The 57671-nt window shown below is 43.7% G+C and carries 45 protein-coding genes (1 of these 45 running past the window's edge); 2 read left to right on the top strand and 43 right to left on the bottom strand.

Going from position 1 to position 57671, the window contains the following annotated elements; genetic code table 11:
- From J8M01_RS05410 to J8M01_RS05200, 43 genes are all read right to left on the bottom strand, one after another.
- Positions 1–946: the 5' portion of a hypothetical protein gene (locus J8M01_RS05410; RefSeq protein ID WP_211057281.1), read on the bottom strand. The gene continues 248 nt to the left of window position 1, outside the view; only the first 946 of its 1194 coding nucleotides appear in the window; the start codon lies at positions 944–946; its stop codon lies off the left edge, out of view.
- The gene (locus J8M01_RS05405; RefSeq protein WP_211057280.1) at positions 943–2991 is read right to left on the bottom strand and encodes a DUF4815 domain-containing protein; all 2049 of its coding nucleotides are present in this window, start codon (positions 2989–2991) and stop codon (positions 943–945) included. The genes J8M01_RS05410 and J8M01_RS05405 overlap by 4 nt, the downstream gene beginning before the upstream one ends.
- A 9-nt stretch (positions 2992–3000) precedes the next feature.
- Positions 3001–3483, bottom strand: coding sequence for a hypothetical protein (locus J8M01_RS05400; protein WP_210998312.1), 483 nt, complete (start codon positions 3481–3483; stop codon positions 3001–3003).
- Between the two features lie 228 nt (positions 3484–3711).
- The gene (locus J8M01_RS05395; RefSeq protein ID WP_211057279.1) at positions 3712–4674 is read right to left on the bottom strand and encodes a DUF4376 domain-containing protein; all 963 of its coding nucleotides are present in this window, start codon (positions 4672–4674) and stop codon (positions 3712–3714) included.
- A gap of 152 nt (positions 4675–4826) precedes the next feature.
- The gene (locus J8M01_RS05390; RefSeq protein ID WP_211057278.1) at positions 4827–8165 is read right to left on the bottom strand and encodes a hypothetical protein; all 3339 of its coding nucleotides are present in this window, start codon (positions 8163–8165) and stop codon (positions 4827–4829) included.
- A 368-nt stretch (positions 8166–8533) separates the two neighbouring features.
- Complete coding sequence (locus J8M01_RS05385; protein WP_211057277.1) at positions 8534–9082, bottom strand: phage tail protein; 549 nt, start codon at positions 9080–9082, stop codon at positions 8534–8536.
- 689 nt (positions 9083–9771) lie between these two features.
- Entirely contained in the window at positions 9772–13131 is a 3360-nt protein-coding gene (locus tag J8M01_RS05380) for a hypothetical protein (RefSeq protein WP_211057276.1), read from the bottom strand.
- Positions 13132–13438: 307 nt separating this feature from the next.
- On the bottom strand, positions 13439–14452 hold the full coding sequence (locus tag J8M01_RS05375) for a phage tail protein (RefSeq protein ID WP_211057275.1): 1014 nt from the start codon (positions 14450–14452) through the stop codon (positions 13439–13441).
- A 7-nt stretch (positions 14453–14459) separates the two neighbouring features.
- Positions 14460–15296: a baseplate J/gp47 family protein gene (locus J8M01_RS05370; RefSeq protein WP_211057274.1), complete on the bottom strand. Its 837-nt coding sequence runs from the start codon at positions 15294–15296 to the stop codon at positions 14460–14462.
- Between the two features lie 346 nt (positions 15297–15642).
- Positions 15643–16122 carry a hypothetical protein gene (locus J8M01_RS05365; protein WP_211057273.1) on the bottom strand — a complete coding sequence of 160 codons (480 nt, stop codon included), beginning with the start codon at positions 16120–16122 and terminating at the stop codon, positions 15643–15645.
- Position 16123: 1 nt separating this feature from the next.
- Positions 16124–16525, bottom strand: coding sequence for a hypothetical protein (locus tag J8M01_RS05360; RefSeq protein WP_211057272.1), 402 nt, complete (start codon positions 16523–16525; stop codon positions 16124–16126).
- Positions 16525–20445 (bottom strand): phage tail protein, encoded by a 3921-nt coding sequence (locus tag J8M01_RS05355; RefSeq protein ID WP_211057271.1) that lies wholly within the window; start codon positions 20443–20445, stop codon positions 16525–16527. The genes J8M01_RS05360 and J8M01_RS05355 overlap by 1 nt, the downstream gene beginning before the upstream one ends.
- Before the next feature lie 11 nt (positions 20446–20456).
- Entirely contained in the window at positions 20457–21071 is a 615-nt protein-coding gene (locus J8M01_RS05350) for a phage tail protein I (RefSeq protein ID WP_211057270.1), read from the bottom strand.
- Positions 21068–21973: a baseplate J/gp47 family protein gene (locus J8M01_RS05345; RefSeq protein WP_211057269.1), complete on the bottom strand. Its 906-nt coding sequence runs from the start codon at positions 21971–21973 to the stop codon at positions 21068–21070. Before J8M01_RS05345 ends, J8M01_RS05350 begins: the two co-directional genes overlap by 4 nt.
- Positions 21974–22044: 71 nt before the next feature.
- Positions 22045–22812 carry a hypothetical protein gene (locus J8M01_RS05340; protein WP_211057268.1) on the bottom strand — a complete coding sequence of 256 codons (768 nt, stop codon included), beginning with the start codon at positions 22810–22812 and terminating at the stop codon, positions 22045–22047.
- A gap of 894 nt (positions 22813–23706) precedes the next feature.
- Complete coding sequence (locus J8M01_RS05335) at positions 23707–24417, bottom strand: hypothetical protein (RefSeq protein ID WP_211057267.1); 711 nt, start codon at positions 24415–24417, stop codon at positions 23707–23709.
- Between the two features lie 9 nt (positions 24418–24426).
- Entirely contained in the window at positions 24427–27285 is a 2859-nt protein-coding gene (locus J8M01_RS05330) for a hypothetical protein (protein WP_211057266.1), read from the bottom strand.
- Positions 27286–27320: 35 nt separating this feature from the next.
- Positions 27321–29189, bottom strand: a complete 1869-nt coding sequence (locus tag J8M01_RS05325) for a hypothetical protein (protein ID WP_211057265.1) — start codon at positions 29187–29189, stop codon at positions 27321–27323.
- A 2-nt stretch (positions 29190–29191) separates the two neighbouring features.
- On the bottom strand, positions 29192–33415 hold the full coding sequence (locus tag J8M01_RS05320) for a hypothetical protein (RefSeq protein ID WP_211057264.1): 4224 nt from the start codon (positions 33413–33415) through the stop codon (positions 29192–29194).
- Positions 33412–34032: a DUF2163 domain-containing protein gene (locus J8M01_RS05315; protein ID WP_211057263.1), complete on the bottom strand. Its 621-nt coding sequence runs from the start codon at positions 34030–34032 to the stop codon at positions 33412–33414. Before J8M01_RS05315 ends, J8M01_RS05320 begins: the two co-directional genes overlap by 4 nt.
- A complete protein-coding gene (locus tag J8M01_RS05310) occupies positions 34029–34616 on the bottom strand; it encodes a hypothetical protein (protein ID WP_211057262.1) in 588 nt (195 codons plus the stop codon). Before J8M01_RS05310 ends, J8M01_RS05315 begins: the two co-directional genes overlap by 4 nt.
- Positions 34607–37624 (bottom strand): hypothetical protein, encoded by a 3018-nt coding sequence (locus J8M01_RS05305; RefSeq protein WP_211057261.1) that lies wholly within the window; start codon positions 37622–37624, stop codon positions 34607–34609. The genes J8M01_RS05310 and J8M01_RS05305 overlap by 10 nt, the downstream gene beginning before the upstream one ends.
- Positions 37625–37894: 270 nt before the next feature.
- Positions 37895–38302: a hypothetical protein gene (locus J8M01_RS05300; RefSeq protein ID WP_211057260.1), complete on the bottom strand. Its 408-nt coding sequence runs from the start codon at positions 38300–38302 to the stop codon at positions 37895–37897.
- Entirely contained in the window at positions 38299–39219 is a 921-nt protein-coding gene (locus J8M01_RS05295) for a phage tail tube protein (RefSeq protein WP_211057259.1), read from the bottom strand. The genes J8M01_RS05300 and J8M01_RS05295 overlap by 4 nt, the downstream gene beginning before the upstream one ends.
- Positions 39220–39832: 613 nt before the next feature.
- Complete coding sequence (locus J8M01_RS05290; protein WP_211057258.1) at positions 39833–40624, bottom strand: hypothetical protein; 792 nt, start codon at positions 40622–40624, stop codon at positions 39833–39835.
- A 9-nt stretch (positions 40625–40633) separates the two neighbouring features.
- A complete protein-coding gene (locus J8M01_RS05285; RefSeq protein WP_211057257.1) occupies positions 40634–43525 on the bottom strand; it encodes a hypothetical protein in 2892 nt (963 codons plus the stop codon).
- On the bottom strand, positions 43525–44064 hold the full coding sequence (locus J8M01_RS05280; protein WP_211050202.1) for a phage tail protein: 540 nt from the start codon (positions 44062–44064) through the stop codon (positions 43525–43527). The genes J8M01_RS05285 and J8M01_RS05280 overlap by 1 nt, the downstream gene beginning before the upstream one ends.
- Positions 44061–44978 (bottom strand): phage tail protein I, encoded by a 918-nt coding sequence (locus tag J8M01_RS05275; RefSeq protein WP_211057256.1) that lies wholly within the window; start codon positions 44976–44978, stop codon positions 44061–44063. The genes J8M01_RS05280 and J8M01_RS05275 overlap by 4 nt, the downstream gene beginning before the upstream one ends.
- Positions 44971–45990 (bottom strand): baseplate J/gp47 family protein, encoded by a 1020-nt coding sequence (locus J8M01_RS05270; RefSeq protein ID WP_211050206.1) that lies wholly within the window; start codon positions 45988–45990, stop codon positions 44971–44973. The genes J8M01_RS05275 and J8M01_RS05270 overlap by 8 nt, the downstream gene beginning before the upstream one ends.
- A 147-nt stretch (positions 45991–46137) precedes the next feature.
- Positions 46138–46596, bottom strand: a complete 459-nt coding sequence (locus tag J8M01_RS05265; protein WP_211050208.1) for a hypothetical protein — start codon at positions 46594–46596, stop codon at positions 46138–46140.
- Positions 46597–46608: 12 nt separating this feature from the next.
- A complete protein-coding gene (locus J8M01_RS05260) occupies positions 46609–47376 on the bottom strand; it encodes a hypothetical protein (RefSeq protein ID WP_211057255.1) in 768 nt (255 codons plus the stop codon).
- A gap of 134 nt (positions 47377–47510) precedes the next feature.
- Positions 47511–47810 (bottom strand): hypothetical protein, encoded by a 300-nt coding sequence (locus tag J8M01_RS05255; RefSeq protein ID WP_211050212.1) that lies wholly within the window; start codon positions 47808–47810, stop codon positions 47511–47513.
- Positions 47811–47812: 2 nt separating this feature from the next.
- Positions 47813–48694, bottom strand: a complete 882-nt coding sequence (locus tag J8M01_RS05250) for a hypothetical protein (protein ID WP_211057254.1) — start codon at positions 48692–48694, stop codon at positions 47813–47815.
- Between the two features lie 154 nt (positions 48695–48848).
- On the bottom strand, positions 48849–49160 hold the full coding sequence (locus tag J8M01_RS05245; RefSeq protein WP_211057253.1) for a hypothetical protein: 312 nt from the start codon (positions 49158–49160) through the stop codon (positions 48849–48851).
- 63 nt (positions 49161–49223) lie between these two features.
- Entirely contained in the window at positions 49224–50012 is a 789-nt protein-coding gene (locus J8M01_RS05240) for a phage tail protein (protein WP_211057252.1), read from the bottom strand.
- A gap of 12 nt (positions 50013–50024) precedes the next feature.
- Positions 50025–50552 carry a phage tail protein gene (locus tag J8M01_RS05235; protein ID WP_010367839.1) on the bottom strand — a complete coding sequence of 176 codons (528 nt, stop codon included), beginning with the start codon at positions 50550–50552 and terminating at the stop codon, positions 50025–50027.
- 221 nt (positions 50553–50773) lie between these two features.
- Positions 50774–51688: a phage tail protein I gene (locus tag J8M01_RS05230; RefSeq protein ID WP_211057251.1), complete on the bottom strand. Its 915-nt coding sequence runs from the start codon at positions 51686–51688 to the stop codon at positions 50774–50776.
- A gap of 9 nt (positions 51689–51697) precedes the next feature.
- Positions 51698–52522: a baseplate J/gp47 family protein gene (locus J8M01_RS05225; protein WP_211057250.1), complete on the bottom strand. Its 825-nt coding sequence runs from the start codon at positions 52520–52522 to the stop codon at positions 51698–51700.
- 84 nt (positions 52523–52606) lie between these two features.
- The gene (locus J8M01_RS05220; RefSeq protein WP_192507023.1) at positions 52607–52855 is read right to left on the bottom strand and encodes a hypothetical protein; all 249 of its coding nucleotides are present in this window, start codon (positions 52853–52855) and stop codon (positions 52607–52609) included.
- Complete coding sequence (locus tag J8M01_RS05215) at positions 52852–53250, bottom strand: 3TM-type holin (protein WP_210998337.1); 399 nt, start codon at positions 53248–53250, stop codon at positions 52852–52854. The genes J8M01_RS05220 and J8M01_RS05215 overlap by 4 nt, the downstream gene beginning before the upstream one ends.
- Positions 53250–53666, bottom strand: a complete 417-nt coding sequence (locus J8M01_RS05210; protein ID WP_192507021.1) for a glycoside hydrolase family protein — start codon at positions 53664–53666, stop codon at positions 53250–53252. Before J8M01_RS05210 ends, J8M01_RS05215 begins: the two co-directional genes overlap by 1 nt.
- A gap of 21 nt (positions 53667–53687) precedes the next feature.
- Positions 53688–54047: a hypothetical protein gene (locus J8M01_RS05205; protein WP_225738302.1), complete on the bottom strand. Its 360-nt coding sequence runs from the start codon at positions 54045–54047 to the stop codon at positions 53688–53690.
- A complete protein-coding gene (locus J8M01_RS05200; RefSeq protein WP_192508520.1) occupies positions 54022–54279 on the bottom strand; it encodes a helix-turn-helix transcriptional regulator in 258 nt (85 codons plus the stop codon). Before J8M01_RS05200 ends, J8M01_RS05205 begins: the two co-directional genes overlap by 26 nt.
- Before the next feature lie 585 nt (positions 54280–54864).
- Between J8M01_RS05200 and ettA the strand changes: the two genes are divergently transcribed.
- On the top strand, positions 54865–56529 hold the full coding sequence (gene ettA / locus J8M01_RS05195; protein ID WP_192507020.1) for an energy-dependent translational throttle protein EttA: 1665 nt from the start codon (positions 54865–54867) through the stop codon (positions 56527–56529).
- A gap of 96 nt (positions 56530–56625) precedes the next feature.
- A complete protein-coding gene (locus tag J8M01_RS05190; RefSeq protein ID WP_192507019.1) occupies positions 56626–56988 on the top strand; it encodes a PilZ domain-containing protein in 363 nt (120 codons plus the stop codon).
- Positions 56989–57671 lie beyond the last annotated feature (683 nt).

The raw sequence follows: 57671 nt of genomic DNA, 5'->3' as shown, positions 1-57671 counted from the left end.
CATTGCGACATGTAATAATACGAGATATATAATCCGCCGATGGACTAACAACCCCTTGTGCACATTGGCTATCAGCAAACACGATTGGGCTCACTGTACTGCTACCACTTAAATGCGCAGTGACATTCACTGGGCCTGTAAAGGGTGCTGGCAATTGCGATGGCTGCCACTCTTGCAATCTGCGTGTACTGAATGATGCATCCTGTGCGCTTATTTCAAACTCAACATCTGTATCTGCATTAGGCCGTTGAACCACACCTAATGCCATCACATCCGTCATGCCTTGTGCAGTCACATTTCCTAAGTCAATGCTATGCGTGGTGTGTGTGAATTTGGCAGCTTTTAACCTGAAGGTAAGATCTCGCTCTTGATGCGGGGTCCAGGTACTGGCATTACTTGATGATAGCAATACACCCACTTGATAAGGCTGACTGGTAACCCAACCCGTTTGTTGGTCAAACTGACCTAGCTCCGATATGGCCACTTCATGTTCAGCCCCATCCGTTAACACCACAATCGCATACTCTTGACCTGCCAATAAATACACTGGCATAAAGTGAAACAGAGTCGACGCATCACCTAAGTTTATATCTACACTATCGAGGCTCGTTTGCGCGAGCACATTTTGGGTTGGTATCCCTTGTACTACCTCTCTAATTTGTACCTGTACAGCTTCTTTGCCTTTTACTTTAAACCACAACTCAACCGCCGCGATAAAGCGGCTTTGTTCCAAAGTAAATGTTTGTGCTAATGGATCATAGCGCTGAGTTACGATGGTATTCACTTGGCGCATGGTATCAACACGGATCGTGCCACTACCGGTATAAACGGCACTGCCATTTGACTTACCCGCACCTGCAAATTGCACTCGCTTTCTACCCGCAGGGATGTTACTCGGAATCGTAAACTGCCCTACGACTTCACCCGCTTCATTTGCTTTTATCATGATGTTTCCTCCGCCGTTACAACCACCCCATCGAATGTCACTGACGCTAGTACTTCATTAGGTCCAAACCCACTGATTGTGAATTGAACCGTTCTTGGTCGTAGGAATTCTAATTGCTGGACTTGTGTACCAACACGCTCTGTTGTGACACGCGTCGTTATACGCCGTACTCGCCCCCCACCGCGTGTAAAACGACGCGTAACTGGGCTTGACCATACCTGCTGTGTTTGCGTCCAATGATCGACACTCGGTGTTAATGTCACACGTGCCGGTACCGGTTCAAAAGCCTGATAAGGATTCACTTTCATTGTGCCAGTTTGACTTGTTTGCGCTAACACATCTTCTAATTCATACGGCAAAAGCTGTGCATCATTGGCGTTATCCAGTGCGTTAACTGTCACATCAATTGGTAGCAATAATTCCCCATCAATGATGGCTGCAGTTTGTGCAATATGCTCATCTCGTAAATCATCATCTAAAAATGGATCTACAAATACCCCATATTTACTCGCCGAATCTTGTGCGTTGGTGTCGTTGCGTAGCCGTTCGATTGCAAGGAGCTGATACAAATCGCTGATCTGTGATTGCATAAAATGCATATCAGCCATGTTGACCACTTGAATTGCGGCAAGCTCTATACGTGGAGTCGTGCTTCCCCAACTTTGATGCACAAATGCCAAGGGTAAATGCTGCTCTGGAACTTGAGGTTTTACCGGATTTTGTATCGCAGATGCACCTTCAATACGCTTAACCTCTCCTTGTGCTGTGAGCACGATCAAGTCAATACGCGGTTTTAAATAGACATAATCAACACGTAATTGAGCATTTTCAACAAGCTGGCCCCCATCTGGCAGTTGCTGATTGATGGTATAATGCGTTTCGTTGTATTGCAGCGCACTCCCCACAAGAATATCAACATTGTACTCATACTCTGCCACATACACGTCGTTCGGCGCAGGCGCATTGCCTGAATGTTTCCAAGCAATATGATTCCCCGTCAACACACAATCATTGCCAATATCATATTCAATGGTGGCATCGCCTTTTTGCTGGGTCACAGAAATAATCCGAGTAACGCTAAAATCAGCGATTAAATCTAGGCCCCCTACTTCTGTGCTTCGTCGCATTTGCACCGCTTTTCTCGCCGTAGTGCCTACTTTATCCACTTGCTTTATTGGGAAAAAATCAAATGCGACGGTCTGTTTATCTGTGTTGTCTGGCGTGAAACTCGTCGGCTCATTTTTTATTGCCTGCTCATCCGGTGTAACCGAAAATGCGGCTGGCAACGCAGTATTAAGCGCCACTTCAAAGCCATCAATATGCGCCTTACCTTCTTGCACGCTATAGTGCTGAGTCGTAACCTGTGCTTGTTGCTGTGTGTTTAAATAGTTCAAGGCCATGCCGGAAATAACATAGCTACCACCATTTGACTCTCTATCATAGCGCGCTAATGCCCGCGTCACTGAATCAAATTTTGCTGGTGAATGATTGAGTAAAACCACCCCATTGTTTATTTGATGGACAGGGTAAAACTCACTCTTTTCACCCATTTTTGAGTCCTGCGGCGTATCACTTAATCCCCACTGGCCCATCACTTGTAATCGCGCTGCACCGGGTTCATTATAGTTTTGAGCACGCATAGGAGAGTCTTCTCCTGCAGGGTCTAATAGGGCTGGGTCTAGCAGTTCCGTCACCACTGAGCTCGTCAACCACACACCCACCACCACAGTGCTGGTCAATGATATTGCAAGCGCTGTTGCGCTGATGTGATGTACCGCCCCATTTAAATACACATCAGCCTCACTCATTTTAGCGATTTTAGCTTGTGTATCTACCACCACAGTCCCACCCGATACAATACTGCCATTTTTCATCATGACATCACCCAGCCCTTTTACCTGCTGGTTAACTTGTAACTGTAAGTCGTTCAACTCGCGGCTTTGTAAGCCTTTCCCCGCTCTAAATAGCAACTGCTGATATTGCTTAGATGCATCAAATCCTTGGTAATATTCGTCCTTTAAAACATCTTTAATAAACTCTGTCATAGTCGTCACCTAGAAGCTGAGGACAAATTCAAAGGTTTCACGCACCCCTTGATCTCGATACATCGCAGGCCGATGCTCAACCAACATCAACACACCTGGGTCAACAATGTCGCTCGGTGCATGATAAAACTTACCCGCAGGCTCGCCGCTACTTGGCTGAGTCCCTACCATCAAGCCCAATTCACGTATGGTTTTATCAAGGGCATCGGTAAAGTCGTAATTGAACTCACAATATATATGTGGTGTTGCTTGCGAACTGGCAGTAAAGCCGCCTTCTGGCACTTGAATTTCACCATTGACGTCAGGTTCACAATATAACACCCGGCGCGCTTTGCGATATCCTAAAACTTGGGTTAATTGTGTGCTTGTGCTTTGCTCTGTAACAGGGGTGGTGTCCCATTGTGGTTCTCCCGCCCCCCATGCTAAATAGATACTTTGTGCTTTAACGGCTTTAGCCAGTTCAATTCGGCCCACTCGCGTTAATATGGCCACTATGACCTCCTATTATGTTCATCAGTTTGTTTTAGGATCTACTCACATCACATGTGTTGCATAAAAACCTAAAACCCAAAAAGCCGCGTCACGGGGGATGCGGCTTTACGTAAAAGTACGTATGTTGTTTAAATTAACTCGTGTTACCAGAAGTAACCGTATTATTTGACGTAACCGTGTTTCTAAGGCAACTCGCTACGCATCATTTGTGTGCAAAAAAGCACGCTTTTAAGATGCTGGCACCCATAATGCTGATTGCTGCTCACCTGCGAGTTTACAGGCCTCAAACAACTGCTTTTTACTCACTTGCACCACATCATTATTGGCTAATACCCACCTGGTTGTTTGTGCATCTTCCATCAGCAATAACGCGCGTGCCATGCGCTGCTGGCTTAGCTCGTCGGCATCAAACTCCATGCCTTCTACAATAACTGTTTGCTGTGCCACTTTACGCGCTCGACTTGCTTTAAAACGTGCGCGCTGTACTTGTGCAATATATTCTGCACTGTGTGCCTGCGTTGCAGAATAAATACGCAACACATGTGCTTCATCGTCATATTCTTTGCGCTGTACTTGCGTTTGTGTTGTAAGTTCTAAGTCAACCTCAACGTATTCAGTCCGGTAACAGCTGCGGCGCAGTGTCATGTCTATTTTTGGTTGCTGTGGCAACTCAGGCACTTCGACCAAAGCGGCTTCTACGCCATTATTTTCAGCCGAGCTTTCAGCTGTACTCTCAGCCATACTCTCAGCCGCTTTTACCGTCGCATTATGTGCAAGTGCGTCATCGCGCTTGGCTTGCGCTATAACAACTTCTAGCTCCCATTGCTGGTATGCGGCAACATGCTTGGCTTGCTCATAGGCAATGGCTTGCTTTAATGCGGTATCAATTTGTGATTGCGGGTGGCGCAGCGCCATTTTCGTCAGCACCTCTTCATAGCTGATTGGTGTAATCTGCGCTTCATCCGTAGCCTGTTCGCTTTCATCGCCTTCTTGGTCAGAGGTTTGCTGCGCCGCATCTGGTGTTTCTGGCGTTTCTACAGTGTGTGCTGGGGTGGCCGTCGTTGTTGGCCCTGTACTGTCTAATTCCGTGCTTTCTGATTGTGCATTTTCTGGTTGTGTATCTTGCATTTGTTCAGGCGTCAAAGCGCCCGTATCGGCTACATTCGCCGAATTTTGTTCATTCTGTTCCATGATTTTCCTTATGGCACCAGCGCCCATACATAGCTGTACGTCAGTGGCCCTATTAAAAAGAGATAACTGCAAAGTGGATGACTTAACAGGTGATAAATTACTGAGTGATAACTTAAAAGCTGATAAGTAAAAGTGATAAATATAAAAATGAATTAACCGTGGTGCGCAATGCCAATCGGTATTTGCGTATGGTGGCAAAATACTTTCACCGTGTTGCCGTTCAGGTCGGTTTTAACATTTTCACCGCTAACGATAGGAATGATTTGGTCGTCGCCCCAACCAGCCACATAATGTGGTATAAAATAGGTATTGGGGTCTGCCACTGAACCTCCTGCACGTATATTTCCATCACTATTTTTTGACCACGTAATATCGTCAAACGCTGCGCTTGTGGTGGTATTACAATACCAAACACCACCAGCTAATGGAGAGTTAACCTCTGAAGCAACTCGGTAAATCGAGCCTTCCGTCGCCTTTATTTCTGAATTATTCAAGGTTATTTGCACAATCGTCGGCGTATCGTACTTCAACTCAGCACCATGAAATTGCAGGTATAATAGGCCATCTTTTTCAACAACAGAATGCGCTGTTTTCACGGCAGAACTATTATTAGTAGGTACTGACATATTGAGTGGAACATTCATCCATGATGCGTAAATACTAGAGAAACTAGGGTCTCTAGGAAAGTTAGCCTCATTGAGTACGTAACGTTCTAACTTGGCAAAACCAAAAGCATTAGTGCCTGCGCCAGACTTATTATTAGTCGCAACTTTACCCGTCAGACTTGGTTGTAAACGATTACCAAAATATGGTTGATAGTGCGCCCCGTACCAAATACCACCTTGCTCATCAATGACTGATGAAATGCTACTCGCCTCTGTGAAGTTCGAAGGTGCTTCATAGTGAAATAAAGAAACATAGCGAGCATCTGGGAATGTGGCACCAGTTGTGTTAGGTACTTCGTGTATTGTATGTGTACCCATTGTCCATGTCGCACCATTATCAAGTGTATAAATTCTTGGGTAATTACCTTGTACATTCTTACGATTAAATATGAATGGCTGGCTTATACCATCTAAAGGAATCTGAGGAATCCACTGCCCAACAACACCATTAGGGAATGTGGCTGCAATCCGAGCAGGATCTCCAACAATGTCTACCCAAGGGAGTGAGTCGAATTCTGAGCTGAACGTAGGGCTATTAAATAGAGTCATTACTAGATCAGATTTTAAGTTTGTAGCAGCCAAAGTGCCTTCAGTTAACTTTACGTATATTAAGCCCTTGTTAGTTGTATGAAGCATAACTTCATCAAATATATAATGTTTCTCATTTAACTTAAAGCCACCAATAGTAGGGGAACCAGCCATTGTCGTTCCAGCTGCTCTTGGTATATTACGAGTTAATGGATGATTATAAAAATCCATGTCATCATCACTAAATACAACCCAACCTCTACCCGTTAATCCTGTACTTGTATTCTTTATGCTATGAATAACATGTGTAAAAGGCACCTTACTCTTTCCGCGCAAAGTGCCTGCAACCGCTTTGCGCATTGTCTCTTCACGTAACTGATTCACATCAAGCTTGTTGGCATTGAGGCGTAAGTCTTCTATCTGTCCTGCGTAGATTGCATCGTAGTGTTTGTATTGGTCTGAGCGGCCTGAGTCGGCATCTTCTGCCCCTATATACCCTGAACGTGCTGTAGGTGTTGGTCTAGTTCCAAGGTTTTCTTCTTCAAAACAATGAGCTGTAAAGTTAATTAAACCAGCAGCACTATTAGAGTGCCATTTAAGATTTAGACTAACTCCAACTACTGCCCAAGTTTTACACCCCATAGGATTATAAGTTGGGTGATACGCACCTTGGTTCATTCGTTGTACAAGGGCTATAGGAACTGCGAAGCATTTATTATTGTGTCCTATTCCCTTCTTTGAAGCAAAACCCTCAAAATCACTGTCGTTAATTATCTCACGTTGGCTATTATCTGGTGGATTGAAGTACCCGTTAGATGACGTAGAACCTGAATCATAATAGTCATCAGATGATACATTCTGACCTCTAACGTTGAAGTAAGGGTAATCCGCATTACCTCTATTAGATCTCCAACTTGTAGCTATGCCTCTATATGCGTGGGTGTAGTCAAATTCATCCCCAATCCCTTCAACAACCCGAATTCTATAACGCACTTGAATATAGGCTTTGACCTCTGGATCATAATAAATATTGTGCGCTGGGTTCGCCAGTAACTTAGCGCGATTTGCTTCTGACAAACTAGACCATTTAGCACCATGACCTGTAGTATCGGCATCCCATTCGCCAAATGCACTGTAACCCTGTGCCACCAAGTTATTCTGCAATGCAATACCTTGGTAATCGGTTGCACCGTATTGCACATTACCCAACGGGTAAACCACATCTTTATCAGCAATTTTTTCATGCCATGACTCAAGAAATACGAGATCTTTACGAGAAGTAATGACTGATTCTGTTGTTGGTAGCACTTGAAACGTATGAACCTTAAGAGCCTGATCAACGGCAGGATCTGGGACTCTAAAATAAACGCCTCCTGACGTGATCGTATAATTAAACGTTAAGTCTACAGTCTTACCGGCTTCTAGGATAATACTCTTCATCAGAGGAGCATCTCCCGCTGGAGAGTTACTATCTCTCAGTTCAAGCGTTTTTGTGATAGATGATTCCACCCGCACAACAATTTTAGCAGAACCTGCTGGCTTTCCTGTCGATAACGAAAAACCACTTGGTTTGGTACTTTCAAATTTAAAAGTGCTATTCGTTACATCGTATGTGCCATCCGCTACAGAACCCAGTTTGATTTTTCTTTCATTAAACGCCTCAGTAGAACTTGCATGTTCGGTCACTATGCCTGTTGCTGAGTCATAAGTCTTAGTCCCGTCTGGGGCGGTAGGAAACTTAATCCGATTCATTAAATCCAAATTGCTCGAATTAATTAGGCTTAATTTATGCGTCACGCCATCAATCACACTTTCGGGATAATCGGTGTTTGATACTCCTTGTGGGTTTGTGCCTTGCGAGCCCGTTAGTAACTCATTAGTATATCCCGCAGACAGCGCTGATTGATATAAACCATTATTGATCCATTTAGGGCTCCAATTGCCTTCGGGTTGATAGCACTTCCCCCACTCCACAAAGCCACTGCCTGCATACTGTTTTTTTCGAATCTCTCGCAAGGCATCAAACTGGGCTTTGGTCATCACATGGGGGTTGGGGTTAATTTTTTCAGCATCGGCGATGATGCTTGCCAGCGTGTCAACCTCATGGCTGTTACCCGCTATATCTTTAAAGGCCACCTTGCCCGTTTTGGTGCGCCAGTCGTCCATCACACTGTGATTTTGTGATACTACATTAATGGTGTCGATGCCGTTTTTCACATCATCAATCAGCTTGTTGGCTGAGTCGGCATGTTTTGCTGCTTCTAAAGCAACATCTGTGAGTGTTTGTTCTAAAGTCATAAAAAGTTCCTCGTTCAAAACCTGTTATGTACAAACCATTTAAAAGGTGCTTCACAACAGGCCCCACTTAGTCTGAATAGCCTAAAGGCTACCAATTATGCTAAGGGGTTTGTCTCTCGCAAATGGCATTGTGTGCTGTTTATTATGCGACTTACTTGCTGCGCGGCACATAAGTCGATGCCATTACCGTGTTATTGTGTCGGTAGTCAGTACTAGGAATTAGATGCTAAGTATTAGGTGCTAAGAATCAGTTGCTAAATATTAGATGTTCGGTATTAAATGTTAATGCTGATTTACTGACATCATGTAAATAACACCCTGCTGATCGCTACTTAGCGATAGGTTCTATTACTAGCCCTATGAAAGCCCTATAAACCCGCTTTGCGCAAGCGCTCTTCTAATAGCATATTGCTATGTGCTTGCTGTATGAGGTTTTTACCTTGCAATAACTGTGCGTGAGTCAAACTGGCGAGTTCTTTTGCCATAAAAATATTGGCGTTATTCACACCCACTTCAAAACTGATGTTATTTGATGGCAACGTCGACACATCGAGGGTAAACATTTCTACCCAGGCTGCATTGGCTGCTTTATGATTGAGTTGCTGATTAGCAATACTGTACACGGCTGCTAAGGTCCCTTCTGACCAAATACCGATTTCTTTTACATCGTACGTTAAGTCGCCGTCAAATAAGGCACTAAACCGTAGTTGGTTGTTATCGAGCTTTTCTGCGCCTCCAATAGGCACGATTTGTTGTTGTTGACGTAATTGCGTTTGGGTGTCACTGGGCGTATACGCTTCGCTGCCCGCCGACACATGCGTGATTGTTAAATTCAATCCTTGCTGTGACGCCGATAAAAGTTTAGCGAGCCCTTGTCTAGTCCAAACTACCGCCGAATACGTTGTCGATGTAGCCATGGCTTTCTCCATAAAAAAGGGGATTAAATGTATTTTATCGTGCCAACCACTCTCGGTTTTTCCAAGCACGCGATAGCGTACTTAGCGCCTGTTGCAGCTTAGTTGATATAAAATACACAATAAAATGATAGTAAGTAACCTCAGCTCTGGATAAGCGAATTTGCCCAATAAAGCTATTTTTCTCACTATCGGTGTTGCTTTCATTTGTAATAGCCCGCTATTACTGCATAAAAGCGCCTTGATATTGAAAAAATATCATCATTGGATTGTACGTAAGTGTGTTTTCAAAATATTTCCTATTCCAAAACCCTTACCCAAACCTGAGGTTAAGTAGCGATGTTGCAAAATCACAATGAACGCACGTTTTTGTATTCACTTAAATACACCTCAGTGCTGAAACTGTGCTCACAATACCGCTACTATACCCCCTTCTTAAAAAGAATAACGGACAACTTTGCCCTCGCCATTTTACATCTCACATGTGAGATGTGGCAGTAATACGCTTTAACTCTCAGATACTTGGAGAAATAGGCCTGCTGTGCCGCCCAATAAATAACCTCGTATGAGCTAACAATAAATGACCTGCAATCACTCAAAGCGTACTACCGCTGGTTTTGCTTTTCATGTAAGTGAGTCATACCAGTAGCATTATTTAATACAACTGCCTGGCTCCAACCAGGCTAACTTGCTTAGTTACTGGCAATTCCCAGTGGTATTTGCGTATGGTGACAAAACACCTTCACCGTATTGCCGTTCAGGTCGGTTTTAACATTTTCACCATTAACGATAGGAATGACTTGGTCGTCGCCCCAATGGCTATCAAATGAACGAATTAAAGTGAACTTAGTGCCGGTATTAGTCATAACTTCACCTACATCATTCAAGGTATAACCATTGTAAGAGCTGGAGTTCCAAGTGGTTCCTGCGTGATCAACTAATGCTACCATCGGCCTGTTTACTAGTGCATTATCAAATCCCTGAAACAAGTAAACATGACCTTTTGTAATAGATCCTGTAGGAGAACCCGCATTAATTACAGTCATGTCAGCTATGGTGCGAGGTGTATGTTTCAATTCAGCACCATGTAGCTGCAAATACAGTAGCCCGTCTTTCTCAGTGACAGTTGAGAGTGCTTTAACGGCGGGTGAGCTATCGTTTGGTTTATCTAAACTCAAAGGAGCATGAAGTGGATCATCTCCAATGACAGAAGTCCACCCTAAATCACCATCAGGAGCGTATTTAGAATACTTAGTTATAGATACAAATTCTTGTAAATAAGCACCACCACTACGCTTACCTACTTTACCCATTAGAGATGGTTGTAACCTATTCCCGTACTTTACTTGATGTGCTTGGCTAGCATATACATCGCCCACATCGCCAACTACAGCTGTGCTACTTGAGGATACAGTGAAATTTGAAGGTGATTCGTATGTATGAAGTTCAACCCGTGTTGACGGTTTAGTACCTGTAATAGTATTTGTAATTCCGTTAACTGAGGTAGAAATTGATGTCCAGCTTGAAGCATCATTATCAGTATATAGGGTTGAAATAATAGAGCCTTCTGACTTTCTATTGAGATTTAACTCTAATTGGGAACCATTAGGAATCTGAGGGATCCATTGCCCAACAACCCCATCAGGGAATGTGACTGCAATCCGTTCAGGGTCTCCGATAATATCTACCCAAGGGAGTGAGTCGTATTCTGCTGAGAGGATATTAGTTCTGTATAGAGCTGCACTGACAACAAGACCTACTGGAATAGGGTCAGAAACAAAGAAAGTCCAAGCTGAACCATCACTACCAACACTGATGATGTCATGTACTTTGCCTGTCGCATCCTCTACAACCTGACCAAAACAATTACCTTCTAAGTCCAATCTATCTTCATATACAGAACCAAAACCAGTAATATCCCCGTAAGCAATCTTGATAGCGCCAGAAGAACTACCAGTAACTGTCTTACTTGAAATGAAAGTGCTGGTAAATGGTACACTTCCTTTACCCCTCATTTCACCAGCTACAGCCTTACGCATACTCTCTTCCCGTAACTGATTCACATCAAGCTTATTGGCATTGAGGCGTAAATCTTCTACCTGTCCTGCGTAGATAGCATCGTAATATTTATATTGGTCTGAACGACCTGAGTCAGCATCTTCTGCACCAATATAGCCTGAACGTGCTGTAGGTGTTGGTCTCGTTCCTAGGTTTTCTGGTTCAAAACAATGAGCTGTAGAGTTAATTAAACCGACAGCACCGTTAGAGTGCCATTTAAGATTAAGACTTACCCCAACTGCAGCCCAAGTTTTACAACCCATAGGATTATAAGTTGGGTGATAAGCGCCTTGATTTAAGCGTTGGACTAGAGCAATTGGGATTGAATAACATTTATTATTTGACGAAATACCTTGCACAACAGAACCATCGTATTTGCACGCAAAGAAAGCGCCAATACCAGCCTCCGGGTTTGACTGAACTGTAAATGGCGTTTTGTACATACCTAACCCCCCCTCAGGGTGTGACCCCAAGTCAAGTACTTCTATACGAGCTCCTCTTGGCTTTACAACACTTTGTTGATTACTTGAACTATGCCCTAAAAATTTATTAATTACGGTAGTGTCATCCGCCTGTACTCGGTGCCACTCATTTCTCTGCCCCTCAATAACTCTAACTCTATACCTAACTTGAATTAACTCATCAGCTTCTGAATCGTAGTAGATGTTATTTTCAGGGTTATCTACGAACTTCTTACGTTCTTTATCCGATATAGTTGACCATCTAGCCCCCCTACCCTCCGTAACAGTATCCCACTCACCGAAAGCCGAATAAGACTTAGGTATACCAAAAGTACTTTCAATAGGCCATACGGGAACGCCGCTTGATTCTGATATTGTTGAAATAAATTGAACATTTCCAAGAGGGAATACAATGTCTTTATCGCTAATCTTCTCATGCCATGTTTCTAAGAATACGAGATCTTTACGAGAAGTAATGACTGATTCGGTTACTGGCATAACTGATACATTAGATACAATAACCTCAGAACCTAAGCCAGTACCAGTATAAAATATGACGACAGAATCTACGGTCGGAGTACCACGCAGTATATACTCTTTAAACTCAGTGCTATCAAGAGTAACTTGCTGCATATGACCATCTGTTGCATTCCAAAAAGAGAGGCTAGCTGATGTACCATTATTCGTTCCTTGCCTTGCTACGACTCTGACGATGCACTCTACACCAGCAGTGAGACTGGCTTGCTGGGATACGTTACCTGTACCAGATGTGGTGGATGTCACCGTTATTACCTTGTCCGTAACTGACAGGGTTGCATTATAAGGAGCCCAATTATTAGCGCCATCTCGAAAATCACCGTTAGTAACCAATCCTTCAAAAGCCTGTGCAGCGCTTGCATGCTCAGTTACAACACCCGTGGCTGAATTATAGGTTTTGGTGCCGTCCGGCGCTGGTGGAAAAGGTATATTGTTGGATATGGAATCAGGTTCGTTTACGCCCTCTATAACATGTTGAACGCCACCCACAGCCGCTAATGGAAACGCTGCTTTTGATACCCCTAACCCGTCACTGTCTCTACGCCCAAGCTTTATTGCATTCGGTGTAGTCTGAGCGTCATACATACCTTGGTTAATGGCAACCTCTAACTCTCCATCTCTGTGCTTCCCCCACTCTACAAAACCACTGCCTGCATATTGCTGTTTACGCAGCTCGCGCAACGCGTCAAACTGGGCTTTGCTCATCACATGAGGGTTGGGGTTGATTTTTTCACTGTCTAAAATCAATTTTGACAGCGTATTAACCTGTTTATTTTGGCCTTGTAGGTTTTTAAACGTGACAGTACCATGCTTGGTCTGCCAATCGTTCATGGCCTGATAGTTACTATCAACAAAATCATGGGTGTTTTGAATATCGCCTTTTACGGCATCTATTGTGGCTAAACTACTTGTTACACTGTTGGCTAATTTCACACTTTCGTCTGTCAGCTCTGCAACATCAATTTGTAACTGGGTTAATCCGGTTTCGATTGTCATGGGAAGGTCCTTTGAAGGTCATGCTTATCCGCAAGGGAGTGTTATACCAACCTGATTAAAGTAGTGATTATGCTAGCGGGCCAACAGACCCATTAACGTCACTATTTAAAGCAATTGGTATCAAAATGGAAAGCGTGTTTTGTGCTAAATACAAAACACGAATTGATTGGTGGTGCTCAGGTTTGGGTATGCTCTTAAACCCAAACTTATCTGCATTTCAGTGCATTAAATACTAGAAATAAAAGTACTGGAGATAACAGTACTATAAATAAAAGAACGATAGATATGAGTACTTTAGATGTGAGTACTAGGAATTTGGTACTTTTGACGTCATATTCAGTGTACCAAAGTTCATGCGGCCCGTATTAGCACCGGCAAAGTAAAGGGGTTGTACGGTGCGTATTTGGCTATGCGCAATCACGGCTTTACATAACTGGCCTTGGCTGCCATTTACGGTGCCGTGTAAATCGCCCACCCAACCGCCTTGCCATGTGCCAACCCAGCCACGTTGAGCCAGTATTTTTTGCTGGCTGGTGGTGCGGTGACGAACCAGCTGATTTGGTAAACGCGATGGGACATTGCCACTTAGGTAATAACGCCATGGCTGCACAGTATCGAGCTGTTCACTGGTTTTAATGCGGGTGCGATGATGGCCAAAGTGTAGCTGCTGTAGCGAGCTGTCTATCTGTTGGCTACTGCGATTACCAAAACTGGCTTTGCAGAGCATTTTACCATGCTCAAAAACAGGCACACCTGAATAGTCTGATAGAATATGGCCAAAGCCCGATCGCTCACCTGATAAGGTTTGATTACGAATATCATAACCATGGTATAGCCGGGTGAGCTTGGCACTGACTGGCGCTGATAATTGTGCCAATTTAGTCACATTGCTGGTACGCCCTTTAGGCAACTCACCTAAATCAAGCTGATAGGTGTAATGATGCCTGCCTGGTGCGGTATTTTCAATGTGCACAGCCGGTAAGTTAAGCCAGCTGAGCGCCAATTCTAAACTTTTCGGTGTGCCCCGAATGCGTTGCCACGCAAGGCCATCTTTTAAGGTTTGCCGTAAATTTGTACTATATGGCAAAATCGCTTCAAGGCCATATTCCCACACCAACCACATCAGCAACGCATCATTTGGCTGCGCTTTTAAATTGGTTAATTGTGAAATAGCATCATTATAAGGCGCATGCTGCTGACTTAATAACGCTTGTTGTTGTAATTGGCTGTGATTCGGGGGTAGCAATGCGTGCGGTTGTAACTCACTTTCATCAGCTGGCGGCGATGTTTGCTTCACATGCGTAACATTCGTAACTTGCATAGGCTCCTCACTGACAGAGTTTTAATGTGACAGTACCCATCACAGCACACTGGGTTTTATCAATACTTTGTAATTTTTCAGGTTGACGCAACACCACATCTCGCACGCCTTTTTTGTGCAGCTGTGCGCTTAACCAGCTGGGCGTTAAATCCCACCCCAAACGCGCTTCTTCTTCCCACGCACTGGCAAGTGACGCTTGCAGTTCATTAAATACCCGTTCAGAGGTGTTTTCTTGCAAATAAACATCCGCCGCCACATCAATGTATATCAGCTCAGCTTTATTCACATCTACCGTATCCGTGAGCATTTTTACATCACTGGCGGTCACCGCACTCGCAGCTTTGGCAACCACTTCATCAACATCGTGCTCTTTTTTAACCAACACCGTAATGGTGACTAAGCCATCTTTTAAGCTCTGGACTGACACATCAAGAATGGCCGTTGGTGCAGCATTGAGCGCATGTTTACGGTAGTGCACATCACTGCCTGCGGTACTTGATGCTATGGTGTTATCGCGTATACGCAATCGATAGTCATCATCTGGCTCCTCGCTAAGACGCAATACACCATAAAACGCTCCTAAATGTTGTAAATCCGCATGGCTTGCTTTGGCCAATAAGTTCGACGCAGCAGCGTCGTTTATGCGCTGGCGTAGCAGCGCCTCACGGTAACTTTCTACCTGTAACCACACATTAATTGGATCACTTTCAAGCTCAAGAGCATCAGAGTATGCCGGTGCATATTCAATAAAACGTTGCTTACGCTCGGTTAAAATGTCTTGATAAGAAAGTGGTTCAATGATGTTTGGTTCAGGCAGGGTTTGTAAATCAATATGTGTGGTCATGCCACCCCCTTGTAAAACACTAGGGGCTGTTGATCTTTGCTGTTCTATTTTTGTTCTCTTTGAGCATGCTTTTATCGCGCCGCTTAATATGTGGCCTAGTAACCTAAGCGAATATTAAGCAACAAAGACAAAGGGGTGCTCAAAAGAACTGGTAGGCAGTGCTTGATTGGCTTTCTACTGTGTTATCGGCTGATTCACATGGGAGAACCATGCTACGCAGCCTCTGCTTTGTATAAAATCCAATCAAACTGCTGCAAAAATGAACCTGAAAGATCAACAGCCCCTAATATAAGCGTATTTAAACGCCAATGATAAAAATCAAATAAGCAGTGTTATCTACTCATTGTTACGCTGATACGTACGCATCAAACTCTAACGTATCAAATGCCAATCTAAACGGGGCTTCTATACGCTCAAGCCCCGCGTTTAAACGCTTTGCGGTGATGATGTAATTGCCTGATTGCTCAAACTTGCCTTGCATTGTCACAATGCCTTCTTTGATGTTCGCCACAAAGCGTATGTCATCAACAGGTTGCGTGGCATTTATCACCCGCTCAACCATGACCATTAAGCCACCATCGGGCAAGCCTTCGGCGTTTGCTGTGATTGTGAACGGCTCGTCTTTGGGCAGCCACCAAATATTGCCGATAAGCTGGGCGTTGGGGCTGGTGACGGTGATGTTAGATAATTGAATTATTAGCTCGCTGCTAATACTTCTGTCGATATAAGTATATTCAACTATCGCACCTGAGCTTGCTTGCTCTCTAACACGCTCATTGTTAGCTGGTGTTGCGTTTATCCACTCGTTATTTCTAAAAACTTCCATTTTAATCACCTATTTCCCAAGCAAGCTCTAACGAGATAGACTGGCCGTTTTTTTGTTTGATACTGATACTCTCATCAGTCTTTCCAATGATGCTTGTATACACTGTAAGTTGATCATGATTTGATTGATTATTGATAAATTTGTAGTAACCAACATCGACGTAAAAAGCATCTATTCCGCCCGCTACTGATAAAGTAGCGTACGGCGATATTTGTTTGTCATCTATGAAAATGGCAACATCAGCGGCGCTAAGGGTTTTGCTGTCCGGCAATAGCTTAGTGAGCTTTACGCGCTTACCTGCGGGCGGTGTAATTGTGAAAGGCAAACCGCCGAATTTATTGCCAGATAACTCAGTCGGGCTAAAATCACTCGACGATGATAAAGAGCTTACTTGTGTACTCATTACTGCATCTCCCAATTTTTGTCTGAATTTAATATAAAGGTCAGCGTACAATGCCTATCAAATAACACGCTGGTATCGGTGAGCATGGTGGTGCCGCGCATCATGGCGATATGCTCTGACCTCCCGCTTTGTGAACCGTGGGTTTTAATTGTGGGTTTTGCCGCTATAGATTTTGATGCGACAACCGCTGTGCCCTCTTCTAAATTACTCACATCTGGCAATGTAAAAGTAGCGGTGGTGGTTAAATGGTTTTTGCTGTGCGCAGACAGTGTGCCGCTTGATATAACGTTGCGGCGCTCTGATTGCTCAGCAATATTGCCCACATGCGCCACATCGTGACCATTTATTTGTATGCCCGTTTCGCCGCTAGAGCTTAAATTTCGGCCAAATAATTTAACCGTGTGCGTATGCTCAATGGTGTAATCCGCGGTGTCATAATTACCAATGCTCACACCATCGTTGGTGTACGATAAAATATCGCAATGTAAATACAGTGGATTGCCGCTGAGTAACTTGACTTGTATTAAATATTTTTCGTTGCCATTGCTGATCACTTTCAACTGAATTGCGGTGTAACCGCCGCACAGTGAGTCAATGACGATATCTTGATGATGATTCACTAATATAAATGCATTGACGTTAACAACGGTACTGCCTGATGTGCCTTTTAGTTGCAAAGCAATGCTTGAAGAAAGTCCGTACCCCTCAATTTTTGCGATTGTTGTAAAGTTGTCTTTAACTACTGTGGGCGTTCGGCCGTAGTGACGCTGAAATGCGCCTACATCGCTGGCGCTGGGTTTGTGCCCTTCGTGATATACGCGTTTGTCATAGCTTGATCCTGCGTAAATTTCCCCTTCTACATGCAAATTTTTATTAAACCAATGACTAGTTCTATCTGTTGAGTAATGACAATGTCCAGAGTTTTGTGAGCCAATATCAACATAGCCGTGATTGGTTTTTATCTTGAGTGAATTACCACCTCCTTTTTCTATTCGTGTATTTTCATCACCAATCCACAATTGACTGCGAAATTGCACCCATGTGTTCTGGTGATGCATTTTCATGGCCCAGTTATCAGCAATATTGTCTGATCCTAAATTGCCCATGCCGATATAGCTGCGGCCATCTCCTGTGTAGCTTAGGTGTAATGATGCACCACCATCACGGCCATTTTCACCCAATGACATACCCGCTGCCTGTTCATTCGTATCACTGCCAGAGCCTGCGCTATCGAGCGTTAGCCATGGGTTGTTTTTGGTAATATTAATATCAGCGCCATAGTCAAAGCCTTGGCCGTTGGTGTATTTGAGTGCAACTTTATTATTGAACGCATCATAAATACCTGTGTAGCCGTTTTCAGTGTTCGGCGTCCATATGTAGCTGTCTGAGCCCGACATTTTCAAGTCGCCTTTGACTTTCAAGTCTCCCTCAATTGACCACGTACCATAGCCTCTGACTACAGGCCAGTCGGATGCGTGGTTAATGGCAAGTTCGGTTTCATGGCCCACCAATGCGCGTTTATCTCGAATTGTTAAATCTTGACCCGTTGCCACTATATGCGAGCTGTCAAAAACGCCTAACTTATCGCTGATCTCTGCGGACGTTGGTTTTTGCGTTGAATCGTACACGTAGGCAATTGGTATAGAAGCTTCTTTTGTACCACTTGGCTTCGCGCTATCTGTAATCGAAAGCACCGTATTGTACCTACGCCCAGCGAATTGTGTTGAGATACATCGCACATCAAACCCTTGCCAATACGCTTGTCTTGGGAACCAAAAACACAAACGCCCATCGACATTGATAGCAATCAAACCCGACAGCTTAAACCCAGTCGCGACTGCACTGATCTTTATTATGGTCTGATTATATATGTACCCCTGCGCTTTTAAATCGACGGGCAGACCACCTGCATACGCGTTCCCCGTTATTTCTAACATCCAGCTATTACCTGTGTTAACGCTGTAATCTATCGAGGTGGTTATGAGCGTCCCTAGAGTGAAGTCTCTTGCAGAATGCAAAGGTAAATGCGTCAGCGCTTCATTAACCACTTGCGCTTTGGTTTTTCCTTCGAGTTTAGCTGCATCGACTGCTTTTGCGGTTTTTCCAAGGTATTTATCACTGAGCTTTGTGCCAGCTTCATATACATCTCCAGTGGTATGAATACGCCCATGAGATGCATCTAAAAATATTCTGGCATCGCCATCGGCCGCAACATACATGCCCCAGCCACCTTCATAGGGTACAAAACTAGCGGAACTGGCATGGGTATACCCAATACCATGCATAATATTTAGTTCCGTTTCACTGGGCTGATAGTTGCTACCAATGGTGTAAATAGGGTTGGTTTTAGTCGAATTTTCACCCACATTATTGTAGGAACCAACGAGATAGCCGCTATTGTGGTAGTTGCGCTCAATGTTGCCAGTAAAGCGCCAAGTGCCGCCTGCATCAACGTGTGACCAATCTGAATTGTAATTAATGACTAACCTGTCATCCAAACCGACTAAAGCGCGTTTGTTACGTATCCTAAAATCCTGACCAGTTGCATCAATTAATGAACTTTCAAATCGAGCGAGCTTGTCGCTAATATCTGCTGGCGTGGGCTTATTTTGTGTAGAGTATGTATTGGCAAAAAACTCAAACGGTTTTGCATTTGCGTTACTTTGACAAGCTATCCAGCATTTATATTCAAACGGGTATGCTGCAATGCCATGATGGTTTCCAAATGCAGGTTGATTATTAACAATTGCAATCGACGGGTAATTAGTACTGTTGGTGCTGCCGTAAATCGTATTAGCACTCCATGTGCTCCCGTACCTTGTAAAGCGCCCAACAAAGTTAGTGCTTGTACCAGTCATGTCTGTAGAGCCGAAGACTAAAATGTCACATGCTGTCGCGGGTAAATCAGGGAATGGCACTGTGCGATTTGCTGGTATCGTTAAGCTAAATGAGCGGTCGTAAAAATTACTCGACTGATAATCCATGTGTGTAAGCCCTGCTCGCGCTTCACTAATTACTTGCGTTTTGGTTTTGCCTTCGAGTTTAACTGAGTCTGCGGCTTTGGCTGATTTGCCTAGATATTTGTCTTTTAAGCTGGTGGTACCTTCAATAAAGCTAGGGGATGTAACTGAGCCGCGAAATTCCCAGTCGTTGCTGTGAACATAGTTTCTTGCTGTCCAGTGCAACCCGCTACCATCGCTTCTAAAAAAACTAATATGATCAGCACCAGCCCCCGTTGTTACGGGGTTATTGTCACCATTGTATTCAATACCACCACCATGACGCAGTGATTGCCCCACATAAACACGGCCTGTTGTCTGCTCATTTTCCACCCCATCCAGCGAACACACATTGAGTGTTGCCATACCCGTACTATCCGCATTAATATTCACCGTGGTACTGGTACCATTATCAAAGGTCCAATTTTTGCCGACGTGCGATAAAACACTGAGTTCACTCTGATCAACTTGGTCACTCACCCACTCTTTAGTGGCATAAATCATCGAGGGATCTATTTTTTCACTCACCACTTGGGCATTGATCACATCAATCACTGCTTTTATGCCGAGCTCTGCCGCGGCGTTATCTGCTGCTGCCGGTTTATACGTTTCAGGGTAATTAATGATGGCGAATGCCTCACCATCATCGGTATAAAATGCCGCTTCACGTACATAAAACCCGCCCTCTGTGGCAGGGACTATCCCAACCACTTCTATTAAGGCATTGTTGTGCGTTAATTGTTTTAAAGCGCTGGTATGACTACGATATTGACGATTAATTAAGTCATTTGAGGTATGGCTTATCTGGCCATCCCCAACCGCAAATTCGCTGATTTTGATGCTATGATCACCGGCAATGGCCGCCAGTACTTTCTCACGGCCTGCGCGCGTGAGTAAGGTCCAATATTGAGAGTTCGACATAAGTGTTTTCTTTAATGAGAATAGGGATAAATGGTGGTCATTGAAGAGCTACAATGAATGCTATTGAGTTCAACCACGGGTTTGGCTTGCAAGTTCATATGCAAGTTATAATCAACTGATTTACGCTTGGCGCGGTCAATGAGCTTACGGGTTTCTTTTATAAGTGGTAAGTCTATACCCCGATGAGATACATACACGTCAACCCGAAAAGTACCAGGTTCAGACATGGGGTGGTGCTCAAACCACTCACTTATTTGTGCCCCCATATCAAAGTGCGCCAGTGCGTTAGTGATGGCATAGCGCGTCCCTAAATACTGATGCTGCAGATAGCTATCGGCAACCACTTGACGTTTAATAGATTCAGGCCAGCTTTCATCCCACTCTTTTACACCTTGGCTCCATGCTAGCCACGGTAGGTGTTCTAGTGGGCAGGTGTCGGGTAACCACAGACTTGACACCGTATTCGCTCCTTTGGCAAGGGCTTTAAACTCTGTATCGATGAGCTTTTGTAATTGAGCTTGTAGCACACTACCATGGTGAAGCGGTTTAAATTCCCCCTCTTGAGTATGGGCGCATGTTAAGGAGGTTAACGCACCATTGTCTATATGGTTTATTTCAGTGCTCATATAAGCACCTCAAATTCAAGCCCCGTTAGCGCGTTGTCGCACAACGCTACTTCATCATTTTGCACCAAAATATTATCAATAGGGCTCAGCAATTCAACCTCTTCAACGCCTGCTTGGTGCAGCACAGCAAACAGTGCAGAACGTTTAATATGCTTACCTAACCCCGCGCGTTCACTTAAATATCCAGCCACCTTATTGCGCACTTGTTGCTCAACTTGCGCGTGGCCTGGGCCCAGCTCTAGCTTAATTTTTGCCTGTAAGTTAAATGTGCGCGTTTTGGCACTTAATAATTGTACTCGGTCACCAATTGGTCGAATCTTTTGAGCACTGAGTACATCCGACACTGAGTTTTGATCTCCCGCTTTTAAGCCAAACGTGGTTTCTAACTTGTTCATTAAATCGTTTGAAGGCAAGCCTTTTGGGGTTTCATTACTTAAAATAGTGATCACAATATGTGACGGACTGGGACTGGTTACGAACACGTCTTTGACTCGTGCATCTGCGCTGAGCGTATGGTACTCATAACTTTCTTGGGTACCGGCCGTATTGAGACTGTGAAAGGCTTTTAAAATACGCTGACGTAATCGCTCATCGCTCTCCCCTGCCAAACGAGTCACGCTATAACGCGTGGCAATATGATCTAAATCAGAACCCATTGCACTGGCTAACAAAGTCGATTTAGCGGCATCATTGACCCGTGCACGTAATAAGGAACTTTGATAGGCATACGCATTTAATAATTGCGTTAATGGATCTGACTCTAACGCTAACGTACTGGCCAGTTCGGGGTTATTGGTGATCAGCATGTTTTTCAACGTACTGAGTAATTGCTCCGCATCGAGCTGTTCAAGCACTGCGGGGGCGGGTAACTTAGATAAATCCAGAAGTTGAGATGTTGGCATAAACTTTTCTTAATAAGGGTTTGAAAATAAATAAAGATATTGATGAAATGAACACGCACGACACACCCTCACTATTGAGATAGCGCGTCATAAAAATACAAAGCAATACTGCCTGAACTCAGAGGTACTAACGTTGACTCATTACTGATCGTACTCGTTGAGACTGCTAAGTTCATCGCACCTGTCACGGTTTGCCATTCATCATTAGCCAAATAGGCACAAAAGTTTGGCCCACCTTCACCCGCTTGCTGGTTCAGTTTAAATCGCATTGGTACACTCTTTGGCACATAATACGGATTCCACTGCCCCATCACCCCTTTTGGAAAAACCCTGACTACATCATGAATGTCGCCGATAATGTCTATATAAGGCATTGCGTCGAATTCATCCGTGTCAAACTCGGTTGCGACAACAATTTGAGCTTCTACATTATTGGCATTACCTGTACTAAACCACGCATGGGATCCGGTATTGGGGTTTACAAGCACAATACTTTGCCCGCCATCAGTGATTTCACAATGTGTTACACGCACCCAAGTATTTAACACATGACCACCCGAAAAAGACTCGATATTCGCTGTACTTTGTTCTGGGTTCTTACCCACATTTAAAAATTTGATCCAAATAGTTTGACTTGAAAATTGTGCCCCCTCTCCAAGAGAGAGATACTTATCACGCTGATAAAATAGTTTATTGTCAGCTAAGGGGTTTATCTGCGTAGGTAATACCACACTATCGAGATAAATTTTACTTTTTGATGCTTGGCATAACCCGGTATTAATTAATGTGAATGGCAGTTTCATAAGTGATGACTGTCGCGTTTTTAAAGCATGATCCATAAAGGCTCCTCTAGTATGAGTTTGATAGGAATACGCAGCATCATTTACATAAGTGCTTGCAAATAAAGTAGTAAGATTAAATAACCTCAGCTCTGAATAAGCGAATTTGTCCAATAATGCTATTTTTCTCACTTTCGGCGTTGCTTTCATTTGTCATATCCCGCTATTACTGCATAAAAACGCCTTGATATTGAACAAAATATCATCATTGGATTGTACGTAAGTTTGTTTTCAACAACATTTTCTATTCCAAAACCTTTATCCAAACCTGAGGTTAAATAAAAAAGTGCTGATAAATGCCATTAAAAGTAATGACCCTACAGGCAAAAAATGACCATATGAATGCACTGAATGTGAAGAGTTAATAATTGACAGGTATTTCAAATATAAGGGAATAATAGCAAGAATATGGGAATGGAAACGGTCAATATTGACCTAACATCAATAATAGTAAGGGCAACCTGAAATAATATTAAGTGCTCACAATAAATAACCATAATAAGGGTTCGATATGCGCACGTACTTAAAAGCAAAAAAGATTAAAGCGATATTAGCCACTTATAAAGCGTTTACTCAATATAAGTGGCTAGAGTGATTGTAACTAACCTGAGGTTAACTAGGGGCTGTTGATCTTTGCTGCTCTATTTTTGTTCTCTTTGAGCATGCTTTTATCGCGGCGCTTAATATGTGGCCTAGTAATCTAAGCGAATATTAAGCAACAAAGAGAAAGGGGTGCTCAAAAGAACCGGTAGGCAGCGCTTGATTGGCTTTTCTACTATGTTATCGACTGACTCACATGGAATAACCATGCTACGCAGCCTCTGCCTTGTATAAAATCCAATCAAACTGCGGTAAAAATGAACCTGAAAAATCAACAGCCCCCAATCTTGAGTATTACAGATCATTCATCCATAACCGAGTTTGTTCAAGGCCTGCGGCTTTGCACGCTGCCACCAGTTGCGCTTTCTTGACTCTGGTTTGGCTATTGTCAGCCAATACCCAAGAAACGCTTTCGGTGTCATCCATCACCACCGCAGCACGGGCCATACGGGTTTGCGCCATTTCATCGCCATCAAATACCAGCCCTTCAACTTCAACCGTAATGGCTGCGACATCAATGGCGCGCTGGGCTTTAAAGCGCGCGCGTTTGACTTGTTCAATGTGCTCAGCGCTGTGTGCCTCGGTTGCTGGGTGGTGATAGGCAATCAATGCATCATCATCAAACACCACTTTGGCGGGCTCTGCTTCGGTGGTGAGTGCTAAATCCACGGCCACATGTTCGCTGTTATAACATGCTCGGCGCAGCGCCAAATCAATCACCGGCTCTGCGGGTAACTCAGGTACAGGCTTTGGTTCTTCGGGGTTTGCTGCGTTATGTAGTTGAGCCGCATCAATTACTTGCTGCACTTGTTCGCACTCAATTACCCATTTTGCCTGAGCATCATTAAATGTAGTTTGCTCGTGTGCAATGGCCACTGTGAGCGCTTCATTAATTTGTGTTTGCGGGTGACGCAGCGCGATTTTGGTGTGTACGTCTTGGTATGTGACAACCGGCTGTTGGGCTGGTTCGTCATTAATTACCGCTTCTATTTGTTCTTGAGTCATGGGTATTCCTTAGTCGTTGTGGGCGATGCCAAGAGGGATTTGCGTGTGGTGGCAGAATACTTTCACCGTATTGCCGTTGAGGTCAGTTTTTACATCTTCACCATCAACAATGGGGATGGTTTGGTCATCGCCCCAGCGGCTCTCGAAAGCTCGTAGTAAAGTATACTTAGTGCCGGTGTTAGTAATAATTTCACCCATATCATTTAAGGTAAAACTATTGTAAGAATGAGCGTTCCAAGTAGTTCCTGCGTTATTTGCTAATGCGATCATCGGCCTATTTATTAATGAGTTATCAAATCCCTGAAATAAGTAAACATGACCTTTCGTAATAGCCCCTGTAGGAGAGCCCGCATTAATTACAGTCATATCAGCTATTGTGCGAGGTGTATATTTCAATTCAGCGCCGTGTAGCTGCAAATAATACAAGCCATTTTTTTCGGTGATGGTTGAGAGTGCTTTCATACCACCACTTTCATTGCCTGAAGCAAGATCAACTCGCTGATGTTCAGGCTGGGCTGCCGCTGTTAGTTTACGTGGGGCTATAGACCACGATTCGTATGTAAAACCGTTGGTGTTTAAAAAACCAACACCTTTATGCGCGCTCCCCTGTTTTGCGATGACGCCGCTTACACTTGAGTTTAAACGATTGCCTCGATCAATGTGATGAAAGTTACCTTGATATACATTACCAGTCGTTCCGACTATTTGCGCGTTGTCAGCTAGATTAGTAAAGTGACTTAGTGATTCATAATGAACCAAACCAACACTTTGTGTATTCCATGTATCTTTAATCTGGTTTTTTTCATTTACCGTAGAGGTTATAGCTTGCCATGTCTCACCATTATTCATTGTGCGCAATGCGTTAACAGATGGGTGAGATAAAGACTTCCTATTTGCTGTAAATAACTGATCAGCTTCATCACTTGGTAATTGAGGGACCCACTGCCCAACAACCCCATCAGGGAATGTGGCTGCCATGCGATCTGGGTGACCAATAATATCTACCCAGGGGAGTGAATCATATTCGGCATTAAAGTCGGTTCTATAATACGAAATCATGATTCTATCATCTACATTTATAACCGTACTGTCGTCCATCTGTACGTTAAATACATGTTGTGCTGTGGTACTTTTTGATATTGTAACGGGCTTATTTTTTGTTAAATTCCAGCCTTTGATTTTCTCGTTTGATGAATAAGGTCTTGCCCAACCATTGCTGTCTATTTGCACGTAACCTAGCGAAGTCCCACCTGTTTGATACACTTTTGAGTCAAACTTAGTGACCATTAATTTTTGTTTACCTCGCAAAGTCCCAGCTACTGCTTTACGCATGGTGTCTTCACGCAGTTTATTTACGTCAAGCTTGTTGGCATTTAAACGCAAATCTTCAACTTGTCCCGCGTAGATAGCGTCATGGAACTTGTATTGGTCTGAGCGACCACTGATACCAGAGCCAATATCGCCAGAACGTTGCCGCCCCGTTTCACCTGAACTGATGGCTTCATAAAATGATTTACGGGTTGAAGAGTTAATAAATTCGGAGTTTATATACCAATTACCCGCAACAACATCTTGCTTAATCCATCTATCACATCCCATCGGATTATAACTTGGGTGATAAGCACCTTGGTTCAAGCGTTGGACGAGGGCGATGGACAGTGCACGTATTTGATTCTCGTGCGCTCTGTCAGATGAATATTCTCCTCTTACCTCCCAAAGTGCTGAATCAATTATTTTACGATCGGTACTCTTACAGCCAATGAACCCATCCCCGATACCATTGCCATAATCATGACAAGTCGAAAATGCCCCTCGCGTTTTAATACGCGAATAAGCGTTATCATATGACATCATTAGTGGACTACCTGCTGGTGCAGCTAAATCCCAATCATCCCCAAGCCCCTCAATAACGCGTATTCTGTAACGCACTTGAATATACGCATTGGCTTGCGGGTCAAAGTAAATATTATGCTCGGGCTCACTTAAAAATAGGGCTTTTTGTGCATCGGCTAATGATGACCATTTAACGCCATAACCTTGGGTGTTTTCATCCCATTCCCCAAACGCTGAATAGCCCTGAACGACTAAGTTATTGAGTAGTGTCACACCTTCATAGCTACTTGCACCGTATTGCACGTTGCCTAGTGGATAAACGATGTCTTTGTCTGCAATTTTTTCATGCCATGACTCTAAAAAGACCAAATCTTTGCGTGAGGTAATGACTTTACTGGTGGCCGTTTCAGAGGCGAATGCGACTTCAGCATTGGTGTGTTGGGTCACTGTGCCAGTGGCAGAATCGTAGGTTTTGGTGCCATCAGGGGCCGGTGGAAAGCGTATTTGTATATTATTAGGAGCTTCAGTCAAGTTGCTAGCTGTACCTTTAATATTATGTGATACACCATCGATTACAGCTACAGGGAAATCAGTTCGTGATATTCCAGCTTCAGACAAATTATTACGACGACCCCAGCGTAGCTCTCCTCGTACATCATTGTGCGGCCAAAGACCTTCATTTACGGGGCCGTCTGCTGCACCTACCCAATGCTTTCCCCACTCAACAAACCCGCTGCCCGCATATTGTTGTTTTCGCATATCACGCAGGGCATCAAACTGGGCTTTGGTCATGGCGTGCGGGTGGGGGTTTACGCTTTGCGCTTGTTCTACCAGTGTTTTGAGTGTCGGCGTTGGGTGTTTGTTGCCATTTTGGTCGGTGAGTTCTACCGTGCCTTGCTGGGTCTGCCAATCCGTCATGGCTTTAGAATTACTCGCTAATGCGTCATGTGTGCCTTGGTATTGTGTGTTTAGCTGCTCGTGTTTTTGTGTTACATCGTTGAGCGCGGTGACTGCGTTGGTGAGTTCAGTGGTCATAATATACCTTTGTATTTATCTGTATTTATTCGAAGTTAAACTGGGAATAATTGGTTAATTTGCTGTGCTGTGAGCGTGTTGTTTAATGCTGCATTGAGTGCCGTGTTTAGCTTGGCGTTTTGCTGTGCCAGCGAATTGATACTCAGCGCACACAATGCCGCGCTTGCTTTACTGTGCAATGCATCAAGGGATGTTTGTGCGCTGTGACGTTCAGTTTGCTGTTGTGCGTTCGTTGCGCTGTTTTTAAGCGTTGCTACTTGGGCTACATCAGTGCTGACTTGCTGTGCGGTTTGCACTACCTTTTCATGCGTAATGGTTACCTGATTGTTTGCCCGTATCGCACTGTGTGCATGCTGTTCGGTGCTGCTTGCTCGCTGCGATGTGTGTTTATCAAACTGCTGTGCGGTTCGGGTAATATCTGCTTTTGTGTTGTCAGCATGCGCGCTTACTTGTGCACCGACATTAGTAATGTGCTGCTCTGTGGTGTGGGCCTTGGTGTTAATTGCCTCCTTAGCATTAGTAACAGCACTGGTAACGGTATTACTCAGAGACTCATTCAATGCACTCAGGTCATTTTTGACCTGTTCAATGGCGATTTTATCAACTTGCACTTGTTGCAGGTCAGCTTGTGTTTGCGCGGCTGCGGTTGCACATAGCGCAGCATTAGCTTTGCTGTGTAGTGCATCAAGTGACGTTTGTTCATTGTGTAATTGTGTTTGCCGCTGCGCATTCAAAGTTTTGCTTTTAAGCGTTGAAATGTGACCCAAATCACGACTCACTTGTTGGGCAATTTGCACCACTTGGTCATGCGTAATCGTTACATTATTGTTTGCCCGTATCGCATTGTGTGCATACTGTTCGGTGCTGCTTGCTCGCTTTGCTGTGTTTGCATCAAACTGTTGTGCAGTGCGGGTAATGGCTGCTTTTGTGCTGTCTGCATAACTCCTTATTTGCGCTCCCACATGATTAATATGCTGCTCAGTGGTGTGGGCTTTTTCGTTAATTGTTTGCTTAGCATTGGTGACAGAACTGCTCAAAGAATCACCCAATGCGTTCAGGTCATTTTTGACCTGTTCAATGGCGGTTTTATCTGCTTGCACTTGTTGCACATCTGCGTGTGTTTGCGCTTTGGCCGTGGCGCAAATGGCGGCTGCGGCATGACTGTGGGTTTTGTCTAGGCTCACAAGTTCGGCGGCTTGCTGTACACTTTGTTTAAGCTCAAACACCGCTTGTTTATGCACTGCGACTTGCTCTGCATGTGCGTTAACGTCACTTGCTTTTGCCTTAATCTCATTATGTGTAAGTACTATTTCATCGTGCTTAGTAATGACGTTGTTGTTCGCGCTTATGACCTGCGGATAAATCGCATCAAAGGCATTAATACGCGGTGCGACCGTGGCTAAGCTTTGCTGGTTAGCCGCTATTTCTTGCGCAATGGTAGCTAAGTCGCTGCTGGCAGTCATGGCTACTTGCGCTAGTTCGGCAATCTTTGCGGGCGTGGGAATGGTTGCGGCTTCACCTAAAAAATTGGTAATAACATGGGTGTCGGCGGTGCTTGTAAACCAGCCCGTTAACTCACTTTCACGCCTATGCCATTTTGCTTGAAGCTCAGCAATGCCCTTTGCCAATTTTGCTGGCGTTGTGGCAGCAAAGTTTTGTATTAAGCCATAGCCGATATTTCTAGCATTAGCGGCTGGATTGAACGGGGTGCCATCGAGTAAATTGGCTTTTATTTGCGTATCGCTGATAACATCAAACACTTGTAAAATGTGGTCTTGCTCACTAATACGAAAGTAAAGTAAATCGCCGTTTTGAGCTTTTGCCACACGCTCAAATAGCGTGTTTGAACCCGTAATGATTGAGCTATTTTTTTGTATTGAGATTGTGCCTATCGAGTAAGCCATGGTTAACCTCGTTTGTAAATTACTGCGACCATTTTCACTTGGTCGGGGGAGTCAAAAGTAACGTTGTGACGCACTTGGGCGATGGTGTAGCGTTCCTCGCTTTGCGTGGGCTGGCGCATGCCTTTGCCAAGCATGGAACTTGAGCAAATGAGGTCGCCCGTTTGCAAATTGCCACCTTCGCCGCACACATTCATGGCACCTTCTCCGCCGGCGTTGATAGAGGCAATGTCGTACAAGTAGGCCAGTTGTTCCCACTCTTCTAAACCTTCTAAGCCAGCGGGTTGAAAGTCAGTTAGATTTCTGCGGACTGCAAATACGCCTCGGGCTGAAACATCCATGGGGGCGATAGATAGCTTTGCGGTACAAATGGCGTTGGAAATATCAGCAATGTGCATAAGTTCGTCATCACATAAAATATCGCCTTCAACGGGGGTTAGGTTTTTTGGTAACAGAGTTTCATGTGCTGAGGTATGGGGGCCAACTCTGCCTGAACCAGCATAAAATGCCCAATCGTTCGATTTAACATAAACCCCAAATTTTTCAGCCCGTACTTGTATTCCGTTATCATGATATTCAATGTCTAACCCTGTTGATTTTGGCTGGCGGTTGTTTTTTATAACCATACGTCGACCAAATAAAACACCATTCGTATTGACGATGGCGTTCATCACGTTTGATTTTTTAAAGAGTAGTTGACCCGAGTAAGCCTCAATTAAGCCACTAATACCCGCATCCCATTTGCATGAGCGAAGTGTAACTGAATTGATAACCCCTTTAGTCGCTTCAATTTCGCCTTTAAATTGGCCGCTCGATGCCTCGACTTTTCCTTTGAATGTGCCGCTTGTCGCATTAACATGACCCGAAAAGGATCCACTGCTTGCTTCAACACGCCCTTTAAAAGTGCCGCTTGTCGCATTGACATGACCGCTAAAAGAACCACTGTTAGCAACAATATGACCTTTGAACGTGTATTTTCCGCTACTTGAGTCAAAATAAACCGCGCTGTTATTGCTATTATCAAGTAACTCAAAAGTACCCGCTTTAATCCGCATCTTACCTGGTGTGATGGTCATGCCCGTCACTGTGCCATTGACGTCAACGCCGAGTTCCGCGCGCGCACTCAATTGGCCCAAAGTGCCTGCATGTGACTGTAACGTTAAGTTCGCACTGCTAATTCGGCCCTCTGAATTACTGACCCGCGTTGTGAGGTTTTGCGTAGCCGTTGCTGCGCCATCCGCCGTGGTTTTAACATCTGAGATTTGACTGGCATTGGCATCCACGCCTTTTTCTATATTTTCAGCACGTAAATTTAGCGCCGAAATCGCACTGGTATTGCCATCTACATCGGATTGCGCTACATCAACACGGCTATTCACTGCTGTGATATTTCCTTCAATATCCTGTGTACGCAGCGTGAGCGTGTTCAGTGCCGAATTGTTACCCTTCACGTCGCTTTTTACCACGTTCAATGCATCACTCACTGCCCCTATGTGCCCACCAATGCTTGCTTCAAGCCGTGTGCTTTCGGCGGCAATGGCTGTGTTGGCATCTGACTTTGTATAAAACGTTTGGTCTAGATAAGCTCTATTATCATCGACCTTACTTTCAAGCTCAGTTTTTGCTTGTGAAATAGCGCTTTTTGAGTCTACCTTTGTGACGAAGTAGGTTTTAATTTCACTGTGGTTTTCACCCACTGTTGACGTTAGTTGCGAAACTTCAGTTGATAGCGCTTGGTCGGCACTTACAAGGGTTTGCTGTACTTTCACAATTCGCGCGTTGCTGTCTTCAACTGCTGATTTTACGGTGTTGATACGTGTTGCAATGGCTTCGTTTTCGCTTGCTTGCGCGGCGGCCGCTTCGCTTACTACTGCGTTGGTGGTATCGGTTTTTTGCTCTAGATGCAGGGTGCTGGTTAAATCAGCATCAAACAGGTGTTCATTATTAAGTGCTTGCTCTAACACTGATTCGGCAAGCTCATCTATAACCGAAAATTCTGCACGTATTTCTTCAAGGTCTTTACTGGTAACCCCCGTTAAACTGAATGTTTGTCGCTGTACTTGCAAGTCATGCTTAGCTGTGAGTGTTAAGCTACTGGTACCCTGCCCTTCAAATGTGATCTCTAGCGGGCTTTGTGTATGGTTTTCAGCGTGCTCAAGCTCCGCGGTGATAATATCTGCTTCAGTATTAATCGACACAGTCAGTGTTTGAAACGCCAGTTCCTCTTTACTGTGCGACTCTGTTAATGCCACTCTCACTTGGTTTACTGCATTGGCAGGTATTAACCCAGCGCCCGTTCCTATCCATGTAGGTGCTTGGCTTAATTCAATTGCAAGTACAGTTACTTGCTCACTGGCAGAAGGTTTTGTGGTAGTAATTACAAACGACTTCCAAGCACTGACACCCGATACACTGAGGGTTCGGCATCGCCCGTGATAGGTTTTATCCGCGAGTAAACTCGCCACTGAAATAAAAGGCGATAAAACGGTGGTTTGCGACCCTTCTCCGCCAAATTGCCATTCGAAATTGGTGTTTACAGCCGCATTCAGTACCGACGCAGCCAAAGACACGCTATTGTGTGTCAGCGATACCGTTTTAATAATGGGTGTACTGGGTAATGCTAAACTAAAAATCAGCGTGGCCACGTCACTACGATACCCTAGGGCATTCACCGCACGAACGCTGAATTGGTAGTCTCCGGCATTGAGTTCCAAGTCAACAAACTGCTGTGTTGAGTCTGCGGCTTTTACCACTTTATTGTCGACTAACACCGCATATTCAAAATCAGATAACGCAGACTGCCAACTGACCCTGAGTTTATTGTCAGCTATTACCTCTGTTTCTAAGCCACTGGGGGCTTCTGGGTTTCTAGAGTGATGCACAGTATCTGGTATAGGCTGAGTGGGTACGCCCGCTTTCCAGCTATAGTGGCTGGATTGATGCTCGACTAACGATAATTGCACCTCACCATTTGACGCACAGGCCATGTCAGTTAACATGAATGGTTTTTTGTTAAAACCTACGATGTCATTGGTGACTTTAATCACATCGCCAATCACCAGCAGTGCAGCATCATCCCGTGCCGTTAATTGAATTTTTAGCTGATCACGACTTTTCCTTGCGATAAATTCCGCTAAACGGTGCGCTTCATGCACATTATTAAGGGTGTCTATTTTGAATTTTTTGTTTAAACGTATGCCATTGTCTTGTGCTAACCACTGCGATTCAACATCGCTGCCTTTGTCAGGAAAAACGGCATCTTGGACTTTGCCATTTTTTGTATTGTCGTAATACTGAACCGTTACTTGGTTAAACCGTTCACGCTTTGATGCATCTTCAATAGCAATATCACTGACTATGGTGTCGTCATTTAACTCCCATGGCACTGGTACCCGATCATCATCTAAGACCAGAGTTAATCGGCCATTCACCACAGGTAAACTTGCGCGCATTGCAACTAACAGCTTTTCGCAGTTTGTTTTAACTGATTTCGTTGTGTCTAAGCGAATATTCGATGTGTAAAGCGGGACTTTCTCTCCCCCAGTGTAACTATCAACTAACATATCACATTGTGTGGCTGCACGTTTAAAACTGTTTATGTCTAAATCATGTTGCGATAACCCTTTACCATAGCGTGGGTTAACCAAGTAATCATACAACTGTAATGCAGGGTTAGATGCCAATGTACTTGGGCGACCTAAGCGTACATCATAGATATTCGGTTGAATAATATCGGCCGTTATCTTTGGTCGCGCAGAAAAAAGTGGCTCGTTGGCAGGCTTTTCTAGGCGGATATAGCTATAGAGTAGGCCTTCAGGATGATTGTACTTCGGTGCCCAACCACTTTTATCTAAGGTCGGGTCTGAATACTGCTGGCCCGCAATACTTATTTCATAAGCAAATTTATGACCATCAATGACAAACTTAGACGATTCAATGGGTATATCATCGATGTAAATTTGTTTGACCTGCGCACCATTGTCTTCACCCCAAACAATAATAAGATGTAGTAATTCATTATCTATATCATTACGAACGGTATCATTAGTGGTTCGAAATATGATGGTGCCTGGAATTTTGCGCATTTCGCCATAAACAACCGAAATACCAGCATCGGTGGCAGGCGCGGTATAATCAACACCCGACCTACCGGCACTTTGTGCCTCGGGCTCTAAGTCGATGCCTATCAACTTAAAGGCAAATTTAAAAATGCCGTCAAATAAGCTCATGGAGCCTCCTCTTGTTGGCCCTGTTTATTTCTCGGTGGTTCATAATCAGAGCGTCGTGGCTTTGCCGATTTAGAGCGTACTTTGCCATCGCCTGCTTTCCCCCACGGAATGCTGTCATCTAAAAATGCGGTATGCTCAAATGGGTCTGTACTTGGATAATACTTCTGATGACTGGCTGTATTGGTTTGGCGGCCTGCTGTTTTCTCAAAATCGGCCCATATTGAACTGACCGTAAAACTTAAACTGCCTGAAGTCGTTAAGCGCATTTTTGATAGTAAACCTGAATATAAATGCAGATGGCCAACCGGTGACGTTGTAATAATTAATTTACTGATCTCAACGTGCCGATTCATCCACTTTTCTTGTAAACCCAGCGCGACAACACTTGGTGCCAATGCATTGAAACTGAGTTTCATATCACCAATACGAATCCCCCCACTTTGTTTCACTGTACCTACACTTTTGAACATGCCAGCCAGGTACACTGCACCGTTATAGCGTATATCTTCATCGGCATCAGTCATATATACAGTCCCCCAATCAAAGCGCATTTTAAGTAAATGGCAATAACGGTAATCCCCTTTAAGCGCTTTCGATAATGGTGGGTTGTTAATCATTCTGTGACCTCCACGAGTTCAATATTGACAGGCACAGGACGCGCCGCGGTGATCGAGATCTCGGTATCGCTGTCTTGTGAATAAACATAAAACTCAACGTCTTTACCGACCTTAATTTGTTCACTGACACCGACTGAAAACTTTAACTTTGGATAAAACTGCACTTCTCCAGAGTCACTGTTGAACAGGGTCACTTGATACACTTTTTTATGCCCAGCAAATTGTATGAAGTCGCCAACACCGATGGCATCTCCCGCTTCTTTTGCCAGTACAATGGCATCAACACTGCTTGCCCCAACGGCGCGAGTAACCCGATTTTTAACCGACAATGCACTGCCGATTTGCGGCAAGGGGCATGGCAGTGAATCTTTACCATATATGCCATCTAAACTTGCCAATTGTGCATAAATCGCCATCGCTTGTTGATACGGCAGTGGTGCGGTTGACAACTTAATTCGCCAGCGCTGAGGTTGGCCCAGCTTTCGCGCTTGACGCGTAAAACTGTGCTTATTTTTAGTAACTAAACTTTTGGTTTCTGAAATAATGGTTGCTTTGGCAATATTTGTTAATGCGCTTAATCCCATTCACCTGACTCCATTGCGTAACGCACATCTCGTAAGATTTTTGCGCGCTCTTTTTTCATGACTTGTGCAACACCATCGCTGTCGTTGGCATTGACCACATAATTGAACTTGACTGATTTATCGATACTCTGTGGGGTAAGTTCTGTATTTGAGTTTGAGGTACTTAAGCCCGCGGTTGTACGCCTGCTGGTTACATTTACAGGTCCTGATATCAACTCAGGGCCATATTCTCCAACCAAACCTATTTTACCTGCGGGAATAAGACCGCCGTGATCGTAGGCACCTGCATAGTTTGTTGACTTAATGGCCTGCACATTCGCCATACCAGCCGATACTGCGGCTGCAGCTGCTGCAATACCCAAGGCTGGGCCCACTATCGGAATTAATGCTAAAGATGAATAGGCGTTCGTCGCTGATTCATAAGTTTTAATCGTCGTTTGCGCAATAGCAGCAGCTTTCGCGGCTTTAGATTGCTTGCCACCAAATACTTTTGCAACACTTGCAACCCCCCCAAAAAAGTCAGAAGCTTGACTTAATCGGCTCGATTGCTCATTTTGCTCAATTTGCGTAACCCGCTCACTCTTGACCTTTGCCTGATCCACTTCAACTTCGGTTTGTTGCGCCAAGAAGTTTTCTGTCGCAGCAAGCTTTTCAGCATCTTTTTCTTCTTGTATTACAGTTTGTTGCTCCAAGAAGTCTTGAGTAACAGCGAGCTTTTGTGTGTTTCTTTCTTCTTCAAGAGCGGCCCCCTCTTCAGAAGACTGCGATGCGTCCTCCTCTTTATTTTCACCGAAGAATGAATCGTACAGCGCCGCTCCTGAGTCATAAGTTGCTCGTGTCGCACTGGCTATTTCTTCAACTTGCTCAGGTGAGGTAATATCTGCATTTAATAAAGTGCCTAATCCTGCGAGTTGATTTAATGCAGCTGTCGATTGCGCTAATACGTCGTCGGTTCTTTGTTGTTCAAGTTCCGCAATCTTTTTATTTCGCTCTTGGCATGCTTTAACCACAATTTGGGTTTGCTTTTCTTGCGATTCTGCAACCTCATTTTCAATCCCTAAATGGCCAGAAACTAGCGGGCTTTTAATACCCAACTGCTCGTTATTATTTGCAGAGTCATATTCTTTTTGTCTTTTAACTGTCGTCTTTTTATAACGAACACCCACATCAGCAGCGGCTTCAAACGCTTTAGATGATTTATCAATATTTGATTCTCTACGCGCAAATACCTCACTAACGCTCTGCTCTTTAACGCTCTTATTTGCATTTAAAGACTTTGATAGCCTGCTATCGACCGACTCTTGCTTTTGATCTAACGCTTGTGTCGCTTTTGCTCTTTTTTCATCAAAATCTATGTCATTTGCCAGCGGGTTTAATGCGTTTAACATTTCACTCACGCCGATGCTTAAGCTTGATGATATTCTCTCAACCCCAATGACTAATGCATCTTTTAGATAGTCAAGGTAACTGCTGCCATATTGCACAAGAGAAGCAAACTCAATCGCCATCAGCTCGACCGACGCTTTTAAGTTTTCGGGCATATTTAAAAAAGCGCTGCTAATAAAATCAACAACCTTTGTCGTGTTTCCTCCCCAATCCTTAAAATTACTCATAAGTAAAGAAGATACTGACTCAATCCCTCGCGTTAAATCCGTACCAATAGCTCGATTAAACTTATCTCCAATTGCAGAAAAGTAGGCACCTATCTCACCTGAAGCGAGTTTATTATTAAACCCATCCAGCGCCTCTGTAGCACCGGTTAAGCTATCTTTCATCAGATCGCCGATGCCCGCATTACCCACATTGAGAAATAACTCATCCCATTCTGAGCCAAACCGGGTCATCTTGCCGCCTAACGTGTCCATTTCTTTCGTCATGGCACCGGCGAAATTATTTTGACCCAGCTGAGTCAAATACGTTTGAATACTGGCTGAATCATTTTGAATCGTGGTTTTAACACCATTAAAAGACAGCGATAATACTTCGCCATTTTTTTCAGCGGTAACACCAAGCGCTGCAAAGGCATTTTGCTGAACACGAGTTGAGTTAGACGTTGTGTCGATAACACTGTTTGACACTTCTTCTAACGTAAGACCTAGCGTTGATGCAATATCACCGTAGGCAGTCATCGCTGCTTTAGTGGGAGTTAACCCATTATTAGCCAGTGCAATAAATGAGTTTGTGGTTTGCTCTAACCCATGCGGTGTTTGCTCGGCAATATCATTAATATTGGCAAATAATGTTTTCGCATGAGCAGAACTGGTGGATATTGTCTCAATTCTGGCTTGTAACGTTTCAAACTGCTTTGTTACTTCAGTGACTTTACTTATTCCAGCGACCGCAGTTTCAATTAATGTGGTTGGCCCGCCAAACGCACCACTAATTTCTCCTACCACTCCACCAAGCTTGCCTAACTTGCCTTTTGGTTTATCACCACCCTCGCTATTACTGCTGCTGGTAGCTGTTGGTACTGCGCTGCCAGCTTTGCCAGCCCTATTCATTGCTGTTGAAAATTGATTACCTTGTTTCGTAGTACGCGCGAGTTGAGCTTCTAGTGTAGAAAGGTTTTGAGCTGCGCCAGATGCGCCTTTTGTTAATTTTGAGGTTGAATTTGCCGCATTTAATACATTTTTAGACATGTCTTTAGTGAGTGTATTGGTACTTTTCATCGCACTTGCAAAGCTAAAAGTTGCTTGCTGTGATTTTAAGATCACTGAGCGGAAAGTTCGGCTCGAACCAATACTCGTGTTAAGACTTGCCGTAAATTTTCGGAGTTCTTGTGAAGCCGATTTAGTCCCCAATGTTAATGTTGCCACACTGGTCGTCGTTTGAGATAACTTAGTTATTAAATTCGAGGCTGTTTTATCTGTATTAACTAACCCTTTAGTAAAGTTTGTATTCGCTTTGAGTGTTTTTTTGAATTGTGATTCTAATGCTGCTAGGGCTTTAGTTGCGGAGCCTGAGCTCTTAGTCAATGTTTGGACAGAAAGCGCTAAATTAGTTGCCATGCATGACACTCCAATATATTCGGTCTATTGAGCGTAAAAGATCAGCCTCCCATGGTTGGAGGTGTTTACGTGTAAGAAGCGACCAGTGGTGAATTTCGGAAAAACTGAGTGGTTCAGCCCCTTTAAGTTCAATATACCAAGACCATAAATAACCAAGCTCGTCTGGCAGAGCGGGTTGCTCTGCCAGTTCAGGTGGCTTTATTCCTGTGGTTTTCCAAACCTGTTTAAGGGCTTGTTTTCGGGTTAAGCAGGCACCTTTGGGTACTTGGCTTAGCTCGCATTCGCTTTTGGCGAAGGCTGCGAATTGCTCAACCCGTTGTCGAAAAAAAGCGAACGTTTTGCGGCAACTTTATCTATTTGATCGCAAATTTGAGGGGCCTGACGTAAAAAGTTTTTCACTGCATCTAACGTACATGCTTGTTCGAATGACCAGTCACCCACTAATGATGCAATTAGAGTAAGCTTTTCGTCAGCAAAGGCGTCTTTTTGCTGCGCCTCATCTTCAATGGCAGCAAAGGTCATCGCGTTGCGTTTTGCTAGTGTTTCAGCATCACGAAATGCATCAGAATCAATCCCTTTAACCATTAAATAATGCTCAGACTCACTGCCATCGGGTAAATATAAAGGTAATTTAATGCCCGCGTTGGCTTTATCTCTGGTGAAAAATGCTTCCATCATACTTTTGCTTTCCTTTCGATCACTAAGTTAGTTTTGTCTGTTTCTGAAAATAAGCCTTGGAATGGCAATGACACAATAATCGCGCCTGTGCCTTCAACATCAGGTTGACCGCCGGTGTAACGTAAGTTCGGCACTTTCACGATGTATTGGTTGCCTTGTGGATCAGCCATAGAAAAGCTAATGTCGGAATTTTCGCCATTTAAAAACTTTTCAAGTAAGGCATGGTTTTCAAAATAGACGCCCAATGTACCCGTTAAGTTAGATAGGCCAATTGAAGGGCGAATCGTTTCGTTTGAGCCAATCACAAAACGCGGTTCAATGCCGTTTTCGAGCGTAAAGCCAAGCTCTGTCGCAATGGCTAAATTATTGCCACCTTCGGTCACTTGACCGCTAAAGCTATCAAAGGCAGGAATTTGCGCTGTGGCGTTAAGCACTGCGCCTTGTGGCAAGTCAGCCATCACCTCTACAGACTTACCAATTGCGCTAAATGTTGCTGACGTTACGCCTTCAGTACCCAGTTGAATATTAATGTTATTCAGTTCAATACCACTATAAAGCTGATAAGGCTTATCGCTGCCAGAAAGCGTGGTGAAGTGACGTAAAATACTGAAACTACGACGCGCAGTGCCACTTTTTAACGTGTCGGTGTCCCAGCTGCCACACACAGACGCTTCAAGCAACATATCAATAGTTTGCCATTGTAGTTCGGCTTTTATGTCACCCCCAATTTGCTGTGTGCCATCTCTATAGTCAGCAATTTGGCGGTCTGAACGAATGGTGTTTGCCTGTGTGGCATTTTTGGTTAACCCTAAAGTCGTGCCCGTAATTGGCACTTCAACAAACTGTGCTGCGGCGGGTAATACGCCATATTCGGCTTCTTCTACAATATAAAATTTATGTGACGTCGATTGAGTCATAGTGATTCCTGAAATAGTAATAATGAAGGGGGGATTTAAAGTCGTTGGTGACAAATTAACTCACAGAGAAGTTAACTTGGCTTAGAGCACAATACATATATGCCAATGTATTGAATCGTTTATATATTTATAATGGTGGTGAAAATGGTGGTGTTTTCAACGTACCCAAATAATAGCAATTCTCTTGCTGATAGAACGGTCAACATTGCCCTGCTGCATAACAAAACTCAGCTTTTTGCAAAAAAGATACTCACAGCAACAAGATCAAAAATAACAGCCGTTCAAGGCTTAGTTGCATCAAAATAATTTCGTAACTTGGCAGTGAATTGGCTGGCGTTAACGGTGTTAACAGTGCGGACAAACAAATGAGGAAGGGGTTTAAAAGGGTTAACGAGGAAGAAAATACGGGGAATGATCAGAATAGGCACCGCAAAGGATACAGCGACTGTGCGGTTGGTCTGTCAAGGGAGGCGTTATTTTAGGCGTACTGTTAAGGCGAAAAAAAAGGCTGCAGAATTCGCAGCCCTATGCTCTCAATGTTGAAACAGTTTAACTCAAAACCGTTATACACTTACCTATATAATAAGCACAGCTAAATAAGTGCCGGTATGCGTTATGAAACCGCCATCCACAACCGAGTTTGTTCAAGGCCAGCGGCTTTGCACGCTGCTGCCAGTTGCGCTTTATTCACACTGGTTTGGCTATTGTCAGCCAATACCCAAGAAACGCTTTCGGTGTCATCCATGACAACCGCAGCACGGGCCATACGGGTTTGCGCCATTTCATCGCCATCAAATACCAGCCCTTCAACTTCAACCGTAATGGCCGCAACATCAATGGCGCGCTGGGCTTTAAAGCGCGCGCGTTTGACTTGTTCAATGTGTTCAGCGCTGTGTGCCTCGGTTGCTGGGTGGTGATAGGCAATCAATGCATCATCATCAAACACCACTTTGGCGGGCTCTGCTTCGGTGGTAAGTGCTAAATCAACGTCAACAAACCTTTGCTTATAACATGCTCGGCGCAGCGCCATATCAATTACAGGCTCACTTGGCAACTCAGGCACGACCTGCGGTTCACCCAGATTGGCTGCATTATGTGCCGTAGCCGCATCAATCGATGCTTGTGTTTGCGCCACCTCCACCAGCCACTGTGCGTGTGCAGCGTCATAATTTGCTTGCTCTTGCGCAATGGCTTGTTGTAATAGCGCATCAATTTGCGCACGCGGGTGACGCAATGCCATTTTAGTTTGCACATCTTGATACGTTATTTCATGGACTGTAACTTCATGAGCCGTTTCTGCTACTGCCACTTCTGCAGCATGAACTGCCGCCGTATGCTCTGGTGTACCAGCTGCCAGCGCTTCAAGTTCAGTGCCTGCTTGTTCATTTATTTGTTCTTGAGTCATTGTCTTTCCTTAGTCGTTGTGGGCGATGCCAAGAGGGATTTGCGTGTGGTGGCAGAATACTTTCACTGTATTACCGTTGAGGTCAGTTTTTACATCTTCACCGTTAACGATGGGGATGGTTTGGTCGTCGCCCCAACTGCTGCCATCTGCGGTATTTAATTTACGCAATATAACTTGGTTTGTCGGCCCATGGACTATGTCTCCGTTCTCCATTTGGATGTAGTCTGTATTGGTATAAAACACAAATGTCTTCGTTACTTCACACACGTAATAGCCTTTAGCACCATAATTAGTTAGACGATAAAAGCTCCCTTCGGTGTATGTGGTATTTACACTTGGGTTTACATCAGTAAACGTGGGTGTATGGTGTTTTAATTCAGCACCGTGTAATTGTAGGTAATACAATCCATTTTTTTCCGTAATGGTAGGGAGAGCTTTCACAGCAGGTGAGTTGTTTGCTGGCTTTGCCACATCCATTAATGGATGTTTAGGCTCATATACCAGCTTATCATTCATCACTTGGCTAGATGCTACAGAGTACGATTTAAAAGTTGGGTCTGATACGCCTGACTTACCAATTTTATTGGTTAAGCTTGGATGCAATCTATTCCCTTGATTTGTACTCGCACTCAGAGAAACAAATACATCACCGACACGACTATCCACAATATTTGAGCTAGTTGCCAACTCAGTAAAATTGGCTTGGCTCTCATAGGTCAATAAAGCAACAGTTTCTGGATTCCAGCTGCCTGAACTGGTATTTAGCAAAGCATTATGTCCAACATTTGTATTTGTCCATGTGACACCTAAATCTCTGCTATAACTTGCATTTAGAACGGCATTGGTCATTTTTCTATTTAACGGGTAACCGGATGAGTTATCTGGTAGTTTTGGTACCCACTGCCCAACAACTCCATTTGGAAAAGTGGTCGCAATACGTTCTGGGTGACCAATAATATCTACCCAGGGGAGTGAATCGAATTCAGAGCCCATTTTTTTTAATTCAGCAAAATAACAAATGTCGCTATGGGTCAGCCCAACTTTACTCAATGGGTTAGTATGCCTTTCGCCCCCTAAATTACTAAATTGATCGGTTAATTTCAAATGTGCATTTGAATTAGAGACAGTGCCATAAAGTGTTACACCCGTTGCTGGTTGCCATACCATAACAGGTGTAGAAGCACTAAAACCATTGCTAAAGAAATCAATTGTATTACCATCTTGAGGTGAATCATAAAATGATGCATTCCATTCATTACTAGCCCGATAGTAACCTGACTTTAACTCCTTGAAATGCGTAAATAGAGTTTGCTCTTTACCTCGTAAAGTCCCTGCAACGGCTTTTCGCATCACCTCTTCACGTAGTTTATTGACATCAAGCTTGTTAGCGTTTAAACGTAAGTCTTCTACTTGGCCCGCGTAGATTGCGTCATGAAACTTATATTGTTCTAAGCGGCCACTATATCCATCACCGCCCCTAATCGCACCTACTGTACGATTTTTGTCACCTACACCTCCTTCTCGATAATCGATAAAACAAGCGCTTTTTGATGAAACACTTGCTGCATTACTTGCGTACCAATGCACCCAACCATTTTCAGTGGTATTGATGAGTTTTCCCGCTCCCATAGGGTTATAAGTTGGGTGGAAGACCCCCTGGTTCATGCGTTGGACGAGGGCGATTGGCAATGCCAGAGGTTTAGTACCTCCAAAGCTTGTGCGTCCTAACGTTTGTGCTTCCCCCTCCGCTATACCATTATCAGCCTTCGTTAATGCTGTTTGTGTATGGCCTTTCATTAAAAAAACCGTGCTAGAAATTGATAAACCAGACCCCTGCACAAAGGTGATTCTACGCCTATTTGCAATTGCCCACTCCGTTGTTATTTCATGAACCGATGGGCGTAATTCATTCCAATCATCGCTCACCCCCTCAATAACGCGCATACGATAACGCACCTGAACATATATTTTAGCTTCAGCATCATAATAAATATTATGCTCTGGCTCGCTTAAGAATAGGGCTTTTTGTACGTCGGTTAATGACGACCATTTTGCACCATACCCTTTGGTGTTTTCGTCCCACTCACCAAACGCCGAATAGCTTTGTGCGACCAAGTTATTGGATAGTGCTATACCTTCGTAACTACTTGCGCCGTATTGCACGTTGCCCAGCGGGTAAACAATATCTTTATCCGTTATTTTTTCATGCCATGACTCTAGAAACACCAGATCTTTGCGTGAGGTAATGACTTTATTGGTGGCCGTTTCGGAGGCGAATGCGACTTCAGCATTGGTATGTTTTGTTACTGAGCCTGTGGCAGAATCGTACGTTTTGGTGCCATCTGGTGCCTCAGGGAAAGTACAATGGATTCCGTATACATCAACTCTCGAGTCGCTCAACCTCAACGTTACTCCATCGACCAAGACGCTAGCAAATTCAGTTGAAGATTGACCAGAAGAGCCAAGCTTTGAACCAATTGTCAGCTTACTATATCTAGATGACTCCCCGTTATAACTCGCACAAAACATTCCTTCATTTATATTGGCATTAATTTCATAAACAGATGAATGTTTACCCCACTCAACAAACCCGCTCCCCGCATATTTTTGCTTTCGATCAGCGCGTAATGCATCAAACTGTACTTTGGTCATAGCTGGCAGCCAAGGGACTACCGCGTCGTCCATGCGCGCTTTAATTTCAGCATTTACGGCATTGGCATCGGCCTTTACTTCGCTGATCGCGCTGGCTGTGGCTGCTGACATGATATTTTTTGCCGCTGCTACTTCATTGTTAATTTTACTCGTATGAGTGCGCACTGTATTCGTTAGCTCGTTATTTACTCGAGCTAACTCTGCATTTGTGTCATTGAGTTTTTGAATTTGTGACTCGATGGTGCTCATTATAAAAGTCCTTTTCCGGCTAATTGTTGATAAAGATTGACGATATTGGTGTTGGTTTGCGTTTGTGCAGTCAGCATTTCAGTTTGTACTTGGGTCATTTGCATAAACACGTCGTCGTAATACATTTTTAAGTCGCCATTGTGGGTGACGGTAATGGCGTCGTGTGGCGCGGCACTGAGTAATAAGTCAAACCCCTGCACAACCGTTGCCATGGGCGTGAGGTAAAAAAGCACATTTTCAGGATGTGACCAAAGGGCAAATAAAGTACCGTCTGATAAGAAAAAACCGACCTCTCGTACTGCATAATCGGTGTCGCTGGTGAATTTACCCGACACGCGAAACTGACCATTTTTGTAGTCGGTAGCGTCACCCGTCTCTACTCGGTCTTTTTCATTTTTCAGGGCTGTGTCATTTTTGTTTGGCGTATATCCCCTATCGCCAATCGCGATATGGCTGAGGTGTACGCTCAACCCCTTTTCCTTCGCATTAACCGCTTTATTTAAGCCAGCTTGCGTAATTATAGGTTGATAAGTATTCATAGAATTTCCATGTATGAAGTTTGAAATGTGGTGGTGTTTGTGGTGTTAGCAACATAAGTTTGGCAAAGCGCAAAACCTCCATCAGCTTGTTGCTGCAACTGCGCCATGCCTATTGCATAATTGCTGGCTGCACTTTGTACTGTGATATAACTTAAATCGAATTGATCATCGGCATTTTGCGCTAACCGCCCAGTGCCTATTTCATAGTTACTGGCTGCACCTTGTACTGTGATATGACTTAAGTCGAATTGGTCATCGGCATTTTGCGCTAACCGCCCAGTGCCTATTTCATGAGTGCTGGCAACGCTTTGTAACGTGACATAACTGGTATCAAACTCGCCATCAACACTTTGCGCGAGGTGATTGGTTTTTAGCGTGGTGCTTTGCCCTGCGGCCGCCAAGTACACGTTATTTTGCTGAATATTACCAATATGAAAGTCAATTTGCGTTCTACAAGGTTTGTTAGCAGCAATTGCCTGCCACAGTTGTGCTTGCAACTTAGGGGTGATAAAGCTTGCGCCCTGTTCATCTAAGTTGTTTTTAGCCAAAGCCAATACTCGGGCGCTGTGCGGTGGGCCACCGATTTGCCACCATTCTTGTAGTTCTAAGTCTGCATCGAGTGCATTGAGGGATTGCTTTAGCGCCCCGACCGTTCCTTTAATACGGTGATTTGGTACGCTGGCTGCAATCACTTGACGCTGAATGTGCTCAGGCCACGCATTGTCCCATGCGTCAACACTTAAACCATGAGCAAGCCAAGGTAAAAAATGTGCTGGGCAATTATTTGGGTTCCACAGATGCTTTAACTGAACAGGTATGTCTTCAAGGCGTGCGCTGGCTTCAAGCAATGACGACTCAAGCAATGAGCTATTAGCAAGCGTTAACTTAGTTGGACGTTCATCGCTATTAGACATTGCGCTGCGCCTCTACAGAAACCGTTAGTTGCGTGCAATATGCCGCTTGATTTTGTGCAACCACAATATCGGCTGTGGGGCTAACTAATTCCACTCGCTGCACCCCTGCGCTATGCAACACAGCATATAACCCCGAGAGTGAAATATCGTGACCAAGCTTGTGATGAGTATTGAGCCACGCTTGGCATGCCGCTTGTGACTCAGCGCATATTTCATCGGCATTTAAACCCGGGTATAAATGCAGTTTTGCTTTGACCTCAAAATCGAAGATGTGGGGTTTTAGCAAATTTACCCTGTCTGTGAGTGGGCGAATATCATCTTGATTTAAATGTTGCTCAACTGCCTGTAAAACAGCATTTGATGGCGTGCCATTCCCTTCATCAGATAATAATGTAATAGCAACATCACCGGGCATGGGCGTAATTAAATCGGCACTATAGGTGTTTTTTAGCAGCATAGTCCCGCTGGGTAATTGCTCAGCCATGGTTGAAGGAGGCGCTTGCATCACAAACTCTGGCGCTTCAATAAACACATCTTTGATATGTGAAGACGCCTTATAACTATGAAACGCATACGCCCCAACCGGCCCAGCGGTACTAAACCCTTCTAATGCCAGTTTAATACGGGTACGAAAACGTTCATCGCTTTCAAATGCGCTTGGATCATCACTCGCGACATTATTGATGTTATTTGCCTGATCAACCCCTACTCTTACCGCCCTTTTTACACCAAATCGTTGCCCTAAATAGTCCAGCTCCGTGCGGGTGGCTTTTGCCAATAAAACAGCTTCGGCTCCTTCATTGATGCGTGCTCTTACTAATAACTCTCGATACGCAAAACACTCAATGAGTTTTATCACGGGATCGCTGGCAAAATTTAGCTGCGCACCTGGAAAGCGGGTTTTGTAATCTGCGAGGATCGCACTGCTTATGGCGTCAAAGCTAAGAGACTCTACAAGGCTTGGCGTAGGAAGTTGGTTGAGTTCGATGGCGCTAAAATTCGTTAAACTCATAATTTGTTAAACTCATAATTTGTAAAACTAAACGCTCGCTATATCATATTGTTAATGGCCAAACACCTTGCCCGTAACACCTACTTGTGGTGGCCTTACGGGCAACGTGATAACGCGGCCATTATCACCAATATGTATTGCTGAGGTTTACTTACTAAGCACTTGGTTAACCGCAGTAGCGCGCGCTGATATTTCATTCATTACGCTTTGCTGACCTTTGCTTTGATACGGGAACGTTAACGACCCAGCTGCCACATCTGCCTCAATATGGCCAATTGCTGATTGTAATGACGTAGCTGATGCGCGTACTTCTGCCAATGTGGTGGCTTTGTTAAGCTTATTAATAAAACCACTGAGTTCGTTAAGGAGTAAGTGCGTGGTGTCTGAGGTTGTACCTAGCAATGAGTCTGTATCAGCCACTTGCGTGGTGATGTCTGCCCGTTTAGTTGCTTTTGATAGAGCTATTTCTTCAAGTTCAGTCAGTTCAACAACATAGGTTGCGCTTTCCCCGAACTGTTCATGCACTAGTTGCATGGTTGCGTCAGGCGGTGTACCGAAGTCATAAAATTGATCTACTATCTGATTATTTACTTTTAATTTAGCCATTATATTCTCTCCTTAATTATACGCAGGTTGGTCAGCATCACCTAAATATGCAAACTGCCCCCATTCCTTATTGGTTAAATCGACATCTCCAGTTACCACTGCTGGCAATGCTACTTGAATAATGCCTGTTTCTGTTTCAGGTTTTCCCATGCCATTTACATATGGGTGACAATGGGTGTAACTATTACGCCCAGAATGACTTAGCAGTTGACCACATAATTTTGCTGGTTGATTGGCCTCAAGACCTTGACACCAGTAACCATTAGGCACCACTCCTTTGATATGTTTAACTATGGCAGCAGCCGTAGATACAGTGGTTCGTCTACTATACTGATACATTAAATATGCTGCTTGCCCTTGATTTTCACCTCGGCGATTTGGGTAGTACTCAAACTCCCATATCTTAAAGCTCCCAGCGAAATGCTGTCGATCTGAGTTAATCGCTTGAAGAAACTCACGAGCAAGAGCGGATCGTTGTTCTGGCAAAGAGCCTGTAACAACAGTCTCAACAACTTTAGCACTTTTAACAAATCCCCCGCTCCAATTAAGCGGGAATGTACTATCACTGTTTGGTAGTAAAGCTTGGTTTTTAGTTAAACGAAAATGAGACTGCTTGCCTCGGGTTGAATCAATATAGTTATTCACTTGATTAATATAGCCATCAACGATGCTTTTAGCTGACAGCACTTTGTTATCTATGTCTTGAATTTTGTTATCGACAATGGTGGTGAGGTCATTTGAAGCCTCAATGAGTTTGGCAATATCTTGTTCTAACGCCATGTGTATCTTCTCCATACATTTAAAAAAAGCGCATACAAAAAAGCCCGCAAAAGCGGGCTCTGTATGCAATAAAAAGTTGATTGTGTTTGATCAATTTAAGTTCGCTTATAAAACGAGGTAGTTTTATAAGCCTGTTATTTTGGAAATTGTGTTTTAACCGCTTCGCGCTGTGCCAACCAAGCCGTTTTTGCTGTGCTTGCTTGTGCCGACGTGTCGCCAAATTCAGCGACGGCAGCCATATAATCAAAGAACAAATAATCGCTTTGTGCGCTATAACTTTTTCTTCTTAGTGTTTGTACTTCATCGGTATTAAAAATCACTTCAAAATCATCGGCGGCAACGCCGGCTTCTTCGGCAATGTGCGCGCCATGGGCTAAGTCTTTAATACCACCCGCAAAATTAGTTTGCGTAGAAATTTGTTTTAATATCGCCATGGTTATGCTCCTTCAACAACAGTTGGACCAACGTGAGAATACGGGTGGCCAACACTGTCAGCCCAGATCATGTTATCGCCATGATCGCCCATCCCCACATACGGCAATGCAATCGCCACTTTCATTTTGCCAAGGCCTGAAAATATCGGTTGATGGCATCCACCCCAACCAGCTCTTGTTGCGTGCTTATACTGCCAGCCTTTGTTCAGATCAGAGCTGTCGACTCTAATTGATGCAGAGCGATTTGAAGAAGGGTAAAACTTCATATTGCCGCTTACTTCAAGTACATTAACCCAACAACTGGCTTGGGTTAAAAATTCACCACGCCCCCATCCAGTAAAAGTGGGGCAACCTTGGTTAATGACGAATAAGAGACCATTATTTGCATCGGTTTCTCTGCCTTTGGTGATTTCTACGTCAAATACCACCACTTTGAAATCAGTGCCATAATACGTATTTGATTCTGAGCGGTAGTCTCCTAAAGCCCGCGCCTTAAAATCATCATTTGGCGCAAGTCCATGCTGTGCCAACATGCTTGTGTTGAGTTTAGTTACCGTACTTCCCCCTTCAGTGCCTTGATAATAAAAGCAACTCCATGGGGCAGCATGTGATTGTAATACGTCAACTGCCGTACCTTCTGGTTGGCCTGCGTTGATGTATGCAAAATGTTTGGTGTCTGACAACATGTTTGGGCCAAGCGGCAGTGCTTTTTGAAAGCTGGCAATTTTTGCGTCTACAGCTTGCTCTTTGGCAGTGAGTTTGGTGTCAATCTCTTGCTTTTTTTGGTTTAAATGCGCGGTAATGTCTTGGACTTTACCGTCAACGGTGTCTGTGAGTTGGTTGGCTGATTTTATGAGATCAGCAATGTCTTGTTCTAATGCCATATTATTTTCTCCATAATAATAATGAGCCAACCTGTATTCACTTATTGTTAACTAAACAATGTATGTAATACGACCACGTATGGCTCGAGTAAATGAGCATAAAAAAACCCACCAAAAGGTGGGCTTAGTTAGTACTCGATAAAAAGTTTAAAACTTAAGGTTTTGGATAATGCGCCTTAATAGATTTACGTGCCCCAAGCCACGCTGCCTTCGCGGTTTCAGCTTGGGTACTTTGTTCGCCAAACTCCGCTTGGGCTGCTAGGTAATCAAACGCTAAACCATCAGATTGCGATTGATAGGCAAAGCTGCGAGCATGTTGGCACTGAGCTTCTAATTGCGCTTGCTTTGCCTGTGCAATAAGCCCTGCAACATCCGCCTGTGCAACTCCTAAATCAAGCAAGGTTTTTTCTTCTGCAGGGACATTGACCATATCGTTTCCTGCTACCGTGAGTTTTTCTAAAATCATTATTAATCCTTCATTTTCTTACTTTGTGCTTTCTGCATTAACACCGACTGTAATGTCAGATGCTTATTGAGCAGCTGTAGGCGTTGGTGGCGTATAAGGGTGATTCACATAAGGAATGGTATTGGCGATAGGTGCTTTTCGCTCAGTAAATGGAATGGGCTCTACAAACCAACGAACAGTCCAATTAGCTTGAGAGCTTTCATATGTATTGCGTCGGTCCATATCACTACCATCATGGAAAGCCACATCCCCTTTCCAGTTTTTTGTGATTCGATAAGTTAGGCCACCCCCACGTAAATACAAGCCACTATATGTGCAATGCCAAGGGCCCAAAGTTCCATCTTCGCCACCGCCATAAAAGTCTTTACTTGAGTCTATTTTTTCGGCTTTACAGTTAAGGCGAAAATCAACATGACTTACCGTGTTGTTATACCTTTCATAAAAGCGCTTAATATTCATAAAATTTGAATCGCCATTCCACGCATACGCATTACCTTCAAGCTGTAATAAAAGCCCAGCTTGGTGACCTGATGCAGGATTTAGAGGTTTAGTATTGTTATTCCATGAATAATGTCGACTCACTGTTAACTTACTGACACCCTCCTCATTACCAGGAAAACGCCACCAAACTGGATATAAATAATCTTTAGAGCCGCCAATCGTAATGGTTTGCTCATACCTAGTCTCAGGCGTTGCATCCTGGATAAATTGGTCAACTTGCGCTTCTTTGGCTGCTACGCGGTTATCAAGCTGTGCCATTTTTGCATCGATGGTTTTTGCTTTATTATCAATTACTGAGGTGAGTTGATTGGTTGATTCAACTAAGTTTGCGATATCTTGTTCTAATGCCATTGTCTGCTCCTGTTATTTCAAAACGCCTGCGTCCATCAATTCAAACTTTTGTTTGATATGACGGTACATGTTGCCAATTTGTGCTGCACCTAACTTGGCCAGCTCCGGTGCAATTAAAATATTTAAATTAACACCTTGATCAATCACCGTGATTGAATCTGCTGGCACGCCTGTTAGTACAAGGTCAAACGCTAGCAGCAAATCAACTTCTGATGACTTATAAGCAATAGGTTTATCAGGATCTGAATAAACAGCAAACAAAGTGCCGTCTTCTAAATAAAAACCAACTTCGTTGACCCAAAAGTTATGATTGGTGTCATCAATTACACTCATGTGAATTTGTGCATTGCCCTTGTCTTCGCCACTGGCCACAGAAATACGATGTACCTCTGCACCTAATGCCGAGCGACTTTGATGAGGCGTATAATTACCAGTACCGAGCCCTATTTTGTTAATTTTGGCTTGAAAGCCATTCTTTTCAGAATTAAAAACTGCCTCTAAACCCGCAGTTGTAATTGTTGGCCGTAAGATTGTGCTCACTGCACATACTCCTTAGGTTGATTTGATATCAATCAGCCTTGTATAAGCGACGCCAGCTTTAGCCTGTAGTGCATTTGCTATCATCTCTTATCAAAGACTGCCTGATATAAGAAACAATAGAGTGTTATGTAGGGTTACTTAGTGTTTGATTACCTGTATTGTTGCCAATTTGCTGCATTACTTCATGTAACGTCACTTGACTAAGTAAACGCACACCTTCTCTATTGAGATGAATGAAGGTAAAAGCGACCTACGCTGAAGCGTCGGTTACTAAAATGAAATGCAGCGGCGAAAGAAGACTGTAAGTAATAGCTGCCTGCTGGTAATTTTTGGTCGCTACTCATATAAAATCGGCCAACACTGTGGCGTTGATTATGCAAGTGCAGCCCTGCGCCCAATGCGGCGGATAATTCCCCCGACACAGCTTGGGTTTTGCCATAATGACGTTTAAGCCCATAGCGGTGTTTATTCACAACCGTGAGGCCCGCAGTCATTTCTGTGAGGGCGGCTTTCACCGGCACCGTGTCATAGTTTATACGTCCAACTTGTAACCCACTCGATGTGGTTGCAACAGTCACACCTAAGTCAAGTTTTGCTCCAACCAAAAAGTTAAAATGTGCTCTTTGTGGTTTAGTATGATTTGTAACCCGATAAATGGAATCGTAAAGCGCCTGACTTAATACCACTTGCTGGCTGGTATAAGGTGTTTCATTGGCCCAAGCGATAAAAGTAAATGTATTAGGTTTGCCACTGTGATGGGGTGCTAAAAAGACATCATCCACGTCCTCAAACCATTCAAAGAAATCTACTTTAAGACCTAACGAAGCAAGTGCCCTTTTTACCGAGCCAACGGTGCCTTTATGCTTATGTATGGTGACAGACTCTTGGATTAATGCCCTTTTTGTTTCTGTTGACCATTGTTCGTCCCATTCATCAACAGATAAGCTCCATGCCAACCAAGGTAGTAACGTTTCAGGACACGTTTTAGGATCCCAATGCTTTGCCACATATTCCGGTATAGGCTTATTCGGTAAAAAGCTCGATGCTCGTTCAATAGACTGCTCAAGCGCACTGCCATTCATTGGTAGCAGAGATTGGAAGTCATTGGCCTCATCTGTGTTATTGTCATTTTTCATCGCGTCACCTTATGCAAATGTAAGAGTTGGTAAGCTAGCAATAGCCGCCTGATTGACTTCACAACTGATGTCGTCTTGTGGAGACAATAGTTTCACCTTTCTTACACCGGCTTGATGCAATGCATCAATAAGTCCTGAATGAGGCACTTCTTGGCCTAATTTATAATGTTGTAAAGTAAACTCTGCTATTGCCGTGTCGATTTTTGCACTCACCGCACTTCGATCTGCACCATCATGAAAATGAATTTGTGCGCTGATCTCATACTTTTTAGGTGTAACCATATGTACTTTAACCAGATCCGTAAGTGGCCTAATATCTTCATCGTTCAAATGCTCACTGACCACATGCAAGACAGAGTCAGGGTTGGCACCTTTTTCTGGCAATACATACACATCCACAATACCTGGAGCACTGGAGGTAACATACACATCTTTCACATGATGCGATGCTGCTAACGCTTGATACTCATACGCCCCCATCGTGCCCGCCATACTGTGGCTTTCAAGTGACAATGGGATCCGTGCCCGATACCGTTCGTCGCTTTCTGCATCGCCCCGTTTCACACCAAATAGCACACCCAAATGATTTAAGTCTTCACCTTTGGCATACGCAACCATAACAGAGCGCGCCGCGTCATTTATTCGCTGTCTCAACAGCAGCTCGCGACTTGCAGCGATATCTAACAACTTAATCGCAGGGTCTGACGCAAGTACCGCGTAATGTGGAAAAGACGCTGTTAACGCATTTTCCATTTGTTGATAAATGTCGTCGTATTTTAGGGGTTCAATCACGTCTGGGACTGCCAAACGTGATAATTCAATTGCATTATTCAAATGTGCTGCTCCTCATAACACATGGCTGTGCACCATAGTGTATAATTGGCTGAAGGGGGGCGTCACGGGATCCCGAAACGGCGTTTAGTTAACTCTGGCTTTACTACTCAATAAAGTATCAAGCTTTTTATCTATGGAATCTAAGCGTTTTTCAATACGCTTTTGATCTTCATTTCTGATTTGTTTTAAATGTGACAGTTCTTGGGTATTCGTCGTGATCCGCTTATCTAAATCACTCAAATATAAAATCCCTGAAACCAATAATGTCACCGTTGTAATTATATGGGCTAAATTGAGCTCCTTTTTCATTTGCCACTGCTCCGGTTGACTCACTTAGCAACTCCGTTAATTTTTTCAATTGTTCTCAGCCCTGCCAGCCCTAACATACCTAATGTTAGCTCAAGCATGACTTCCAAAGGTAATTCTGGTGCCCCTATTTCAGGCCAAAGCCATTGTAATATTGGATTGATAACAAATGAGAATAAAAAACCAAACCCACACACCCAAAGTAAAAATGGTCTAGCTCCTGCAACAAATACACTTCGATGCGATGCACTTAACTCACTTATTTTCGCCTGTACTTGTGCAGACTGTTCAATCAAGCGTGCTTTCAAAATATGTTGCTTCAGTACCTCCTCTTCACTCGTAAACAATTCATCTAAAATTGTTCCTACGGTTTCAATTGGGTCCTTAATTACAGGGCTAAATAGGGTTGATAAGATTCCCATTACTGCCATTCTCCACTTAGCATTTGTTTCGCGAGCTCATTGGCACGATCAGGTACTTGATTTGCCCATCGGCTGTGCAACATTTCAAGCGCTGCTTGCTCATAATTACCTTGCTCTAAGTTGGCAATCATCTTCTTAAAGCCCATTAACCCTGTAACGCCTAGGTTAAACGCCATATTAACCAATACAGCTTGGCGAGCTTCATTACAACGACTGACATCTATACGGCGCTTTACACCTGCTTTTGCTTCACGTATATCTTTTGCTAGCAATTGCTCTGCTTCTTCCTCATCAATCCCGTTGTCCTCCAAATTACGGCCATACCCAATTGTTAACTTTCCCCCTGTACAGTAATAAGGATATTGTTTATACCCCTCATGTTTTTTGATTTGCTCTACGGTGATCATCAATGACATATTCGTCCCCCTCTTTTTTACTCAATTTGACAACTCAAGCATGAGACTTCGTTCAGCTTTAACTAACCAAAACTCTGCGGAACGCTTCGAATCAAAGCCAAGTAATTTAGACGTTTCAGTCATTGTCCCTGGCATCATGTAACGCGCTCTAATCGCCTTGATACATTCAGGTCGCAATTGTGAGATTAATGACGTAATCAACTCAATCTCATCTGGTACACTCATTGCTTCACTTGCAGAAAACCCGCCTGTGGGCTGACCGGTTCTATCAGAAATAGACTGAGACTTAAAACCACGCCCCATCTCCCTTTTAACCCAAAAGTTAGCCCACTTTTTAAGTGCAGCTCGAACTTGCTTAATCGTTATGTTCGTTGTCATCATTGATTTTTCCAATTACTTCTAAAATGTTTAACAGATATACATCTTCTACTAGACTAATCACATCATTCCACTTTGGGTCAAACTCACGATTTTCCCAACGCCTTAATGTTCGTTCTTCAATACCATAAGTTGCAGCAGACTCTGCCTGTGTATAGCCTCTCAACCGTCGTGCATAGCGTAATATCACTCCTCCCTTGGGCGTGCGCTTCACTGATAAACGTTCTCTATTCATGGCTGATTGATTCATTACTATCCTTTTAATTTCACATCTAGCAAGCCTGTAACTAAGGTCACTTACTTCAATCTGAAGTCACTTGCTTATATTTTTATAGTCATGCTGAAAGGAATGCTGCACTTCTATTACGTAACCATATTCCATTTGGCTAAAGCAGAAATAACGACGAATGTGCAACGTAATCGTAACTAAAGTATGTTATTTACAACGTGGGTAATGAAATGCTACAAAATATGAGTAATTTCTATATGGGCTCGAACTGAGTCGTAACTTCAAATACACACCAAACAACCAGTACTGTTTACAAAACCTGACAACATGTTTTTTCAAGATACGTTAATATTACCGACATTCTGGTTCTAAAACAGGTCATTTATGACCTAATATTAATTACTTAAGTAAAAACAATAGGATAATATACACTTTATTAACTCCGTTGATTTAATAAACAATATATGCACTTTTGTTAAATAATGTATTCTTGTTAATACTCTAATATAAAAGTATAAGTTCCTCCTAAATCATTGCTCCAACGCCCTCCTTTCTCTAAAATAAGAGCACCAATACAAAGTTTGGATTCTCATGGCTCAATATATTTATACAATGTCACGGGTGAGCAAAGTAGTGCCGCCTAAACGTACAATTTTAAAAGACATTTCGTTATGCTTCTTCCCTGGCGCAAAAATCGGGGTACTTGGTTTAAATGGTGCAGGTAAATCAACACTGTTGCGTATTATGGCTGGTCTAGACACCAGTTTTGAGGGTGAAGCACGCCCACAACCCGGTACAAAAATAGGTTACTTACCACAAGAACCTCAACTCGATGAGAGTAAAACAGTGCGTGAAACGGTTGAAGAAGCCGTGAGCGAAGTAAAAGGTGCACTGTCACGTCTTGATGAAGTGTATGCTGAATATGCAATGGATGGTGCTGACTTCGATGCACTTGCTAAAGAGCAAGGTCAGTTAGAAGCGATTATTCAGGCCCATGACGGTCATAATATTGATAATGTGCTAGAACGCGCGGCTGATGCACTACGTTTACCTGAGTGGGATGCAAAAATAGAACATCTATCAGGGGGGGAGCGTCGTCGAGTCGCGATTTGTCGCCTACTGCTAGAAAAACCTGACATGCTGTTACTCGATGAGCCAACTAACCACCTTGATGCAGAATCTGTTGCTTGGTTAGAACGCTTCTTACATGATTATGAAGGAACCGTTGTGGCTATCACGCACGACCGTTATTTCTTAGATAATGTTGCGGGTTGGATTTTAGAGTTAGACCGAGGCCATGGTATTCCATGGGAAGGTAACTACTCGTCTTGGTTAGAACAAAAAGATGCACGTTTAAAGCAAGAAGAAAAGTCGGAACAAGCACGCCAAAAATCGATTGAAAAAGAGCTTGAATGGGTTCGTTCAAACCCGAAAGGTCGTCAAGCTAAATCAAAAGCTCGTATGGCCCAATTTACTGAAATGCAGCAATCCGATTATCAAAAACGTAATGAAACGAATGAGCTGTTCATCCCACCTGGGCCACGCCTTGGTGACAAAGTCATCGAAGTAAATAACCTAACAAAGAGCTTCGGCGACCGCGTGCTCATTGATGATTTAAGCTTTAGTGTACCTAAAGGTGCTATTGTCGGGATCATTGGTGCCAATGGTGCAGGTAAGTCAACCCTATTCAGAATGCTAAGCGGCCAAGAACAACCATCAGCTGGTAACATTGATCTTGGCGACACCGTTGAACTGGCAACCGTTGAGCAGTTCCGAGATGATATGGATGGCAACAATACTGTTTTCCAAGAAATCTCTGACGGGCAAGACATACTCAAAATTGGTAACTTTGAGTTCCCAAGCCGAGCTTATGTAGGTCGCTTTAACTTTAAAGGCAATGACCAACAAAAGTTTGTAAAAGAACTCTCTGGTGGTGAGCGTAACCGTTTACATTTAGCTAAACTATTAAAAGCAGGTGCAAACGTCATCTTATTGGATGAACCTACCAATGACCTAGACGTAGAAACCCTGCGGGCCTTAGAAAATGCAATATTAGAGTTCCCAGGCTGCGTCATGTGTATTTCGCACGACCGTTGGTTCCTTGACCGCATTGCAACACATATTTTAGATTACCGTGATGAAGGTCAAGTAAACTTCTTTGATGGTAACTATACTGAATATGAAGAATGGTTGAAAAAAACCTATGGTGCAGCAGCTGCTGAACCAAAACGTATTAAATATAAAAAGATTGGCTAAGTCGGTCAGATAAAAGCCCCTAGAATTGGGGCTTTTAAATTGGAATTGGCTCACTTTAGCAACTATGATTATTAAAACTGTATAAGAGAGTAACAAATGGAAGAGCGTAGACGATTTACTCGGGTATTATTTTCAAATACCGCCACGTTAATGACAGCAAGCGGCGACTATACCTGTAAAGTGCTAGATCTCTCTTTGAATGGTGCGCTCATTACCCTTCCTATTGGGTATGTTTCTTTAAAGAATGAACCTGCAAGCCTTAAATTCAATCTACCAGAAAGCGATATTGCCATTTCAATGGAAGTCGAAATTGGTCATATTGAAGAAGCACATTTAGGCCTGCATTGTTGTCAAATAGACATTGAGAGTGTCACGCATCTAAAACGGCTTATTGAATTAAATGTTGGAGACGACGATATTTTACACAGAGAGCTTGAGCAGTTAGCTTGGGAAAAGTAACGAACTTTATTGCTTAACGACGCTGAATATTAGCTTTGATACCCATAAATTAAAGCTAATTTGCTAGGTCATAAAAAACATAAAGTACTTGGTTTTAGCTATTACCCCTAATTCGAATTGATCACCTACCTCTTCCTAAAGCCAAATGTAGTCTTTGACGTATATTCATGTTGTTAGCCTTGAGAGTTGACACACACGTTGACACAATGTAACTCCCGCTAAACTGGTTTCAGTGTCCATAAATGCGCCTCTTTCTTGCTCACTTTTATAGATCCTGACTTACATCAGGAAGACAATGAGGTGGAACTCGTCTCCTTCAACGGGTTTCAGTGCCCATAAATGCGCCTCTTTCTTGCTCACTTTTATAGTTCCTGACCTACATCAGGAAGACAACAAGGTGGAACGCGTCTCCTTGAACGGGTTTCAGTGCCCATAAATGCGCCTCATTCTTGCTCACTTTTATAGTTCCGGACTTACATCAGGAAGACAATGAGGTGGAACTCGTCTCCCTGAACGGGTTTCAGTGCCCATAAATGCGCCTCTTTCTTGCTCACTTTTATAGTTCCTGACTTACATCAGGAAGACAATGAGGTGGAACGCGTCTCCCTGAATTTGTATATGGACTCCACCTCGCCATGCTAATTATAAAGCCGTTATACCTTTAATGGATCCTGACCTACGTT

The organism is Pseudoalteromonas sp. MMG005 (genome assembly GCF_018101015.1).
In the GTDB taxonomy this organism is placed as follows: domain Bacteria; phylum Pseudomonadota; class Gammaproteobacteria; order Enterobacterales; family Alteromonadaceae; genus Pseudoalteromonas; species Pseudoalteromonas aurantia.
This window is presented reverse-complemented; position numbering and strand designations above follow the sequence as displayed.

What these genes read in the sequence shown, in the direction of transcription:
- J8M01_RS05270 (WP_211050206.1), bottom strand. Translation starts at nt 45,990, where the DNA reads ATGAGTTTAACGAATTTTAGCGCCATCGAACTCAACCAACTTCCTACG.
- J8M01_RS05365 (WP_211057273.1), bottom strand. Translation starts at nt 16,122, where the DNA reads ATGGAAGTTTTTAGAAATAACGAGTGGATAAACGCAACACCAGCTAAC.
- J8M01_RS05230 (WP_211057251.1), bottom strand. Translation starts at nt 51,688, where the DNA reads ATGAAAAATGACAATAACACAGATGAGGCCAATGACTTCCAATCTCTG.
- J8M01_RS05260 (WP_211057255.1), bottom strand. Translation starts at nt 47,376, where the DNA reads ATGGCGTTAGAACAAGATATTGCCAAACTCATTGAGGCTTCAAATGAC.
- J8M01_RS05395 (WP_211057279.1), bottom strand. Translation starts at nt 4,674, where the DNA reads ATGGAACAGAATGAACAAAATTCGGCGAATGTAGCCGATACGGGCGCT.
- J8M01_RS05390 (WP_211057278.1), bottom strand. Translation starts at nt 8,165, where the DNA reads ATGACTTTAGAACAAACACTCACAGATGTTGCTTTAGAAGCAGCAAAA.
- J8M01_RS05275 (WP_211057256.1), bottom strand. Translation starts at nt 44,978, where the DNA reads ATGTCTAATAGCGATGAACGTCCAACTAAGTTAACGCTTGCTAATAGC.
- J8M01_RS05380 (WP_211057276.1), bottom strand. Translation starts at nt 13,131, where the DNA reads ATGACAATCGAAACCGGATTAACCCAGTTACAAATTGATGTTGCAGAG.
- J8M01_RS05315 (WP_211057263.1), bottom strand. Translation starts at nt 34,032, where the DNA reads ATGATTAACAACCCACCATTATCGAAAGCGCTTAAAGGGGATTACCGT.
- J8M01_RS05255 (WP_211050212.1), bottom strand. Translation starts at nt 47,810, where the DNA reads ATGGCGATATTAAAACAAATTTCTACGCAAACTAATTTTGCGGGTGGT.
- J8M01_RS05245 (WP_211057253.1), bottom strand. Translation starts at nt 49,160, where the DNA reads ATGATTTTAGAAAAACTCACGGTAGCAGGAAACGATATGGTCAATGTC.
- J8M01_RS05320 (WP_211057264.1), bottom strand. Translation starts at nt 33,415, where the DNA reads ATGAGCTTATTTGACGGCATTTTTAAATTTGCCTTTAAGTTGATAGGC.
- J8M01_RS05240 (WP_211057252.1), bottom strand. Translation starts at nt 50,012, where the DNA reads ATGGCATTAGAACAAGATATCGCAAACTTAGTTGAATCAACCAATCAA.
- J8M01_RS05350 (WP_211057270.1), bottom strand. Translation starts at nt 21,071, where the DNA reads ATGAGCACTGAAATAAACCATATAGACAATGGTGCGTTAACCTCCTTA.
- J8M01_RS05290 (WP_211057258.1), bottom strand. Translation starts at nt 40,624, where the DNA reads ATGACTCAAGAACAAATAAATGAACAAGCAGGCACTGAACTTGAAGCG.
- J8M01_RS05370 (WP_211057274.1), bottom strand. Translation starts at nt 15,296, where the DNA reads ATGACCACACATATTGATTTACAAACCCTGCCTGAACCAAACATCATT.
- J8M01_RS05340 (WP_211057268.1), bottom strand. Translation starts at nt 22,812, where the DNA reads ATGGATCATGCTTTAAAAACGCGACAGTCATCACTTATGAAACTGCCA.
- J8M01_RS05280 (WP_211050202.1), bottom strand. Translation starts at nt 44,064, where the DNA reads ATGAATACTTATCAACCTATAATTACGCAAGCTGGCTTAAATAAAGCG.
- J8M01_RS05210 (WP_192507021.1), bottom strand. Translation starts at nt 53,666, where the DNA reads ATGTCATTGATGATCACCGTAGAGCAAATCAAAAAACATGAGGGGTAT.
- J8M01_RS05345 (WP_211057269.1), bottom strand. Translation starts at nt 21,973, where the DNA reads ATGCCAACATCTCAACTTCTGGATTTATCTAAGTTACCCGCCCCCGCA.
- J8M01_RS05405 (WP_211057280.1), bottom strand. Translation starts at nt 2,991, where the DNA reads ATGACAGAGTTTATTAAAGATGTTTTAAAGGACGAATATTACCAAGGA.
- J8M01_RS05325 (WP_211057265.1), bottom strand. Translation starts at nt 29,189, where the DNA reads ATGGCTTACTCGATAGGCACAATCTCAATACAAAAAAATAGCTCAATC.
- J8M01_RS05190 (WP_192507019.1), top strand. Translation starts at nt 56,626, where the DNA reads ATGGAAGAGCGTAGACGATTTACTCGGGTATTATTTTCAAATACCGCC.
- J8M01_RS05310 (WP_211057262.1), bottom strand. Translation starts at nt 34,616, where the DNA reads ATGGGATTAAGCGCATTAACAAATATTGCCAAAGCAACCATTATTTCA.
- J8M01_RS05200 (WP_192508520.1), bottom strand. Translation starts at nt 54,279, where the DNA reads ATGAATAGAGAACGTTTATCAGTGAAGCGCACGCCCAAGGGAGGAGTG.
- J8M01_RS05285 (WP_211057257.1), bottom strand. Translation starts at nt 43,525, where the DNA reads ATGAGCACCATCGAGTCACAAATTCAAAAACTCAATGACACAAATGCA.
- ettA (WP_192507020.1), top strand. Translation starts at nt 54,865, where the DNA reads ATGGCTCAATATATTTATACAATGTCACGGGTGAGCAAAGTAGTGCCG.
- J8M01_RS05300 (WP_211057260.1), bottom strand. Translation starts at nt 38,302, where the DNA reads ATGATGGAAGCATTTTTCACCAGAGATAAAGCCAACGCGGGCATTAAA.
- J8M01_RS05215 (WP_210998337.1), bottom strand. Translation starts at nt 53,250, where the DNA reads ATGGGAATCTTATCAACCCTATTTAGCCCTGTAATTAAGGACCCAATT.
- J8M01_RS05330 (WP_211057266.1), bottom strand. Translation starts at nt 27,285, where the DNA reads ATGACCACTGAACTCACCAACGCAGTCACCGCGCTCAACGATGTAACA.
- J8M01_RS05355 (WP_211057271.1), bottom strand. Translation starts at nt 20,445, where the DNA reads ATGTCGAACTCTCAATATTGGACCTTACTCACGCGCGCAGGCCGTGAG.
- J8M01_RS05335 (WP_211057267.1), bottom strand. Translation starts at nt 24,417, where the DNA reads ATGACTCAAGAACAAATAGAAGCGGTAATTAATGACGAACCAGCCCAA.
- J8M01_RS05385 (WP_211057277.1), bottom strand. Translation starts at nt 9,082, where the DNA reads ATGGCTACATCGACAACGTATTCGGCGGTAGTTTGGACTAGACAAGGG.
- J8M01_RS05375 (WP_211057275.1), bottom strand. Translation starts at nt 14,452, where the DNA reads ATGCAAGTTACGAATGTTACGCATGTGAAGCAAACATCGCCGCCAGCT.
- J8M01_RS05305 (WP_211057261.1), bottom strand. Translation starts at nt 37,624, where the DNA reads ATGGCAACTAATTTAGCGCTTTCTGTCCAAACATTGACTAAGAGCTCA.
- J8M01_RS05205 (WP_225738302.1), bottom strand. Translation starts at nt 54,047, where the DNA reads ATGATGACAACGAACATAACGATTAAGCAAGTTCGAGCTGCACTTAAA.
- J8M01_RS05250 (WP_211057254.1), bottom strand. Translation starts at nt 48,694, where the DNA reads ATGGCATTAGAACAAGACATTGCTGATCTCATAAAATCAGCCAACCAA.
- J8M01_RS05265 (WP_211050208.1), bottom strand. Translation starts at nt 46,596, where the DNA reads ATGGCTAAATTAAAAGTAAATAATCAGATAGTAGATCAATTTTATGAC.
- J8M01_RS05295 (WP_211057259.1), bottom strand. Translation starts at nt 39,219, where the DNA reads ATGACTCAATCGACGTCACATAAATTTTATATTGTAGAAGAAGCCGAA.
- J8M01_RS05360 (WP_211057272.1), bottom strand. Translation starts at nt 16,525, where the DNA reads ATGAGTACACAAGTAAGCTCTTTATCATCGTCGAGTGATTTTAGCCCG.